Annotated in this window: 49 protein-coding genes and 2 pseudogenes (1 of these 51 only partly in view); 14 read left to right on the top strand and 37 right to left on the bottom strand. The window is 38.4% G+C overall.

From position 1 onward, the window contains the following. Positions 1–540: 540 nt before the first annotated feature. The 7 genes from ACFIJ0_RS05045 to rimM form a co-directional block, all read right to left on the bottom strand. Positions 541–1320, bottom strand: a complete 780-nt coding sequence (locus ACFIJ0_RS05045; protein ID WP_375624901.1) for a succinate dehydrogenase iron-sulfur subunit — start codon at positions 1318–1320, stop codon at positions 541–543. Positions 1321–1335: 15 nt separating this feature from the next. Continuing rightward, a complete protein-coding gene (gene sdhA / locus ACFIJ0_RS05040) occupies positions 1336–3180 on the bottom strand; it encodes a succinate dehydrogenase flavoprotein subunit (RefSeq protein WP_375624900.1) in 1845 nt (614 codons plus the stop codon). A 6-nt stretch (positions 3181–3186) separates the two neighbouring features. Then, on the bottom strand, positions 3187–3573 hold the full coding sequence (gene sdhD / locus ACFIJ0_RS05035; RefSeq protein ID WP_375624899.1) for a succinate dehydrogenase, hydrophobic membrane anchor protein: 387 nt from the start codon (positions 3571–3573) through the stop codon (positions 3187–3189). A gap of 17 nt (positions 3574–3590) precedes the next feature. Next, positions 3591–3992, bottom strand: a complete 402-nt coding sequence (gene sdhC / locus ACFIJ0_RS05030; protein ID WP_375624898.1) for a succinate dehydrogenase, cytochrome b556 subunit — start codon at positions 3990–3992, stop codon at positions 3591–3593. Positions 3993–4464: 472 nt separating this feature from the next. Next, a complete protein-coding gene (rplS, locus tag ACFIJ0_RS05025; protein ID WP_375624897.1) occupies positions 4465–4905 on the bottom strand; it encodes a 50S ribosomal protein L19 in 441 nt (146 codons plus the stop codon). Positions 4906–5114: 209 nt separating this feature from the next. Then, complete coding sequence (gene trmD, locus ACFIJ0_RS05020) at positions 5115–5813, bottom strand: tRNA (guanosine(37)-N1)-methyltransferase TrmD (RefSeq protein WP_375624896.1); 699 nt, start codon at positions 5811–5813, stop codon at positions 5115–5117. Positions 5814–6102: 289 nt separating this feature from the next. Next, on the bottom strand, positions 6103–6660 hold the full coding sequence (rimM, locus tag ACFIJ0_RS05015; RefSeq protein ID WP_375624895.1) for a ribosome maturation factor RimM: 558 nt from the start codon (positions 6658–6660) through the stop codon (positions 6103–6105). A gap of 128 nt (positions 6661–6788) precedes the next feature. On the opposite strand from rimM, the gene ACFIJ0_RS05010 reads away from it, so the two are divergent. After that, the gene (locus tag ACFIJ0_RS05010) at positions 6789–7610 is read left to right on the top strand and encodes a SapC family protein (RefSeq protein WP_015857041.1); all 822 of its coding nucleotides are present in this window, start codon (positions 6789–6791) and stop codon (positions 7608–7610) included. Between the two features lie 3 nt (positions 7611–7613). Beyond that, positions 7614–8582, top strand: coding sequence for a tyrosine recombinase XerC (locus ACFIJ0_RS05005; RefSeq protein ID WP_375644271.1), 969 nt, complete (start codon positions 7614–7616; stop codon positions 8580–8582). A gap of 19 nt (positions 8583–8601) precedes the next feature. Here the strand turns inward: ACFIJ0_RS05005 and ACFIJ0_RS05000 are convergent, their stop codons facing one another. Continuing rightward, positions 8602–8874 (bottom strand): BolA family protein, encoded by a 273-nt coding sequence (locus ACFIJ0_RS05000; RefSeq protein WP_375624892.1) that lies wholly within the window; start codon positions 8872–8874, stop codon positions 8602–8604. A gap of 124 nt (positions 8875–8998) precedes the next feature. On the opposite strand from ACFIJ0_RS05000, the gene ACFIJ0_RS04995 reads away from it, so the two are divergent. The 3 genes from ACFIJ0_RS04995 (at position 8999) to cobT (ending at position 12711) form a co-directional block, all read left to right on the top strand. Then, on the top strand, positions 8999–9619 hold the full coding sequence (locus tag ACFIJ0_RS04995; protein WP_375624891.1) for a DnaJ domain-containing protein: 621 nt from the start codon (positions 8999–9001) through the stop codon (positions 9617–9619). Between the two features lie 201 nt (positions 9620–9820). Further along, positions 9821–10801 (top strand): cobaltochelatase subunit CobS, encoded by a 981-nt coding sequence (gene cobS / locus ACFIJ0_RS04990; RefSeq protein ID WP_375624890.1) that lies wholly within the window; start codon positions 9821–9823, stop codon positions 10799–10801. 14 nt (positions 10802–10815) lie between these two features. Further along, entirely contained in the window at positions 10816–12711 is a 1896-nt protein-coding gene (cobT, locus tag ACFIJ0_RS04985; protein WP_375624889.1) for a cobaltochelatase subunit CobT, read from the top strand. Between the two features lie 49 nt (positions 12712–12760). Here the strand turns inward: cobT and ACFIJ0_RS04980 are convergent, their stop codons facing one another. The 5 genes from ACFIJ0_RS04980 to rpmB all read right to left on the bottom strand — a co-directional run bounded on the left by ACFIJ0_RS04980 (position 12761) and on the right by rpmB (position 16195). Continuing rightward, positions 12761–13657, bottom strand: coding sequence for a HaeIII family restriction endonuclease (locus tag ACFIJ0_RS04980; RefSeq protein WP_375644270.1), 897 nt, complete (start codon positions 13655–13657; stop codon positions 12761–12763). A gap of 8 nt (positions 13658–13665) precedes the next feature. Continuing rightward, complete coding sequence (locus tag ACFIJ0_RS04975) at positions 13666–14517, bottom strand: DNA adenine methylase (protein WP_375624887.1); 852 nt, start codon at positions 14515–14517, stop codon at positions 13666–13668. A 41-nt stretch (positions 14518–14558) separates the two neighbouring features. Continuing rightward, positions 14559–14726: a transposase gene (locus ACFIJ0_RS04970; RefSeq protein ID WP_375624924.1), complete on the bottom strand. Its 168-nt coding sequence runs from the start codon at positions 14724–14726 to the stop codon at positions 14559–14561. A 348-nt stretch (positions 14727–15074) separates the two neighbouring features. Next, a complete protein-coding gene (locus ACFIJ0_RS04965; protein WP_375624886.1) occupies positions 15075–15758 on the bottom strand; it encodes a VUT family protein in 684 nt (227 codons plus the stop codon). Between the two features lie 119 nt (positions 15759–15877). Further along, positions 15878–16195 (bottom strand): 50S ribosomal protein L28, encoded by a 318-nt coding sequence (gene rpmB / locus ACFIJ0_RS04960; protein ID WP_273787609.1) that lies wholly within the window; start codon positions 16193–16195, stop codon positions 15878–15880. A 297-nt stretch (positions 16196–16492) separates the two neighbouring features. Between rpmB and ACFIJ0_RS04955 the strand changes: the two genes are divergently transcribed. The 3 genes from ACFIJ0_RS04955 (at position 16493) to ACFIJ0_RS04945 (ending at position 19767) form a co-directional block, all read left to right on the top strand. Further along, positions 16493–17314: an SURF1 family protein gene (locus ACFIJ0_RS04955; protein WP_375644269.1), complete on the top strand. Its 822-nt coding sequence runs from the start codon at positions 16493–16495 to the stop codon at positions 17312–17314. 334 nt (positions 17315–17648) lie between these two features. Then, entirely contained in the window at positions 17649–19268 is a 1620-nt protein-coding gene (gene purH, locus ACFIJ0_RS04950; protein WP_375644267.1) for a bifunctional phosphoribosylaminoimidazolecarboxamide formyltransferase/IMP cyclohydrolase, read from the top strand. A 346-nt stretch (positions 19269–19614) separates the two neighbouring features. Further along, a complete protein-coding gene (locus tag ACFIJ0_RS04945; protein WP_375624884.1) occupies positions 19615–19767 on the top strand; it encodes a DUF1127 domain-containing protein in 153 nt (50 codons plus the stop codon). Positions 19768–20112: 345 nt separating this feature from the next. Here ACFIJ0_RS04945 and ACFIJ0_RS04940 read toward each other — a convergent pair whose 3' ends face one another. The 4 genes from ACFIJ0_RS04940 to htpX form a co-directional block, all read right to left on the bottom strand. Then, positions 20113–20253, bottom strand: coding sequence for a hypothetical protein (locus ACFIJ0_RS04940; RefSeq protein ID WP_375644265.1), 141 nt, complete (start codon positions 20251–20253; stop codon positions 20113–20115). A gap of 436 nt (positions 20254–20689) precedes the next feature. After that, positions 20690–22435 (bottom strand): heparinase II/III family protein, encoded by a 1746-nt coding sequence (locus ACFIJ0_RS04935; protein ID WP_375624882.1) that lies wholly within the window; start codon positions 22433–22435, stop codon positions 20690–20692. A gap of 64 nt (positions 22436–22499) precedes the next feature. After that, entirely contained in the window at positions 22500–23864 is a 1365-nt protein-coding gene (locus ACFIJ0_RS04930) for an RsmB/NOP family class I SAM-dependent RNA methyltransferase (RefSeq protein ID WP_375624881.1), read from the bottom strand. Positions 23865–23911: 47 nt separating this feature from the next. Next, on the bottom strand, positions 23912–24958 hold the full coding sequence (gene htpX / locus ACFIJ0_RS04925) for a zinc metalloprotease HtpX (protein ID WP_375644263.1): 1047 nt from the start codon (positions 24956–24958) through the stop codon (positions 23912–23914). Positions 24959–25041: 83 nt separating this feature from the next. Here htpX and ACFIJ0_RS04920 point away from each other — a divergent pair, with 83 nt between their 5' ends. Continuing rightward, positions 25042–25257, top strand: a complete 216-nt coding sequence (locus ACFIJ0_RS04920; protein WP_375624879.1) for a DUF1674 domain-containing protein — start codon at positions 25042–25044, stop codon at positions 25255–25257. A 120-nt stretch (positions 25258–25377) separates the two neighbouring features. Here ACFIJ0_RS04920 and rpsP read toward each other — a convergent pair whose 3' ends face one another. The 4 genes and pseudogenes from rpsP to ACFIJ0_RS04900 all read right to left on the bottom strand — a co-directional run bounded on the left by rpsP (position 25378) and on the right by ACFIJ0_RS04900 (position 28577). Beyond that, positions 25378–25752 (bottom strand): 30S ribosomal protein S16, encoded by a 375-nt coding sequence (rpsP, locus tag ACFIJ0_RS04915; RefSeq protein WP_375624878.1) that lies wholly within the window; start codon positions 25750–25752, stop codon positions 25378–25380. A 16-nt stretch (positions 25753–25768) separates the two neighbouring features. Then, positions 25769–26097 (bottom strand): annotated as a pseudogene (locus ACFIJ0_RS04910) (chorismate mutase). Positions 26098–26121: 24 nt separating this feature from the next. Beyond that, on the bottom strand, positions 26122–27690 hold the full coding sequence (gene ffh, locus ACFIJ0_RS04905) for a signal recognition particle protein (RefSeq protein ID WP_375624923.1): 1569 nt from the start codon (positions 27688–27690) through the stop codon (positions 26122–26124). Positions 27691–27920: 230 nt separating this feature from the next. Then, positions 27921–28577, bottom strand: coding sequence for a carbonic anhydrase (locus tag ACFIJ0_RS04900; protein WP_375624877.1), 657 nt, complete (start codon positions 28575–28577; stop codon positions 27921–27923). 319 nt (positions 28578–28896) lie between these two features. Here ACFIJ0_RS04900 and ACFIJ0_RS04895 point away from each other — a divergent pair, with 319 nt between their 5' ends. Further along, on the top strand, positions 28897–33561 hold the full coding sequence (locus ACFIJ0_RS04895; protein ID WP_375661408.1) for an NAD-glutamate dehydrogenase: 4665 nt from the start codon (positions 28897–28899) through the stop codon (positions 33559–33561). Here the strand turns inward: ACFIJ0_RS04895 and ACFIJ0_RS04890 are convergent. From ACFIJ0_RS04890 to ACFIJ0_RS04870, 5 genes are all read right to left on the bottom strand, one after another. Continuing rightward, the gene (locus ACFIJ0_RS04890; RefSeq protein ID WP_375624875.1) at positions 33558–33845 is read right to left on the bottom strand and encodes a hypothetical protein; all 288 of its coding nucleotides are present in this window, start codon (positions 33843–33845) and stop codon (positions 33558–33560) included. The genes ACFIJ0_RS04895 and ACFIJ0_RS04890 overlap by 4 nt on opposite strands. 886 nt (positions 33846–34731) lie before the next feature. Next, positions 34732–35787, bottom strand: coding sequence for a DUF2125 domain-containing protein (locus ACFIJ0_RS04885; RefSeq protein ID WP_375644280.1), 1056 nt, complete (start codon positions 35785–35787; stop codon positions 34732–34734). Between the two features lie 415 nt (positions 35788–36202). Then, the gene (locus ACFIJ0_RS04880; RefSeq protein ID WP_375624874.1) at positions 36203–36955 is read right to left on the bottom strand and encodes a glutamine amidotransferase; all 753 of its coding nucleotides are present in this window, start codon (positions 36953–36955) and stop codon (positions 36203–36205) included. A 145-nt stretch (positions 36956–37100) separates the two neighbouring features. Next, positions 37101–38660 (bottom strand): heme biosynthesis protein HemY, encoded by a 1560-nt coding sequence (locus ACFIJ0_RS04875; protein WP_375644260.1) that lies wholly within the window; start codon positions 38658–38660, stop codon positions 37101–37103. An 11-nt stretch (positions 38661–38671) separates the two neighbouring features. Continuing rightward, entirely contained in the window at positions 38672–39856 is a 1185-nt protein-coding gene (locus ACFIJ0_RS04870; RefSeq protein ID WP_375624872.1) for a COG4223 family protein, read from the bottom strand. Positions 39857–40242: 386 nt separating this feature from the next. On the opposite strand from ACFIJ0_RS04870, the gene tsaD reads away from it, so the two are divergent. Both tsaD and ACFIJ0_RS04860 read left to right on the top strand, forming a co-directional pair. Continuing rightward, positions 40243–41337: a tRNA (adenosine(37)-N6)-threonylcarbamoyltransferase complex transferase subunit TsaD gene (gene tsaD / locus ACFIJ0_RS04865; protein ID WP_375644259.1), complete on the top strand. Its 1095-nt coding sequence runs from the start codon at positions 40243–40245 to the stop codon at positions 41335–41337. A 535-nt stretch (positions 41338–41872) separates the two neighbouring features. After that, on the top strand, positions 41873–42307 hold the full coding sequence (locus ACFIJ0_RS04860; protein WP_375624870.1) for an EVE domain-containing protein: 435 nt from the start codon (positions 41873–41875) through the stop codon (positions 42305–42307). Between the two features lie 227 nt (positions 42308–42534). Here ACFIJ0_RS04860 and ACFIJ0_RS04855 read toward each other — a convergent pair whose 3' ends face one another. After that, on the bottom strand, positions 42535–42684 hold the full coding sequence (locus tag ACFIJ0_RS04855) for a hypothetical protein (RefSeq protein ID WP_375644258.1): 150 nt from the start codon (positions 42682–42684) through the stop codon (positions 42535–42537). A gap of 534 nt (positions 42685–43218) precedes the next feature. Here ACFIJ0_RS04855 and ACFIJ0_RS04850 point away from each other — a divergent pair. Further along, positions 43219–43899 carry a response regulator transcription factor gene (locus tag ACFIJ0_RS04850; RefSeq protein ID WP_375624868.1) on the top strand — a complete coding sequence of 227 codons (681 nt, stop codon included), beginning with the start codon at positions 43219–43221 and terminating at the stop codon, positions 43897–43899. An 878-nt stretch (positions 43900–44777) separates the two neighbouring features. Here the strand turns inward: ACFIJ0_RS04850 and ACFIJ0_RS04845 are convergent. From ACFIJ0_RS04845 to argH, 5 genes and pseudogenes are all read right to left on the bottom strand, one after another. After that, positions 44778–45548, bottom strand: coding sequence for a class I SAM-dependent methyltransferase (locus tag ACFIJ0_RS04845; RefSeq protein WP_375624867.1), 771 nt, complete (start codon positions 45546–45548; stop codon positions 44778–44780). 223 nt (positions 45549–45771) lie between these two features. Beyond that, complete coding sequence (locus ACFIJ0_RS04840; protein ID WP_375624866.1) at positions 45772–48201, bottom strand: TIGR02302 family protein; 2430 nt, start codon at positions 48199–48201, stop codon at positions 45772–45774. Between the two features lie 116 nt (positions 48202–48317). Then, positions 48318–49592 carry a diaminopimelate decarboxylase gene (lysA, locus tag ACFIJ0_RS04835; protein ID WP_375624865.1) on the bottom strand — a complete coding sequence of 425 codons (1275 nt, stop codon included), beginning with the start codon at positions 49590–49592 and terminating at the stop codon, positions 48318–48320. Positions 49593–49601: 9 nt separating this feature from the next. Then, positions 49602–49781, bottom strand: coding sequence for a lipoprotein (locus ACFIJ0_RS04830; RefSeq protein ID WP_375624864.1), 180 nt, complete (start codon positions 49779–49781; stop codon positions 49602–49604). 51 nt (positions 49782–49832) lie between these two features. Further along, positions 49833–51234, bottom strand: a pseudogene (argH, locus tag ACFIJ0_RS04825) (argininosuccinate lyase). A 32-nt stretch (positions 51235–51266) separates the two neighbouring features. On the opposite strand from argH, the gene ACFIJ0_RS04820 reads away from it, so the two are divergent. Further along, positions 51267–51962, top strand: a complete 696-nt coding sequence (locus ACFIJ0_RS04820) for a TlpA disulfide reductase family protein (RefSeq protein WP_375624863.1) — start codon at positions 51267–51269, stop codon at positions 51960–51962. A gap of 1 nt (position 51963) precedes the next feature. On the opposite strand, the gene ACFIJ0_RS04815 is transcribed toward ACFIJ0_RS04820, so the two are convergent. The 5 genes from ACFIJ0_RS04815 to ACFIJ0_RS04795 form a co-directional block, all read right to left on the bottom strand. Next, positions 51964–52440: a YaiI/YqxD family protein gene (locus ACFIJ0_RS04815; RefSeq protein ID WP_375624921.1), complete on the bottom strand. Its 477-nt coding sequence runs from the start codon at positions 52438–52440 to the stop codon at positions 51964–51966. 30 nt (positions 52441–52470) lie between these two features. Further along, positions 52471–53325 (bottom strand): YihY/virulence factor BrkB family protein, encoded by an 855-nt coding sequence (locus tag ACFIJ0_RS04810; protein ID WP_375624862.1) that lies wholly within the window; start codon positions 53323–53325, stop codon positions 52471–52473. Between the two features lie 405 nt (positions 53326–53730). After that, a complete protein-coding gene (locus ACFIJ0_RS04805; protein WP_375624861.1) occupies positions 53731–54663 on the bottom strand; it encodes a prephenate/arogenate dehydrogenase family protein in 933 nt (310 codons plus the stop codon). Between the two features lie 1902 nt (positions 54664–56565). Continuing rightward, positions 56566–57606 carry a DNA polymerase III subunit delta gene (holA, locus tag ACFIJ0_RS04800; protein WP_375624860.1) on the bottom strand — a complete coding sequence of 347 codons (1041 nt, stop codon included), beginning with the start codon at positions 57604–57606 and terminating at the stop codon, positions 56566–56568. 4 nt (positions 57607–57610) lie between these two features. Beyond that, positions 57611–57671 carry the end of an ABC transporter ATP-binding protein gene (locus ACFIJ0_RS04795; protein ID WP_375624859.1) on the bottom strand. It continues 734 nt past the right edge of the window, so only the last 61 of its 795 coding nucleotides appear in the window; its start codon lies off the right edge, out of view; the stop codon is at positions 57611–57613.

The raw sequence follows: 57671 nt of genomic DNA, 5'->3' as shown, positions 1-57671 counted from the left end.
ATAATATTTGTATCAGCATTTATTTTTTGTGCTATATTTATACAGAGTTATATTTTTTATAAAAAATGATTAATTTAATATGCATTAAATTTCAAATTCTGATACGAATTTAATAAAAATAAAACATATGGCATATTGATTTTATTATTTTTATATAGAACGCTATTTAAAGTATAGTTTACCCGAAAGACTAATGCCTTTTTAAAGACCATAATAACTATGGTAACCGCCTCATAGAAAACAATAAATTTTAGAGATTAAACCTCAAGAGGTAAAAAAACGCGTACAATTTTCTGTTTTTCTTTTTACTGTTCGTTAATCGGTCAATTTTCAAAGATAATATTTAACTATGAGTTTTCTGCTCAGCCATTGCAAAGATTTCTTCTACAAGGATTGCTTAATTTTTAGGAATTACTTCGCTTTTAGAATGATTATAGCTACTGCACCCTCATAAGCAGCCGATCTTCTTTTAGAGATTTAATTGCTAAAAGGAGATACAATTTTCTACCTTGCGCTTTATTTTCATCAATCAGTAAATTTTCAAAGGCGGCGTTCAACCATGAGTTTTTTAATTTCAGCAATCGCTTTCGCTGGATTTAATCCCTTTGGACAAGTTTGCGCACAATTCATAATCGTATGGCAACGATAAAGGCGGAAAGGATCTTCTAAATTATCAAGACGTTCACCACACATCTCATCACGTGAATCCGCAATCCAGCGATAAGCTTGAAGCAAAACAGCGGGGCCCAAATAACGATCACCATTCCACCAATAGCTTGGACATGAAGTCTGACAACACGCACACAAAATACACTCATAAAGGCCATTGATTTTTTGGCGATCGGAGTGACTTTGTAACCATTCTTTTGCAGGTTCAGGAGAAACTGTTTGCAACCAAGGCTCAATGACTCGGTGTTGCGCATAAAAGCGCTTCAAGTCAGGAACCAAATCTTTAACAACAGGCATAGAAGGCAAAGGATAGACTTTAATGGGGTGTTTTACATCATCCATCCCTTTGGTACAAGCCAATGTATTGGTTCCATCAATATTCATCGCACATGAACCACAGATGCCTTCACGGCAAGATCGACGAAGTGTCAAAGTTGGATCAATATGGTTTTTAATAAACAAAAGCCCATCAAGAATCATTGGACCACAAGCAGAACGATCTACGTAATAAGTATCCAGACGAGGATTATTCTCATCGTCAGGCGACCAACGGTAAACATGAAATTCTGTCAGTTGCGTAGCACCTTCAGGTTTAGGCCAAACCTTCCCCGGTTTTACTTGAGAGTTTTTGGGAAGCTTAATTTGTACCATAATTCGTGTCTCCCCTTAATAAATCCGTTTTTTAGGTGCAATGCGCTTTAAATCGATCCCACCATCAGCTTCAGATGTTAACGGATCCACATGGACAGGTCGATATGATAATGTCACCTTACCCTCTTTTGACAAATGTGAAAGCGTATGTTTACGCCAGTTTTTATCATCACGCTCTGGATAATCTTCACGAGCATGAGCGCCACGGCTTTCTAAACGGGCTTCCGCAGAATGAACAGTCATGATTGCATTCGCCATGAGATTTTCAAGCTCTAATGTTTCAACCAAATCAGAATTCCATATCAGAGAACGATCTGTGACTTTGAGGTCAGACAATTCCCCCCAGATTTTATTCATCCGTTGACATCCTTGTTTCAAAGAATCTTCTGTACGAAATACTGCCGCATCTTCTTGCATCGTGCGTTGCATTTTTTCACGCAATAGAGCTGCCGGTATCGCCCCTTGTGCAAAACGTATACGATCAAAACGCGCTATAATTTCGTCAACAGCTTCTTCATTGAGGGGTGGAATTTCTGCATTCCGATCAATAACTTCACCCGCGCGAATGGCAGCAGCACGACCAAACACCACAAGATCAATTAATGAATTGGACCCCAAGCGATTAGCCCCATGAACAGAAGCACATCCTGCTTCTCCTACCGCCATCAGCCCTGGTTGAATACGATCAGGCGAATCAGCCGTTGGATTGAGAACTTCCCCGTAGTAATTGGTAGGAATCCCACCCATATTATAATGAACCGTTGGCAAGATGGGGATAGGCTCTTTTGTTACATCCACACCTGCAAAAATCCGTGCTGATTCTGAAATTCCCGGTAAACGCTCGTGCAAGATTGCAGGATCAATATGGTTGAGAACCAAATAAACATGGTCCTTCTTAGGTCCAACGCCACGTCCTTCACGAATTTCAAGTGTGATACAACGCGAAACCAAGTCACGTGAAGCCAAATCCTTAAAGGAAGGTGCATAGCGCTCCATAAAGCGCTCACCTTCAGAATTGATTAAATAGCCTCCTTCACCACGAGCTCCTTCTGTAATTAAGCAGCCAGAACCGTAAATCCCTGTAGGATGGAATTGCACAAACTCCATATCCTGAAGTGGCAATCCAGCACGTGCGATCATTCCACCACCATCACCCGTACAGGTATGCGCCGATGTCGCGGAAAAATAAGCTCGTCCATAACCACCGGTTGCAAGAACAACCATTTTGGCCGAAAAACGATGTATTGTACCATCATCAAGATTCCATGCCACAACCCCCGTACAAACCCCATCTGTCATGATGAGATCGAGTGCAAAATATTCAATAAAAAATTGCGCATTATGCCTTAAGCTTTGTCCATAAAGCGTATGCAAAATGGCATGACCTGTACGATCAGCTGCTGCGCAAGTACGTTGAACAGGGGGACCTTCACCAAATTGTGTCGTATGCCCACCAAAAGGACGTTGATAAATTTTGCCTTCTTGCGTCCGCGAAAAAGGAACGCCATAATGTTCTAATTCGTAAACAGCAGCAGGTGCATTACGCACCAAATACTCCATTGCATCGGTATCACCCAACCAATCAGAACCTTTCACGGTATCATATAAATGCCACTGCCAATTGTCAGGTCCCATATTTGAAAGCGATGCAGCAATCCCCCCTTGTGCTGCAACCGTGTGTGAACGAGTTGGAAAAACCTTCGTGATACAAGCTGTCTTTAATCCTTGTTCCGCCATACCAAGTGTTGCACGTAATCCTGCACCACCTGCCCCAACAACAACAACATCAAATTTATGATCTACAGTGCGATAAGGGGCGTTACCTGCTTTAGCGCCCAGAGATGATCCTCTATCCGCCATACTCGTTTAACCCCCTAATGCAATTTTCAAAAGAGAAAAAATAATGACACCACCTATGAGAAAACAAAATGAAATATTTAACGTCAAAAAGAATATCCGGAAACCTTCACGTGGAATATAATCTTCAATCACCACTTGCATACCAAGTTTCATATGATAAAGGACTGAAAAAGTCATCAATCCCATCAAAATAGCCACAACAGGATGTGCAAGCCGTGCACGCACAATACTATAATCTTTGCCCACAAGCGAAAGAATAAGAACAATAAAAAATATCAAAAGCGGCAGATTGACAAGTCCAGTCAAACGCTGTAGCCAAAAATGCTCTGTTCCTTCATGAGCACTGCCATGCCCCCGTACTTTTCCAAGTTCCGTTCGAAAGTCTTTTTTCATATCTCTTTTCACCCCAGCTAAACAACGCTATATCCAATAATCCAAATTACAAAAGTAACAATAAGGGAAATAAACACTGTCGCCCAAGCAGTGACTGTTGCCTTTTCTTTTGCCAAAAGGCAAGGCATCATATCCCAAACAATGTGGCGAATACCACCAACCATGTGGTGAACCCCTACCAAAGTATAAAGAAACAAGATACACAATCCAAACCAAGAACTATAAATCTCGTGAACCGTTCTGAATGCCTCCTCCCCACACGCAATGGCAATTAACCAAACAGCAAGAAGGACCATTCCAACATAAAGTGCCATACCCGTAACGCGATGCGCAATGGACATAGCCATAGTAATTGTCCAACGATAAATACTTATATGAGGGGAACGAGGGCGCTCTTTTATCCTAGTTGTCTCTGTCATAAAATATCCTGACTTGGTTTTTACTACAACCGCAATGAACGAGAAAGTCCGCATAAAACGACTAAATATATTATCTCGTTTTTACTTGTTTGGCATCTTAAGATACCAATACTACAGGTCGGTTGTCTCAAATAACGGATTAAAGGTCACGCACAAAAAAACCGATTGCTCCACGGATATAATCCGCAATACTCGCTTTAATCTAATACAATTTTATCTTCACGTCAAAGGCCTAACATCTTTTCTCAAATATAAATAGGCATTTTTCAGATTAAACTTACCTTTTTGAGTATCCACAATATATGCAATGATATCTAAATTCACCCATTATTAAAAATAAAAAGAGTCAAAAATTGATAGATTAAACATTTTTATGTCCCCTTCAAGCCTTTTAAAAGAGAAAACGAATCATGAAAGACACAAATAAGCGGCATAAAAGCCGCTTTTGAATAAAGTTTAGCCGATATAATCTTTACTCAGCAACTTGCTTTTCAACATCTGTGCTTACAGCTGCTGCTTCTACTTTCTCAACAACCTTTTCAGCTTTTTTCCGATAATCTCTCTTTTCAGCGATACGCGCAGCTTTACCTCTCAAACCACGAAGATAATAGAGTTTTGCACGGCGCACTTTACCACGGCGCACCAGCTCAACACCTTCAATTAACGGGGAGTAAACAGGAAACACCCGTTCCACCCCTTCACCATAAGAAATCTTGCGTACTGTAAAAGTCTCATTCAACCCACCTCCTGAACGCGCAATACAAACACCTTCATAAGCCTGAACACGCGTCCGCGTACCTTCCGTCACACGCACCATGACACGGACTGTATCTCCTGGCTGAAAGGCTGGAAATTGGCGTTTTTCTTCAATTTTTGCACATTGTTCAGCTTCAAGTTGTGCGATAATATCCATTTCTTTTATCCTTCATGTTCTTTATCGAACAGTCAGAGCGCTCAACTCTTACCAAAAAAGCCTTTATTAAGAATAAAAAGCTCTTTAGGCTATGCCTTACACAGGAGCGAATACACCATTCCTTCATTTTAATTTTGGAACTACAGAAAACCTTTTATAAAAAACTCTCTAAAAAGAGAGCCATGCAATACACCACCTTATAATATGAATCAAGTTTTCTGATGATTTTTATCATAACGCGCATAAAGATCAGGGCGACGTTGACGTGTTAACAATTCGGCTTGCCTTTGACGCCAATCTGCTATCGCTTTGTGATGACCTGAGAGCAATACAGGTGGGATACCCCGCCCTTCGAAAAGAGAAGGGCGTGTATATTGCGGATGTTCTAGCAAGCCATTTTCAAAACTTTCACACTTTGCAGAAGCTGCATTCCCCATCACTCCAGGCAGAAGACGTATAATAGCATCTAAGATAACCAATGCGGCTGTTTCACCCCCTGAAAGAATATAATCACCAATAGAGACTTCTTCTAATTTTCGTGCTTCTATGACTCGCTCATCAACCCCTTCAAAACGTCCACAAACTAACGTTACACCCGTATCACGAGCCAAGCTATGCGCGTAAGCTTGGTCAAAAGGGCGTCCACGTGGACTCATCAACAATCTTGGCGAATCGTGTGGACAGTAATCAAGAGCAGCCGCCAATACATCCGCCCGCATTACCATACCAGCCCCTCCACCAGCAGGTGTATCATCAACGCTATGGTGTTTATCCAAAGCAAAATCCCTAATCTGTACCGTCTCCAGTGACCAAATTCCGCGCTCTAAAGCTTGCCCTGCTAAAGAATACCCTAAAAAACCAGGAAACATTTCAGGATAAAGGGTTAAAACGCGCGCCTGAAACTTCATTTTATTTCTCATCCTTATTTTCTTAAACAGACTCTAAATAATAGCCAAAATATCACAAACAAGATCTTTTAACGCTATAGCGTTAATCTAAATCTCCTTGATCTGCGCCATATTCAATACGATCCTTCTAAATACTTGTGCTAAAAAAAGACTCTAAAAATTCAGGACTATTCCGAAATAAAGTGCTTACAATATCTGCTCAAAAGTGCATTTTTAATATTTCCACACTTCCCACTTTTTATTGACGAAATTCATCGGTTATTTTTTACCCTCATCTTTATTTTTAGATTCAAGCTATTTCCTTTTTATCATTGTCTCCCCCATCACTTAAACCTGCTGCCATGGGATCAACAACAAGAAAACAAGAATCCATACAAATTTCTGGTACCGCCGCCTTACTAAAGGGAATAAGAACTCTTTTACCCGTATTCAAACGCATTTCAAGCAAATCACCAGCTCCGAAATTAAAGAAACCACACACTTCACCCAAGACTTTTCCCCCACGATCTTGAACACGCAAGCCTATTAAATCAACTTGATAAAATTCATCCTCCCTCAAATCATTAATTAATTGATCACGCATCACATAAAGGCGAATACCTTTTAAAGACTCAGCAACATTACGATTTTCTACCCCTTTAAAACGTACAATCGCTTTATTTTTTTGTATGCGAAGAGTTACAATTTCATAAGAACGCCCCACATCATCATAAAGAGTGCTATAAGACTTGAAACGCTGCGGCTCAGCACTTAAAATTTTAACAAAAACATCTCCTTTTATACCATGAGGCATACCAATAATGGCAAGATAGACTTTATTTTTAAGCTTTTCTTTATTATACTTCATGAAATATTATCTCTAAAAAATGAACCCTTCAATCTTATAGTTTTCTATTCAATCTTGTTGCCATATGAGACAATCTTCTAAAAGACCTTTCTTGGTAACAAAAACAAATTAATAAAGGAGAAAGTCTTATGGCAAATATTATGCTATTTTACAAAGATATCACGCCAATCAACAAAGTTTCCCATAAAAATCTAAAATTTGCTCCTCCAAGTGATATGTCTTTTGCCAAGGATACTCACTGGGTTCCTTTAGCAAGTACTGAGTATTTTCAAGCAGCACTAGACTATCCTATTTTATTTATGTGCGCCGAAGATGAACAAAAAAAACGGCACTACACATCCGCGGCTCTTGTCGGTCTTTCTAATGACGAAAATGACTATATCGCTTCTGATAAAAGTTGGAAAACCAATACTTATGTCCCTGCTTTTGTCCGTCGCTATCCTTTTGTTCTGGCACAAATTAGCAATGAAAAAGAACTTTCTGTTTGCTTTGATCAACAGTCAGGTATGTTTAATGAAGTTGCAGGAACAGAACTTTTTAATTCCGACGGCTCTATTTCTCCTTTTATGGAAGAACGTATTCGTTTTCTTGAAAGTTTTAAAATCGCTATGGAGAAAACCTCTGAGTTTATTGATGCTCTTGTAGAAATGGATCTTCTAAGCCAAAAATCCATCAATGTGAAAAACGATAAAGGTCTCTCAGCGCAGTTGGAACATTTTTGGGTTGTTGATGAAGAAAAATTGAATAAATTATCAGCAAGCCAACTTGCCAAACTTCATAAAAATGGCTTTTTAGGATTAATTTTTGCGCATTTGATGTCAACACACAATCTCTTAAAAATACTCTCTCTCAAAGGTGAAAAGCAACTTATCAACCGTGAAGAGCAACCCCAAAACAAGAATGGTCATTCTAACGATGAAAAGTCTAAAAAGAAAGAAACCCTCAACTAGATAATGCCTATTAAAAACGACAAGAGAAAAGATAAAAATATTCCTCTCATTCCAGCAGACCATGCAATTTTAAACGCAAGGAAAAATTGGTTAGAGTGTCTCATCCAAACACGTCGTATGTCGGCACAAACAATGCAAGCCTATGAACGTGATACGCGACAATTTTTGTCTTTTCTCTGTCAACACTTAAGCCATACACCAACCCTTACAGATCTTGCTCATTTACGCATCAGTGACTTGCGAGCTTATCTTGCTTATCGGCGTACAAACAATGTAAGTGCTCGCTCTTTAAGCCGCGGAGTGGCAGGCATACGTTCTTTTTTCAAGTACCTATCACGCGAAGGAATCGTCAATGTTCCCGCGGCTCAACTTATCCGAAGCCCCAAACACCCAAAATCGCTCCCAAAACCTTTAGCGATCAAATCAGCTCTTCACATAGTCAAACAAGAAAACCAGCTAGAAAATGAACCTTGGATTAACGCTCGTAATGCGGCTGTCCTTATGCTTCTCTATGGGTGTGGAATGCGAATATCAGAAGCCTTAAGCCTCACACCAGAACAATTTTCGGATTCTGAAAAAACAAGTTTATTTATAACAGGGAAAGGCGGCAAAACACGCCTTGTTCCTATCATCAAAATTGTTTACGAAGCTGTACAAAATTATCTCAAATGTTGCCCATATCCTTTAGTGGATAACCAACCCATATTTCGCGGAGCACGAGGCGGTCCCCTGCAGCCCGCCATTATTCAGAAAACTGTACGCAACTTACGAGCAAGCCTTGGTTTACCAGAAACTGCAACGCCTCACACACTGCGCCATTCTTTTGCCACCCATCTTTTATCACGGGGAGGAGATTTGCGCACGATTCAAGAACTTCTTGGGCACGCTAGCCTTTCGACCACACAAATCTATACCCATGTCGATACAGACCATTTGTTAAAAATTTATCAAAAGGCCCATCCCCGTTCCTAAAAACGTCTCATCAAAAAAATTAGAGTGTTTCAACCTCAAGTGCCAAAGCATGGACACAAGTAGCTAACTCTTCTTGTAAAACTTTATAAATCGCTCGATGTATTTCTAGGCGTGTCATATTGGAAAAAGAAGAAGATAAAATTTTCACTCGAAAATGTGTTTCTCCTTTACCATCAAAAGCATGTTCATTATGAGGATGCCCCTCATGAAGATGACTTTCGTTAATCACTTCAAGCTGTTGCGGATGAAAAGCATCCTGAAGCTTTCTCTTGATTATTGTTTCTAGAAACATTTTTTATTCCTCAAACAAAATGAACGTGCAAAAATACACCTTTTTCATAATAAAATAAGTGTGAAAACAAATTTTTCAAAAGTCAATTCTTGTAAAATTAATCAATTTTGCATAAACCAAGAGCATGACAATAACATCTAAATTATTCGATTCAATTCGCATAAGCTCAAATAAAAAACAAAAAGCTGAGCCAGAAGCGCAACAGTGTCAGTGGGAAGGTTGTGAAAAAACAGGGGCCCATAAAGCACCAGCAGGTCGAAATCACGAAGGACAATATTTATATTTTTGTATTGAACACGTACGCGCCTATAATAAAAATTTTAACTACTTCTCTGGTCTTAGCAATAAAGATATCGCAAAATTTCAAAAGGATGCTCTCACAGGACATCGTCCGACATGGCCTACAGATCTAAGCAATGGTACATCGAAAAAAACAGCTGCTAATTATGCAAAGATTCGCTCTGGAACAGCTGCCTATCAAAATCGCATGCGCGATCCCTTCACACTTTTTACTGAGCGGCATTCAAGCAATAATTTCTCACGAAAATTAAAGCCCTTAGAAGCAAAAGCTTTTGATACATTAGGACTACATGCAAACGCTTCAGCAGAAGACATCAAAATGAAATATAAAGTGTTGGTAAAAAAACACCATCCTGATTCCAATGGTGGTAATCGTGCTTCAGAAGAGCGCTTTCGTGATGTTTTAAATGCTTATAATTTGCTAAAAAAGTCTGGTTTGTGCTAAAAGCACGCGCTTATATGAGTCTATTTTCATTTAGACCATCATTATTTGCGTAAGATATTATTTTTTTTGAAAAACATTATAGAATACGTAAAAAATCTTCCTTCGTATCTAAGGCTCTCGTTATAGAGCATTGCATAAATGCTCTAACTCTTGTATCGTTTTCTAATGAATAAATAGTGTCCTCTCCCTTCCAAAAACACAATGACAAATCTTACCGTTGAAAATTTGCCCGATATTACACTTTGTGCTCGCGATCTATTTCATATTGAAACAGATATGGAAATCCCTGCTTTTAGCACAAAAAGTTCCCATGTTCCTGATATCGATCCTGATTACCTTTTTGATCAACAAACAACTTTAGCGATTCTCGCAGGTTTTACCTTTAACCGTCGTGTAATGGTTTCTGGCTATCACGGTACAGGGAAATCAACGCATATTGAACAAGTTGCTGCACGTCTCAACTGGCCTTGTCTTCGCATTAATCTTGATAGTCATGTAAGTCGTATCGATCTTATAGGAAAAGACGCTATCGTTTTAAAAGATGGCTTACAAATCACTGAATTTAAAGAAGGCATTTTGCCATGGGCTTATCAAAATAATATTGCTCTTGTTTTTGACGAATATGACGCGGGACGTCCCGATGTTATGTTTGTCATCCAACGCGTTCTTGAAACCTCTGGAAAACTAAGCTTACTTGATCAAAGCCGTGTCGTCTCTCCACATCCAGCCTTTCGTCTTTTTGCAACAGCAAACACCATTGGTCTTGGTGATACAACCGGTCTCTATCATGGTACCCAACAGATCAATCAAGCTCAAATGGACCGCTGGTCTATTGTTACGATACTCAATTATTTACCCCATGATAAAGAGGTTAATATTATTTGTTCGAAGGTCAAATCTTTTCAAACGGCTGAAGGAAAAAAGACAATTTCACAAATGGTTCATGTTGCTGATATGGTACGCCAATCTTTTATCAATGGAGATCTTTCAACTGTAATGAGTCCACGTACCGTCATTACTTGGGCAGAAAATACAACAATTTTTCAAGATGTCGGCTTTGCCTTCCGATTAACCTTTCTCAATAAATGTGATGAACTCGAACGAGCCACTGTTGCAGAATTTTATCAACGCGCCTTTGGACAAGAGCTTCCCGAATCACTCATTCATGGTGTTTCGCCTTAAGGAATCTGTCACTCATGGCTACCTATATTGACGACAACAACAATCCGGCAAAGGACTCTTCTAATAACACTCTTAATGCTGAAGCTTTTAAAAAAGCAATTTCCACCTGTATGCGTGCAATTGCAGGCGCAAACAACCTTGAAGTTTCCTTTAGTCATAACCGACCATCTTTAAGCGAAAGTTGTGCGCGTTTACCAGAATTACCTCAATACGCAACGAATAGAGACATCACCATTACCCGCGGATTAGGTGATTCCATGGCTCTGCGCAAAGCATGGCATGATAACCGCATTCACATGCAATTTTCTCCACTAGAATCAGAAGCACGTGCTGTCTTTGACGCCCTCGAACAAACACGTGTTGAAGCAATTGGCACTTTAGCCATGGAGGGGCTTGCAAAAAATCTTGATATCATGCTCGCCGATAAATACAAAAGAGCCCATTATCATAAAATTAGCAACCAAAGTGAAGCCCCCCTCCAAGAAGCGATTGCACTTTTATTGCGTGAAAAAATAACCAAGCGCACAGCTCCAAGAGAAGCAGGTCCTGTCTTAGAATTGTGGCGTCAAGAACTCGAACAAAAAGCAGCAGCAGAACTCAATGAACTCACACATCATATTTACAACCAACAAGCTTTTGCACAGATTGTTCGTCAAATGCTTGCTACACTCAAAATGACAGTGCAACAAGCTAAAGCTTCTAACAGTGAAAACAATAAAAAATTAAAAAACGAATGTGAACCTCAAGACCAAGCAGAAGAAGAGAGTAAAAACAAAAAATACACTCAAAGTGAAGAACAAACCAACACTGAACAAGAAAGTAATGTGCAAGACGACGGAAAAACACAAGCGTCACAATCAAACAACAATGATCAAGCTGACGGCGAACAAAAAAATGGACCTTGGCAAGAAAAGCCGACCAGACCTAAACGCCTTTTTTCCGATTCGGAACAAATGGAAAGACTTGGCAATTATAAAATCTTCACCCGTCAATTTGATGAAATTTTGGAAGCAACAGATTTTTGTTCTGAAAACGAGTTAGATCACCTACGCCGTTATCTTGATAAGCAAATCAATCATCTTCAAAACATCGTTGGACGTTTAGCAAACCGTCTCCAGCGCCGCTTGATGGCGCAACAAAATCGCAACTGGAACTTTGACCTTGAAGAAGGATATCTTGATACAGCACGGCTTCCACGTCTAATTATTGACCCCATGCAACCCCTTTCTTTTAAAATGGAAAGCAACACCCAATTTCGGGACACGGTTGTTTCACTTCTCATTGATAATTCTGGCTCAATGCGCGGACGCCCCATTAGCGTTGCCGCAAGCTGTGCTGATATTTTGGCACAAACTCTTGAACGTTGTGGTGTCAAAGTTGAAATTTTAGGTTTTACCACTAAAACTTGGAAAGGAGGAAAATCGCGCGAACAATGGCTTACCCAAAACAAATCCCATAATCCTGGACGCCTCAATGATTTATGCCATATCATCTATAAAAGTGCTGATACCCCATGGCGTCGCGCACGACGCAATTTAGGCTTGATGATGCAAGAAGGATTATTAAAAGAAAATATTGACGGAGAAGCTTTAATTTGGGCTCATCAACGTCTTTTATCGCGGCGTGAACAACGTCGCATCCTCATGGTCATTTCTGATGGTGCTCCTGTTGATGATTCGACACTATCGGTCAACTCCAGCAATTATCTAGAAAAACATTTACGCGCAGTGATTCAAGAAATCCAAACACATTCCCCCATCGAACTCATTGCCATTGGAATTGGTCATGACGTCACACGTTATTATCAGCGTGCTGTAACAATTATGAATGCTGAAGAACTCGCCGACGCCATAACAAAACAATTAGAAATACTTTTTAGTGATAAAACGCCTCATATTCATAAGAAATAAACCTGCCTTGAATCAGCAACAGCTACATTTTAAAAAATTATCTCTATCATTAAACCATCGGAATTTGATGACTAACAACCTGAGAAGATAATCCCACAAATTGAATATCGAACTTTAAAGAAGCTTCTACTTTACTGGATGCATTATGAATCCTAAAAGAAACGCTCCAACCATCTTCAAAAATTATAATGAGTTTATTTTTACTTTCTGGTTTTATTGCAACTGATAAAATTTTGCTTGGAATTTTCCATTTACGACCATATCCTAGAGTGCCATTCAAGTTAAAAGACTGAATAATAACCCGTTTTTGTTTAGATCTTGTATCTATCATAATCTTATAAAAATCATAAGAACCTATAACATACTGAAACAATAGCTTCACAAATTTATCTTGATAATCTAAACAAAGCCTTTGAAGTTCTTTAGAAAAAGCTTCTAAGATTGGAAGATAAATTCTACTTTCTTTATCCTCTATATCTCTAAAGAATATTTTCTTGTCTCTGAGCTCTGCTAAATAATCAAAAATAGGTCTAATTTCATTAAAATAAACGTTACTACAAGAATAACCTGTCCATTCTTTACCAAAATCTATTTTACTAGAAAGGCGAGGATGTTTGATAGCGCTATGATTATGTTTTGCAGAAATACCAATAGGATTTTCAGGAACTTTTAAAATAATATCACGGACATCTCCTTTGATCCCAACAAAATCTTCCTGAAGAACAATAGTTTTCGTGTTTCTAATATTTTTATCATTTAACTGTAAGAAAACAGCTGCTTCAATAGAAGCAAGATTTAAAAGCCTTTTTTCAGTATCATTAAATAAATTATAAAAAGACTCGGCTATTTGAAAGGACGAGTTAAATTCTATAGAAGCCTTTGTTGCTTTTTTAAAACCCATGGACAAAGCATATTCAAAGGCTTTTCCATTTTCTACCTGATTCATGCAATTTCCTAAAGATCCTTACTCAAAATTACGAGTTCATTTGATTTTTTATTGTTTCCCATACCGTAAGTCCATTCAGGATTAAGTATTGTATGTCCTTTATAAAGTTCCCTAACTTCCACACAATCATTATAAGATAAAACCCATCCTTGACGCTTTCTTAAAAGTTCAGCAAGAGCTTGATGATCAAAAGAATTATGTTTATCGCCTTTGTGACCGTAAAGTTTTTGATTAATAAGGTACGGAGGATCACAATAAAGAAAATCGTTAAAGTGTTTAGGAATACTTTCTGTAAAATCTCTGTGTTCCACTGTGAAATTTTCAATCTTAAAATCTTTAAGCCGTTCAATAGAACGATAATTGAATCGAGGATGTCCTGGAGACATACCGCCAGAAAGTGTTGTTCCGGAAAAAGAAGAGCGATTAAGAACAAAAAAAACGGCAGCAATCTCTAATTGATTTTTAATATTCCAAAAAGTTTTTTGGAGATTATAAAACATTACGGAAGTCATATCTTCGTATTCTCTTACTTTTTCTGCAAGAGCTGAAGCATCTTTCAAAAGCATCTGCCAAAAAATAACAAGCGGCTTAAAAGCATCATAAGCATAAACCCTTGTACCTCTTTTTGCTAAGGTTAATTCAATTGAACCACCTCCTACAAAAGGAGAACATACAGTTTTCCGTTTCCTTATATAGTTATTAATAATCATAGGAACAGCACGACTTTTCCCTCCCGGATAACGAAGAGGTGATTTTACAATAGGTAACTCCCTAGTCTCTCTTTGTTTTTTCAAAGAAGTTAATACCAAATTATCCAATAAAGCCTCTGTATGATCTCTTTGATTTATCATTTTGTTCATACTATCAGCTCCAAGTATCGCATTTTCTAACCTACAATTATCTAAAATAAACACTCGAAGCGTTTGCCAAATTCTACAGAGATCGCATTATAACGAATTGTGAATTCATTAACATATCTGCACAAACATTTGTTACTAAAATAATGATAAATACCAGTATAGCCAAATTTTAAAACTGTCAAAAAGGACTTGATACCATTGGTATTTATTCTTCTATTTATATACTACCCAAATGTATATCGAAATGTTTTTTCCTTTATAAGAACCAAGCTTCTTAAGATCAAATAATCATAAGTAAGAAATCACAATTCTTAACAAGACATTTTTTAGCCCTTATAAGAGCTTTATGACCTGCTTTTAATACTGATAAGATGCTCTTATCTCATACTGAATCAGTTAAAACCATTTCCTTACACATCATAAGCATAGATGATGTATGAATAAATACAACTTGAGAAAAGAATCAAAATACCCCTTATGAATCCGCTCAAATTCTGCCCTTAGAAGACATAACGCACAACCTTCTCTTCTTTAGCAAAACAAAAAGACAAAGATCATTATTTGTGACAAATAAAAGAAGAAGCATCCTTTGCATGACTTTGATAAAGAGGAAGCTTCACAATATTAAGAATTGTTCCATAAGGAATCAACATAAACAGGCTCATAACAATTTTTACCGAAAAATCACCAAAAGCAAGTGAAAGCCAAACTGGCATGCCCACCCCTCCCAAAACAGTACTCTCCACCAGTGAACTATCAGCATAGCCTGTTATCTTATCAAAAACAGCAAAAGAGCTAGAAAAAGCAAGAGCAAAAAACAGCACTGTATCCAAAGCAGAACCAACCAACGCTGCTGCTAAAGGTGCTTTCCACCATGTTTTACGTCGCAAGGGAGTAAAAACAACAATATCAAGGAGTTGCCCAAATAAAAATGCAAAACTAGAAGCAAGTGCAAGCCGTGGTGTCGCCAATATCCAAGAAACAAAGACTCCTGCAAAAAAACCAGCATAAACCACACGCCGCGCAGCAGATGGACCATAAAAACGATTGGTCAAATCATTGATCAGAAAAGCAAATGGATAGGTAAAAGCCCCATAAGTCAACAGCTCATTCAAATCAAACCAGTAGACAGGATATTGAACAAAAATATTAGAAGCAGTGACAGCAAGGCACATTGCTAAAATAGAAAAAACAATATACCTTTTCTTTTGCTGTTCTCGTAAAGGACTGCTTGAGGGCATTTTTTTAACCTAGGATACGGAACCAATAAAATAAAACGATCAACCTGAAAAAAACTTAACTTCTAGAACAGAAAACCGGAATAAAAGCGTCAATAAACCAAAAAGAATGGCGCTAACAATTACGCAGCTTGTTCAGCCTTTTGCTCACCTTCTTGCTCAGCTTTTTTCTTAATGATTTGGCGTTTTAGCAAACGCGCACGTTGCGACAACTCTTTATCGTCTGCTTTGACCAAAAAACCATCAAGTCCACCACGATGCTCAACAGAACGCAACGCGCTTGCTGAAATGCGCAAGCGGTAACTTTGCTGTAACACTTCTGAAATCAATGTCACATTGCAAAGATTTGGTAAAAAACGACGTCGAGTCTTATTATTTGCATGGCTAACATTATTACCATACAGAACCGTCTTCCCTGTCAATTCACATGCACGAGACATAAACTTCACCCTTAAACTCTAAGAAACTTTCAAATCCCCATACCCAAAAGACACAATGAACGCAAAACACGCACAATGCAACCTTGAACGGGCATCATTGGGAAGTTTCTTTCTAATAGGGGGTCGACAACAAAAGGTCAAGTCTTTTATAAAACCTTTTTCATCTCTTGCTGGCTCATTCTTCATCTTTTTCCTCAATAAGGCGTGCAAATTCTGCCAAAAAGCGTACAAAATGTTTTTTTTAAATATATATCATGTTAGAATAAAAGCTTATTGTCCCGAAAGGAAGCATAAATCATGAGCAAAAAAGAGCCCCCCATGACAAAGCTTCAGGGAAATTCTTGCTGTTTTTCTTCTTTTTTATTTGGAACTTTATGTATTTGTTTCTTTCTTCTCTTCAGCGCATTAGGTATATGGCAAGTACAACGGTTAAACTGGAAAACAAATCTTATCACCAGTGCCAATCAACGCATTCATTTGCCCCCCATAAAAGCTCCCTCAAAAAATCAATGGTCAGATGTTACTTTTGAAAAATATGAATATCAACCTGTTGTTATCACAGGAAAATTTTTAACAGATAAAAATATTTTAGTCACTGCTGCCGCTCAAAATACTACAGGCTATTGGGTTTTGACTCCTTTACAGACTGCTGATAATACACTGATCTTTATCAACCGTGGCTTTATCCCCATGGATGAACGTAACAATTTTCAAAATTCAGAGCAATCGCATACAAATGCCTCATCTCAGCGAAATTCTACCACGGACACAGAACAAACAACGATTATAGGTTTATTACGCATGAGTGAAAAAAATGGATTTTTCCCGCGTAAAAATAATCCTGACAAAAATTTATGGTATACGCGCGATCTCCCCGCTATGGCACAAAAAGTTGGTTTGTCCACTGTTGCCCCTTATTTCATTGATGCCAGAAAAATATCTCCACAAGCAAACCTTCCCGTCGTTGGTCTTACGATTGTACATTTTCGAAATAATCATCTCATTTATGCAATAACGTGGTTTATTTTAGCTGCTGGTGTGTTAGGAGCTTTTTTCTTTTTCTGCTACGGGAAAAAACTAAAAAATACCTTTTCGATCTCAAGTAACAAAAATTTTTAGAATCTTGAAAACTGATAAAGAGAATAAAAGCTACCAACTTGCGCTTTTGTTAAATAAAGATCATAGGCATACAATGGACTTTATGCCATCCTGCTATAAAAATGTGATGTTGAGTTATAAGCAACAAAAAACATTTAATGTCTCAATGAGACTTTTATACCTATCTCCACACCTCAAATGAGAGTGTTTTTACAGAATAATAGAAAAAGGTGAGTCATCCTATATTCTAAAAAGACAGTTTATCCTTTCAGTGTATTTTGCTAAAGGCTTATGCTATAAATGTATAAGCTTGTTTTAATATAATTTTAACTCTTTCATTTTTAAGGCTTCTGTTATGGGTGTTGTAGCCAAAAAATTTCCCATACCTGATCTTCATCAGGTTCGTCGTGTTCTCTTTTCTGTGTCTGATAAAACAGGTGTGGTTGCTTTTGCACAAACCCTTCACGCTACTTACAATGTTGAATTAATTTCAACAGGAGGAACAGCCAAAACCCTCATAGCGGCTGGTTTACCGGTAAAAGATGTTGCTGAAGTTACCGGATTTCCTGAGATAATGGATGGACGTGTAAAAACACTCCATCCTTTGATTCATGGTGCTTTGTTAGGGGTAAGAGAAGATCCTAGCCATAGGGAATCTATGGAAAAGAACAGCATTCATGGAATTGATCTTTTGGTGGTGAATCTTTATCCTTTTGAAGAGACGATCCTATCGGGAGCCGATGGGCAAACGATTCTTGAAAATATTGATATCGGTGGACCGGCGATGATTCGCGCCGCGGCAAAAAATTATGCTTATACTGGCGTTGTAACAGCGATAAAAGATTATGATTCGATTCTAACTGAATTAAAGCAGCATAATGGATGTTTAAGCTTATCTATGCGTCATCAGCTAGCAATGCACGCTTACGCACACACCGCTGCTTATGATACGGCAATAGCATCGTGGTTTGCACGGGATTTAAAAATTGAAATTCCATCATGGCAGAGTTTTTCTGGTCATCTTGAGAATGTTATGCGCTATGGGGAAAATCCACATCAACAGGCAGCATTTTATCGCAATAATGAAAAACGTTTTGGTATTGCAACAGCAAAACTTTTACAAGGTAAAGCGCTTTCTTATAACAATCTGAATGATACAGATGCAGCCTTTGAGCTTGTGGCAGAATTTGATCCGCAAAAAACCGCTGCTGTCGCTCTTATTAAACATGCCAATCCTTGTGGTGTTGCGGAAGGAAAAAATTTGAAAGAAGCTTATTTGAAAGCTCTTATGTGTGATAATGTATCGGCATTTGGTGGAATTGTTGCTTTAAATCAAACCCTTGATGAGGAATGTGCTGAAGAGATTGTTAAAATTTTCACAGAAGTGATTATTGCTCCTGATGCCACAATGGCGGCACGTGAAATTATTGCCAAGAAAAAAAATCTTCGTTTGCTCATTACAGGTGGAGTTCCTGATCCACGCTGTGGAGGGCTTCTTGCGAAAACACTTGCAGGAGGCATTTTAGTGCAATCACGTGATAACATGGTGGTTGATGATCTTAAATTGCAAGTAGTGACAAAGCGGGCACCAACTCAAGATGAAATGCGTGATCTTCAATTTGCTTTTCGTGTAGCAAAACACGTTAAATCAAATGCTATTGTGTACGCAAAAAATAGCGCAACAGTTGGAATTGGAGCCGGACAAATGAGCCGCATCGATTCAGCAAAAATTGCTGCAAGTAAAGCAGCAGAAAGTGCGCAAAGAGCAGGCTTAACAGAAACTCTCACAAAAGGATCGGTTGTTGCATCAGATGCATTTTTTCCTTTTGCAGATGGTTTATTAGCAGCAGCTGAAGCAGGGGCAACAGCAGTTATTCAACCAGGAGGCTCCATGCGTGATGAAGAAGTTATCACTGCTGCTGATGCGCAGGGTTTAGCGATGATTTTTACAGGAACACGACACTTCCGCCATTAATAATTTTGCTGATTCCCTCTATTATATGGGACAAATGTTTCAAGAAATTTTTTATAATCATCGTATGACTATTGATAACTGTTGAAATGGAAGAAGTTATTCAATCCAGAGAATCTACACGTGAAAAAGTTTATCACCGCAGAAAATACCCATAATTTAGCCATTGTTTATGGATAAAATACTTTTTTATTGAAATTAATGTTTCCCCTTTCACATAAGAAAAATGTTAAAGAGATATTGTATTGTATGTAGATGCATACCTGTTATGATATTATAGCACAACTCTTTTTAGTAATATGCTCTATTCTTAAACCAAAGAGTGTAATAAAAAGTTTGAGTAGAGGATATGAATATTCTACGTTTTTATAGTAATTGGCGCCGTTATCGTCGAACCGTTAATGCGTTAAATCGTCTTTCGATATATGAACTCAGCGATCTTGGAATTTGTAGAGGTGATATTGATTCAATTGCACGGCGTTATTCGCGTAAATCTTTATAAAAGTTGTTTGAGATATTTGAGAGAATGCTTTGCTATGAAAAAACGCGCATTTTGTGGTTTGTTATTATAACTTCATTTTTAGTATAATAACAAAGAGCGTAAGAGTTGTTTTTCTGGGCCATTGCTATGTATTGTTTTTCAAATTTTCAGTGCTTCTATGATATACATCATTTGATTTATAATGATAATTTAGCATTATTCATATTGAATTAGAACCCCGAATACCGTAAGATTATCCTATTCAAATCTATGTGTATTGAATCAACCAAAAACATTCGCTTACACGTCATAAGCAGAGAGAACCGTGTGGATAAAAAACTATTAAGAAAAGGCTAAAAATGCCTCTTATGAACCATCTCTAGTGCCAAGAGCTGTTACAAACATTGGGCACTGATAAATAGTGTGATGGTGCCGAATTGCTTCTTCATAAGCATAAAGATTGGGGGTGCTTAATGGATTTTCCGTTATACCCATCACGGGCATCATCGCTAAATAGGCTTGGAAGTGTTAAGGGATTTTTGTTTAAAATAAGTCCGTGAATATGCAATATAATAGCGCTCTGTTTTTCATAAAGAGCGTAACCCTATTAATGCAACTCTCTCAGAGAGAAATATTGATCCCAACAGAACTCTTAAGAACTTTCGAAGATAAACAATAGCTTAATTTCTTTCCACATCTTTAAAAGATGAAGATCCTTAACCAGTACTCATCTGTCAACAATGGTCTGTCAAAAAACCTTTTTTCTAGAGCCAATCCCTCTCAGCATCACCTTATGAAATTCTATGAGCAAACCTTACCTAAAAACATCCAACCTATACTCTAACAAAATGCTTCATGGATAAAATTTATATGTTCTTCAAATTTTGAGAATATTACACAATAAACGATGATGTTTTGCGACACGAAGATAAAACGCAATATACTATGGGTTGGAACAATGTTCTAATTTTTTATCAAACGCTTTACGGATAAAACGCCAACGAACTTTTTCCTGAAATGCAGGGCGAAAATATAAAACAATCTGTTGTGTCCGTTGTGGACCTGTTAATTCTGCAAAATCAATTGAATCTTCAAGACAAATATCTGCGTCAGGCGATATAAAATACCATACTTGTTGGCTCTTCACGTTCTCGTTCTTTACAGCTAAACACACACGTTTGCCATCATAGTTAACTTCAACTTGTGGATGAAGATGAAACCGAACGGCAACATGATCTTGTTCATTTTGCACACTCTTGTGTCTCTTTCCTCTTTTATTTGGCATAAAAAAGCGATCAAAACCTTCGATCATATCTCCATTTGTCGCCAAAATAAGACCACGCTCATGAATAAGATTAAAGGGTCGCACATAACCATTATGACTCGCAATAAAACCCATCTTCTCTGAATCCTCTATACGGCGCACTTGAACATCCGTTGGTCCATCAAACAAGAATGGCGCGCCATTTTTCTTTTTCTGATAAAAAGCACCCACTGAACAATCATTAAGCGTAGCTGTTGAATGTGCTGCAGTAACACGCCCTAAATGTCGATAATCTTCCCGCCCATCAGGATTAACACCGGTATTGATAATAAAACGGTGCCCTTGTGAAGACATTTCAAAAGACAAACACCCTGAACAAGCCTGCTGTGCTACAGAGCGGGGTGGAAACTTTCCTGTATCTGCAAGCACTGTTGTTTGATTGGCTTTTAAGCGCTGAAATCCTGAATAACGGGCACAACTAAAAGGCTGCCCTCCTGTCTCATCAAACTCTAAAAGTGTTGATAACCGTTCCGACACAAGGGGACCAACCCCATTAAAATGCGCCAATGTTTGATCCTCATGGATAAAGAATCGTAAAGCTGGCAACATACGCTCAACAGAATCAATCAAAATACGTGGTGCTGTTTCATTGCTACGCATAAAAAGATGCCGTAACGACAATAAATCCGATAACAAATTCAGCAAAATAATAGGACTACGGGAAATATGCCCACCATCAACTAGGATTTGACGGGAAAGCTCTTTTATAAGTGTGGTTTGTACCTTTTTTTTCACTGCCGAAGAAACAGGCAAAGCAAGAGATGCGAACGTCAAAGCCACTGCTGCTTGTAAACGTTGATCATCATGCTCCATACTGCAAATTGTTACGCGCAAATAACGAAATTGCAAGCCAAGCGCACGTAAAAAGCGTTTTTCAAACCGCTCACTTGCCCCTTCTAACAACATTTTCGAATGACAAATCCATGAAATCAAACGCCGCGCCACAACAGGACCACTCCAAGCAAGCCCTTTTACCTTCTTGCCAGCATGGTCAAACCAATCTTCTAAAAGAGAGCGTGCGTGTGCAGAAGCTAAATCACTTCCTGCTGCCTCCATATGGCGCAACCAATGAAAATCATGTAGAGCCGCTTCCCATTCTAGCGTTGGTGGAATCAATGAAAACGGCGAAACAGCACCAGAATGAACAATGTGACCAGCAAAAGCAAAACGACCATGATAAAATTCATGCGCCATCATAGGATCAGCTACATGAAAATCCATGGGATGCGCTAAAATTTTATGAGGACGAAACCCTGAAAACCGCCAACGAAACAATGGTCCAACCCATAAACGCCGCATAACATTCTGTATCGTATCGATACAGGCTGCCACTTTTACCTGAGGAGCTTTTACCGCAACCGCCAAAATTTCATCTCCATTTATGCTGAATCAAATACAATTTCGACCATTTTTGTAAATGAAGCGTTAATTAAGCAATTTTTCGTAAACGCACAGCGAAAAAACCATCCATTCCTAAAAATGCGGTTTTTTCAGCATCAAAATTTTTATGACAAAAATCCGCAGGCGTTGTCCGTAACATCCCCCCACAAAGCAAATGTGCCAGTGCTCCCATTTCCTCTGGATAAATAGGTTCTAAAACAATGTCATTGCGTGTCGATAAAATTTTCTCAATAAGATCTTCACCTTCTTCTCTTGCCAATGAACAATTGGAAAAAACAATCCGTCCCCCCACCTTTACCAAAGAAATTGCTGCAACAAGCAAATCATGTTGCAACGCCGCTAACTTGACGATATCATCCCTCGATTTCGTCCATAAAATATCTGGATGACGACGGATCGTTCCAGTAGAAGAACAAGGAGCATCAAGAAGAACCGCATCAAAAAGCTGTGTAGGATGGAAATTTCTCACATCGCCCTGCCAAATGTGAACTGAAAAATGAAGCCGTTCCATATTTTCTTTTAAACGCTTTACGCGGTTAGCAGAAAGCTCAATTGCTGTCACCTGTGCCCCTTGCAAAGCCAATTGTGCTGTTTTCCCCCCAGGGCTCGCACAAAGGTCAGCAACTCGTTTACCCCGAAGTTTTCCTAATAAACAAGCAGGCAACGCTGCAGCGAAATCTTGAACCCACCAAGTTCCTTCACTATAGCCTAGTAAATCAGAAACAGAACACTCCAGACGATTCAATCGAACAGAACCATTGGGCAACACCACACCACCAAGCCTTTTAGCCCATCCAACACTGTCAGATTTCACTGTTAAATCGAAAGGGGGTTCCACGCTTTGAATTGCTATAATCTGATGCGCCTTTTCTGTTCCATAAGCTGACATTAAAAGCTGTCCAAACCACGCTGGCACATCTTCAATGGTAGGAACTTGTTGGCGTAAAGGCATAGCCTCACGTGCAATATTGCGCAAAAGAGCATTCACTACCCCTGAAAAACGGCGCATTCGAGGATCAAGTTTCCCCACACGCACAGCTAAATCAATCGCCGCATGATCGGGAATATCAAGATAAAGAATTTGTGCAACACTGATATGCAAAAGATGCTGGAGTGAAAGTGCTTGTGGAGGCAAAGGACGCGCCAAAAAGCGTGAAAGAGCTGCCGTAATCTGCCCTCGATGACGCAATGAAGCTGTTAAAATAGCCCGACATAATAAACGATCGCGTGGTGAAAGCTTTAAATATTGTGGATGTCCGTGTTCATTATCCGTCAAACCAGACAGAGGCGTGCGCTTACCAATTACCGCCCCCAAAAGACGCACACACACCTGTCGAACAGCTAATCCTGGAACATTTTTTTCAGATACATACCCCGCTTTTTTGTGTTTCAAAACACCACCTTTATATCACTGTTTCCTTTAAAACCCCATCAATAACTCTATGAACGAGATCTTTTTGAATTTTCATAACGAAGCCAAGAAGGACGTTTTGTAACACGCTGAAAAGGACTGTTTTCTTGCTCACCTAATGCATGAGCCTGACCACTATAAAAATCTCCATAGTTCATCCCACTGCTTTTTTCATGTACACTCTCTCCTTTATTCCATCCCATACTTTTGGCAAGAGCCCCTTTCATCTCTTCTGCTTGTTGATAAAGAGCAGCAATACGATTTGCAGTTGCTGGATGTGTAGAAAAAAGACTATCCGCTCCCTCACCGCTCAAAGGATTAATAATAAACAGATGCGCGGTTGCTGGATTATGCTCTGCTTCTTCATTATATACCCCACGTCCCCCATCAGCAATCTTACGCAATGCCGAAGCCAACCATAAAGGATTACCACATATTTCAGCCCCTCTGCGATCCGCAGCATATTCCCGCGTACGACTAATCGCCATTTGCACCAACATCGCCGCAAAAGGTGCCACGAGCAATGCAATAAATCCCCCAATTGCCCCAGCGCCATGAGAATCTTCTGAAGAGTTGCGCTGTCCTCCCATAAAGAAGGCAAAATTACCAAGCATTGAAATTGCCCCTGCAATCGTTGCGGTTAGAGTCATTGTTAACGTATCACGATGCTCGATATGTGCGAGCTCATGCGCCATAACGCCGGCAATTTCCTCAACGCTTAACCGCTCTAACAACCCAGTACTTGCAGCAACAGCTGCATTTTGCGGATTACGTCCCGTCGCAAAAGCATTTGGCTGTGCATTCTCAATAACATAAACCTTTGGTTGAGGAAGAGAAGCCCTTTGTGCTAAATCGCTTACAATCTTATAATAAACTGGTGCTGAATGCTGGTCAACTTCACGCGCCCCGTACATGCGTAAAACGATCTTATCTGAATTCCAATAAGAAAAAAAGTTTAAACCACTTGCCATCAAAAGAGCAATGACCATGCCACCGCCCCCTCCAACAAGATAACCAACCCCCATAAAGAGTGTAGTTAAAAAAGCCAAAAGCATGGCTGTACGCATTATATTCATTACTCAAAAAACTCCATGATAAAAGTCAATCAATACTATATGATGGTGTTTTCTTTCTGCTTCTTCAATGGAATAGGTGTAAAATGAATAAAAAAGATGAGAAAACAAGCAAAAAAAATGCAACTGTCGTTAAACAGCAATCTCTTTCTCCCGCAGCACAACGCGCCCTTAAAGAAGCTAAAGAACGGCGAAAAAGTGCAGCAGAAAAAGAACAACCTTTAGAAAATGGCGGACGCGGCGGCAAAGACCCTTCCCGCTATGGAGACTGGGAAATTAAAGGCCGCGCTATTGATTTTTAAAAAACCAACGCTGTTTAAATAAGCAGCTTTTTAAAGAAAATCCGTTTTTGATAGACAAAAACGGATGATATTTATTTTTCTAAAGCTTTAAAAAACACATTGATTAAACAATCATGCTTCTTATGCTGAAGCAGAATCTGCTTCAGCCGCTGCTGCGGCTTCTTCTGCCGCTTGCTTTGCTGCTGCTATACGTTCTTGTGCTTTTTTACCCGGTTCACCTTTATGTGGATTATTACGGGTTGGACGCTTTTTCAAGCCAGCTGCATCTAAAAACCGTAAAACGCGATCTGTTGGTTGAGCTCCTTGCCCAAGCCAATATTGGATACGTTCTTCATTAAGTTTTACCCTCGTTCCATCTTTAGGCAACATTGGATCCCATGCACCAACACGTTCAAGAAACCGCCCATCGCGCGGACTACGAACATCTGCAACGACGATATGATAGTAAGGACGTTTTTTTGAACCTCCACGGGACAAACGAATTTTCAATGCCATATTTTATCTCCTATTGTCAGCTCTGGCTTTCGTTTAAATTGACTTTTTTGTCTTTTGCTCTTCAGCAATAATTTCATGATGACGCACAACTTCTTTAATAATAAATTTTAAAAATCTTTCAGCAAAATCAGGATCAAGATGACTATCCATAGCCAATTGCCGCAAACGCGCTACCTGATATTGCTCACGCAGAGGATCTACTTTAGGCAAATCATAACGCGCTTTTAAGCGCCCAACAGCTTTCGTACAACGAAACCGCTCTGCTAAGATATGAATCAAGGTTGCATCAAAATTATCAATAGATGCTCGTAAATGTGCCAATTCGTTTAATACTGTTTCCTGCATCATATTCCTTTCCCTCTTTACATCTTATTTTTTCTTAGGATGCTGAGGAAATTTTCCCCTATCGGCAATGCGATTGGAAAGACCAGGAAATGTAGGCCCACGTCCCGGTAGTCCGGGCAAGAGTTTCCCTCCATTACCATTTTCAATTTGCTTTTGAAGCGTTGAGAATTGCTTTGGATCCAATCCCGACAAATCAGGCATAACTGGAGAATCCCCCCCTAAATTTTCCATACCACCAAAACCCATTTTGGAACCAAGTCCTCCCAACATTTTTCCCATCAAACCACTTTTTCCTTTACCACCCATGGCTTTCATCATATCAGCCATTTGGCGATACATCTTTAAAAGTTTATTAATATCAGCTGCCGTTGTACCAGATCCCTTAGCAATTCGTTGTTTGCGGCTATGTTTTAAAATCTCTGGATTCGCCCGCTCTTGCGGTGTCATAGATGAAATAATGGCCAATTGACGATCAAACAAACGATCATCAAGCCCCGCAACCGCAATCTGCTCTTTTAGCTTCCCCATTCCTGGCAACATGCCCATAATACCGCCCATTCCACCCAGTTTTTTCATTTTCTGCAACTGTTCTGCAAGATCATTCAGATCAAATTTTCCAGCTTGCATTTTTTTTGCAAAAGCAGCAGCTTTCTCATGATCCATTGTTTCAGCAGCTTTTTCAACCAAAGAAACAATATCCCCCATTCCGAGAATACGATCAGCGATACGACTGGGATGAAACTCTTCTAAAGCATCTATTTTTTCACCAGTTCCAATTGCTTTAATTGGTTTACCTGTAACAGCACGCATAGAAAGAGCAGCGCCACCACGCCCATCACTATCCATCCGTGTTAAAATAATCCCTGTAATCCCTACACGCTCATCAAAAGAACGAGCAAGATGAACAGCATCTTGCCCCGTCAAACTATCAGCCACCAACATAATCTCATGAGGAAGAGAACATGCTTTAATTTCAGCCAATTCGAGCATCAAAGCTTCATCAATATGATTACGTCCTGCTGTATCAAGAAGAAGCACGTCATAACCACCCAATTTAGCAGCCTGTACAGCACGTGATGCAATATCAACAGGCAACTGTCCTGCAATAATAGGCAAACTTGCAAGTTTCGCCTGTTCTCCTAATTGGCGCAATTGCTCCTGTGCAGCGGGACGACGTGTATCTAATGACGCCATGAGAACTTTTTTATTGTGCTTATCAGTGAAACGTTTCGCAAGCTTTGCTGTTGTGGTTGTTTTTCCGGAACCTTGCAAACCAATCATCATGAGAACAACTGGAGCTGGTGCATTTAAATCACTCAAAACGCTTTCATTTCCAAGAATATGAACCAATTCATCATGAACAATTTTAACCACCATCTGGCCTGGTTTAATTGATTTAACGATTTCGGCCCCAACAGCTTTTTCCCGAACCCTATCGGTAAAAGAGCGTACAACATCAAGAGCAACATCAGCTTCCAATAAAGCGCGACGAATTTCACGCAGCGCCTCTGCAACATCCTGATCCGATAAAGCGCCACGTCCCGTCAAATGAGACAGAATAGAACCAAGTCGCTCTTGCAAGGATTCAAACATCATTTACCTCATTGTTGCATAACAAACAAACCAAAATAGCATCCGAGAACGCATCGCGCCGTCGGATGTTGACCTCTGAGATCTCTTTATACCCTTAAACTGGGGTCTCAGTCGGTGGCTCCAAGTTAATTTTGTCACTGAAAGCTTGCTCCTTCAAACAATAAAACCCCAGCTTTGTCAAGTTTTATCATAAAATGTCTTTTTATACGAAGAAATAAAAACAGCAAATACTATGCTTCAAAACTTTCAACTTCAACACGCATAAAACAACCTGTTTCCTGTTCCATACTCCATAATTTTCCGCTAGAGATATCAAACCAAACCCCATGCAATGTCAAAAAACCTTGATCTTTGCGAAGCTTTATCCACGGAAATGTCTCTAAATTTCTCAACGAATGGCGAATAGAAAGCTGCTCTAGTGCCATCTGTTTTTCTGGCCAAGACAGCGACTTATTATTCAAAACGATTTCTGCTGCTGGTGCTAAGAGACTTATCCATTGACCAATAAAATCATTTGATGATAAAGATTTACATGTCTCCTTAAGAGCAGTACGAATGCCTCCACAATGAGCATGACCAAAAACGACAATATGTTTTACCTCAAGCAATTGCACAGCATATTCAAGAGCTGCTGATGTTGCATGGTATTGGTCATCAGGAGAAAAAGGAGGTACCACATTTGCCACGTTACGCAAGGTGAAAATTTCTCCTGGCTTAGCATCAAAAATCATTTCTGGCACTGCACGCGAATCACAACAAGCAATGACCAAAACTTCAGGTTTCTGCCCTTCAATCGCTAATTGCTTATAATGTGCTATTTTATATGAAAAATGATTATTTATAAAGTTTTGGTAACCACTTAAAAGTCTTTCTGGTAAACGCGCCATTCTCTCTTTACTTCTGCTTCTTTTTTTTACTTTCATTTTGTATATTTAAAAAAACAAACTATTAACATACAAAAATACTAAAAATACCCTTTCCTTGACGCAAAATATTTCTTTAAAGTACAAACTATTACTAAAAAATAGAAAAAACAAACTCATTCTTTACAAATAAAGAGCTATTTTCTTCAGGAGGAAGGTGTTACACTATAAAAAAATATAATGGTCTGCTTTTAAAAAGAGAAAATAAAGACCCCTAAGAGCAAAAAGGGAGAGTGAATGTGTTGCAACAAAAAAAACAGAAACAAAAAATACCCAAGATAAAATAGAACAAATCCTTTTTGCTCAAACCGATGAAGAAGATATTGCCTATTACGAAAATAAAGAACTTCAAAAAGCCGCAGCCATCGCAGTAAAAGCTTTTAATCTCCATCAAACGGGAAAAAATACTATCTACTTTGAACAAAATTTGACCCGTAATAACAAGCCTATAACCGCTATCACGCTTGTTAATGATAACAAACCCTTCCTTCTCGATTCTATTTTAAATGTTTTCAATCAACACAAAAACCATATCTATTTGATTGCACACCCTATTCTTGATTGTGCTTCTGGAAAACGCATCAGTCTGATGCAAATTCACATCGAGTCATTAAACCAACAGAAAATACAAAAACTTAAAAATGAACTCACCTTAGTTCTTGAACAGGTTAATGCTGCTGTACAAGACTGGAAACCTATGCTTGAAGAAGTTGAAAAGCATATTCATGCCTACCAAATAAGTCTTCCCCCGCACTACAAACAAGAAGGCGAAAAAGCTATTGAATTTCTTCACTGGCTAATGGACGATAATTTCATTTTCCTTGGTATGCGCACTTACAACTTCATCAAAGACCAACCCCCCCTAAAATCCTTTACAACGAGTAATATTGAACTTGGGATACTCACGGATGCTTCTATTCATATTGTTGACGATGAAAGTATGAAAGAACCTCCTCAAGAAGTTTTATCCTTCATGGAAAGCGATAATCTGTTTATCGTGACAAAAGCTAACAGCCGCTCCAAAATTCACCGTTCTGTTTGGCTCGATTATATTGGTCTTAAAATCTTTGATAAAGAAAACCAACTCTGTGGAGAATTACGCATTGTAGGGCTTTTTACCTCTTCAGCTTATACACGTTCTATTTTGCAAATTCCTTTCTTAAAAGAAAAAGCCCAAACTATTATTCAACGTCTTGGACATAATCACGCCGATTATTCAGGAAAAGCACTCATCAGTGCTTTAGAAACCTATCCAAGAGATGAAATGTTTCGCTCTGATGTTGATACATTGACAGAAAACACTAAACTTATTCTACAATTAGATGAGCGCCCACGTTTACGGGTTCTTGCCCACACTGATTCTTTTGGGCGCTTTGTTTCTATCCTTGTCTACGTACCGCGTGACCAATATAGTAGCAGCCTACGTGAAAAAGTTGGCGAACATTTTGTTGAGCTCTATAAAGGCGACTTTTTTGAATCTTATCCGCTATTTTTGGAAAGCACCCTTATACGTGTCTATTATATCATCCATCGCAAAGGGAACGAAACTGTTCCCCTTCACGAGCGCTCCACACTTGAACAACATGTACGTTCGATTGCACGAAGTTGGGAAGACAGCGTTCAAGCCATCGCTCTTACCCAGAAAACAACAGAGCAACAAACACGTCTAGCCAGCGAATTCCCCAACAGCTATCGTGATTTATTTTCAACTGAAGACGCTATTAACGATGCCGGACATATTTTAAATCTTCATGATGAGAAGCCCCTTTTCGTGAACTTTTACCACGCACAAAACAAAGAAAAAGGTACCATTTCTCTTCGACTTTTTCACCGCCATGAGGCTCTTGCCCTTTCCAAACGTGTACCACTCCTTGAAAATATGGGGTTTCGCGTTATTACTGAACAAACCCTTGAACTACCAGATGGCTATGGACACTCTGTGTATCTTCATGATATGCAGCTGGAAAGCACTTTTCAGCTCTGTATCGATTTTGAAAAAAACGGTCAAAAACACGCCGAAACCTTTGAGGCCATTTGGGCACAAAATGCTGATAATGACGCCTTTAATGCTCTCACCCAAACAGCTGAACTTGATTGGTACGAAATTGTTATTTTGCGCCATTATGGGCGCTATCTCCAGCAAGCTGGTATTCCTTATTCGCAAGATCGCGTTGCCCAAACTTTAAATGCTTATCCTGACATTACCCAAGATCTTTATGCTTTATTTCATTTAAAATTTCACCAAAGCCATAAAGAAAAAGAGCGGGAAAAAAGCCAACAGGTTATTCAAAAGCGTCTTGGAGAAAAATTACAGAAAGTATCTGGTTTAGATGATGATCTCATCTTACGCCGTTATTGTAACCTTATCGATGCGAGTTTACGAACGAATGCCTTTACGCCTCTTGACAATGGAAGTTCACGGCGTATTTTAGCCACCAAATTAAATCCGCGCCAAATTGAGGGGTTGCCTGAACCACGCCCTTACCGAGAAATTTTTGTTTATGGACCGGAAGTTGAAGGGGTGCATTTGCGTTTTGGACCTATCGCTCGTGGCGGAATTCGTTGGTCTGACCGTGCATTAGATTATCGCACCGAAGTCCTCAGCTTAGTCAAAGCCCAACAAGTTAAAAATGCGGTTATCGTTCCTGCAGGTGCAAAAGGTGGCTTCTATCCCCATCGGCTTCCCCAAACAAATGACCGTGCTCTCATCATAGAAGCAGCACGACAAGCTTATACAGACTTTATCACAGCTTTGCTCTCCATCACAGACAATCTGATTAACGGCAAAATAAGCTCTCCCCACAATGTCATCTGTCATGATGACCCTGACCCCTATTTTGTTGTCGCAGCAGACAAAGGAACAGCAACTTTTTCTGATACAGCAAACGCTATCAGCCAAGCAAATCACTTTTGGCTCGATGATGCTTTTGCCTCTGGAGGCTCAGCAGGTTACGACCACAAAGCCATTGGTATTACAGCTAAAGGTGCATGGGAAGCCGTCAAAAGACATTTTAGAGAAACATTTAATCACGATATTCAAACAACGCCTTTCACCTGTGTCGGTGTTGGAGACATGTCTGGCGATGTCTTTGGCAACGGGATGCTGCTTTCCAAACAAACAAAATTGATTGCCGCTTTTGATCACCGCGATATCTTTATTGATCCAGATCCAAACATAGACGAAAGTTATACAGAGCGTATGCGCCTTTTTAAACTTCCTCGCTCCAGCTGGCAAAATTACGATCAAAGCAAATTATCAAAGGGCGGTGGTATCTTCTCACGAAAAGAAAAAACCATTACTCTCTCGCCTGAAGCAGCACAAGCCATTGGTTTCGAAAAACAAACAGGAACACCATTTGAAATTATCTCTGCTCTTCTCAAAGCCCCTGTTGATCTTTTATGGTTCGGCGGCATTGGTACTTATATCCGTGCTGCAACAGAAAATGATGCCCAAGTAGGTGATCGTGCAAATGATGCAATACGCATTACCGGAGAGCAAGTGCGTGCAAAAATTATTGGCGAAGGGGCTAATCTTGGTGTTACACAACGTGGACGGATTGAATATGTCTTAAATGGTGGTCGATGCAATACGGATGCCATTGACAATTCTGCTGGTGTGAATTGTTCTGATATTGAGGTCAATCTCAAAATTGTTCTTGCATCAGCACTACGTGACAAAACGTTAACCCGCGAAGAACGCAATAACCTCTTGAAAAAAATGACACCTCAAGTCGAGCAACTCGTCTTGCGCAACAATTATCTACAACCCCTTGCTCTTTCTTTGGCGGAAAACCAAAGCACTACTGATTTGCCCTATCAAATACGCTTTATGCACGATTTGGAACAAAAAAAGCTTCTAGATCGTAGAGTTGAAATACTCCCTGATGAGCAAATTTTACGACAAAGAGCAACCCAAGGCAAAGGTCTTCTCCGTCCAGAACTCGCCGTTATTTTTGCATATGCTAAATTAACCTTAAAAGAAGAAATTGCTAATAACCCCATTGTTGATGATCACTATTTCAATACAACCTTGCTGAAATATTTTCCAACCCAAATTCAAGAAAATTTTAAGAAGGAAGTCATTAATCATCAATTGCGTCGTAATATTATAGCAACGCTGATTGCCAACGATATTGTAAATCGTGGAGGCCCCACTTTTGTTAATAGACTACACGATGCAACAGAACAAAAGACTGAAAATATTATTCGCGTTTTCATTGCCATTCGCGATAGTTTTGAAATTCCTCAATTGTCTGAACAAATTGATAAGCTTGATAATAAAATACCCGGTCTTGTCCAAAACAAATTCTACGCAGCAATGACCCCAATGCTCTTTGAAACAACCAATTGGGGTTTACACAACATAGATCTCTCACGTTCATTAGAAGAAATTGTAACAACAATAAAGCAAGCCCGTAGCGTTATTGAAAAAGAGCTTATGCATTCTCACGACAACGATATTAAGCAAAAGATTGAAGAAAAAGCATTACACTACAGCGAAGAGGGAGCACCAAAAGCATTAGCGAAACAATTAGCTCTCTTGGAAGCTGCTTCAACAATCTGTGATATTTCTTTAATTGCAAAAAAAAGCAACAGTGATCTTATTAAAACCGCAGAGATCTATTTTTCACTTGCGCAAATCATTCGTATAAACCGCATTAACGAAGCAAGTCGTATAATTCCTGTAGTAGATTATTATGATAGTATGGCTTTAAGCCAAGCCAAAGAAAATGTTTCTGAAAGCTTACGGCAAATTGTTATGAAAATCCTCAAAAATTATGGAAAGAAAAAAGATCCTTTTGACACTTGGAAAAAAACAGAAGAAGATCATATTCACAACATTACAAACCACATTAGTGCCCTTATTGAAAATGACCTCAATATTTCTCGTTTTACTTTTGCAGCAGGATTGATTTCTCAACTTCAAAATACTGGCTTTCAAACCTAAAGCAAATACAAAACGACCCACTCAATCTCCTGTTCTATCCAACCACAGTAAACCAACCGAGATGCGGAAGTTTGCATTTTAGACATAGCACCCAAAATGAGAATCTTGCTATTTATCATAATAGAATTGTTTGCAATAATTTCAAAACGACAACAGGATTGATTTTTCAACGTAAAAACATCAACTTTCAGACTTAAAAGCAGTACAAAACAGCTAAGCTTTTGCCCCCGTTCTATCCATCCATGACTAATCAGTAAGGGAAGAACGGAAGCGCTATCCCGCATTTTTAGACAAAGCACTTAAAATAAAAAATAAATTCAAATTTTACTGTCAAATATCCTTCAACAAAAAAATATAATATATTGATTTAAAAGCATAATTTTATCACTTTTATGTTGAAGGAGAAACCGATATTCCTAGTTTGCCTCATTTCAAATCTATTTATATTCAATCAATTAAATGCATTTCTCCTTGCATGTTGCAAATAGGAAAGCCGTATAGATAAAAAGCATTAAAGAAAGAACTAAAAAATACCTCTCATAAACCGCATCAAGTGCCAAGAACTGTAGAAACATTGGGTGTGAGTAAATATAAATATGATAGTGCCCTGGCTTCTTACTCCATAAGCGAAAAGATGATGGTGCTTAATGGCTTTATCATTATATCATTCAAGGCGACATCGTGAAATAGGAAGCACTGAGAAATATTTTTTTAACAAATGCGTAAAATTGAATAAAAAATGACAGTAAAGCTGAACGTTTATTTTCCCCTTTACAACTTCATATTCTCATCCAACTAGGCTGTTTACCTATTTTAAAGATTACCCTAAACAGATATAGGCAACATGCTCATTCCATACATAAAGAAAAAAGATTCCTAACACGGCACCACACCATCTCTATAAAAAGCCAATTCAGCATACTTTAAAATACCACTTTTCCATACAAACACTGTTTATATGTAGTTTGACATAAGATTTTGTACTAAGTGAAAAGAGGTGGGATTAGTTAGACGTAAGTGATAATTTTTTATTTTTATAGCTATTTTTTTTACCATTAAATACGTGTTTTGTTAAAATAGATTTTAACACTCTAAAACTGCAAAAAAGTGTGAAAATCAGAAAAAATCGAAATTTGGTGGTGAAAATGAAAAAAGGCTTTGGTACAAAACCTAAAGCGGCGCAAGACGACCAAGTTTTAAAAAACCTAATTTTACCCACCCATTGTTAATGAGCAAGGAGAGAACGGGAGCGCCATCGGCATTTTTAGGCAGTGCACCCAAAATAAAAAATAACGCTTGAAGATTATTGGCCTGCGCGGGAAATAAGCGCTGCAAAGTGTTAAGAAGCTTCATGGGCTGAATATGGACAAGTTCAAATTTTGCTGTCAAATATCCTTCATAATCAAAAGAAAAAGGCCCACTAATACGTAACCCACCACCTGTATGAAAAGTCAATTCACCTTGCTTTAAAAGTCCACTTTTCCCATATAGCCTCTGTTGCCAATTTTTTCCTTCATCTTCAGACAGAAGAGAGATGTTATTTAAAATAACTTTCAAGTTGCCATCAATTTTTGGGACATCAACAAAAGAAGATGTAAAAATTAGAGAAACATCAAAACCATCAAAAGCTATATTTCCCGATATATCATTTTTTTCACGTTTCAGATCAAAGCGCAAAAATTCTGCCGTTATTTTTTGAGGCGTATCTTTTGGCTCTAACGGCTGAATAATCACGTCATGCGTATTTTGCAAAGATGCCTGATCTTCTACATTTTCTCGTGTCGTTTTTTTATCTGTTGTTTGTGCTCCTAATGCTTCTTGAGACTTTTGATCTTCAAGGGAAGAGGAAAGAGATGAAATTTCAAGCCCTTCAGCTATAAACTTCAATGTCTTACCCGTTTTCCAATAAGGTTCTGTTTCAATCACCAAATTACGCCAATGCGATACTATGGGAGTTTGTCCGGAAAAAACAACTGATGCAGGAGAATGAACATTAAACTCGATCAAATGAGGTGCATAAATTGGTGCACCAGCTATCAAACGCCCCGTCGATAAGGAAACCCCATGTAAAGGCCAAGAAAATTGAAAATTGTCGCAAACAACACCGATACGCAAAGGATAACCATCCTTGTGCACATTCTCACATACCGCCGCCATATTATAGGAAGACGCTTTTGCGAATATATCAGAAACCTGGTCTTCTATTTTACGTGAAAAAAAAACCAGAGTGCGCTATAAATAAATATCAAAGCAAGACAAAAGAGCCCGCAAATTAAATAGCTCAAAGAAAAACTTTTTTGTGATGACGGTTTTTGAGAGGATTTAGACAACATTAAAACTTTCTTTATCTCTTCACTTCCTCCCCACCCTAAAAAGGATAAAGATTCTTAACAACGGTCAGTTTATAAACAACCCAACTTTTTAATCAACCGAATTTTATCGACTGATCACTTCAAGGAGTCCCTATACATCGATCTAAAGTACAGTATCTCATAAGCCTACAAAGCGAGATTTTTTCAAGAAAACCTATTACACTCTCTAACAAAAAATGCCTCATGTGTAAAGTTTTACATGAGTTTTCTACCTCCACCTTAAACGATGCTGTTTTACCGCACAACAAGAATGATAATGAATAGCGTTTCTAACACTCACACAAGGCGGCCGGTATACAAAAAATTTGTCGTAATGCACCTTCAAACCATTGTCCTAAAGCTTGATCATAAATTAAACGACCTTTCAAATGTGCACAAGCAGGTTGAGCACCTTTTTCAGCCAATTTATGTGCCGAACGCACGACCAACCGCCGCATCATAGCACGTGTAAACTCAGCATGAAATTGCAAACCCCATGCATTATTTCCATAACGAAAAGCTTGTGTAGGATATGTATGTCCTGTTGCCAAAAGCATTGCCTCTTTCGGTAAATCATAAATACCTTCATCATGGAAATGATAGACCATTTCTGGCCAATTCATCAATTCCTTCCCTTGAGGGGTTGCTTCTAGTGGATACCAGCCGGCTTCAACAGTCCCATCACTTCTTTTACCAACGCGCCCCCCTAGATTTCGCGCTAACATTTGTGCTCCAAGACAAATACCCAAAAAAGGCTTATTTTCCTTTAGTGATAACGAAATCCAATCAATTTCCTCACCAATATAGGCTTCGCTGTCATTCACACTCATCGGTCCCCCTAAAATAACAACACCGGCATAATACTCTAATGTATCAGGAAGTTTTTGTCCAAAAATAGGACGATAAATATCAAGAACAAAACCATTTTGTTGTAAAAATTTTCCCAAACGACCAGTATAGGTAGACCGCCGATGAATAACAACAGCAATCCTTGGTTTGTTATTTTTTTGTTTTTTATCAAGACATCTCTGATTTAAAAACATTTTTTAACCAATCACCTCTGCAACCAAGCAAAACTTCATTTTTAAAGCATAAGAGAATAATTTTATTGACAAAACTAACGATGTTTTTTCTTCTAGGTTAATTGTTTCTTCTGAGAAAACACCCATATTATCACACTGATGCAATTTAAAATAAACGAAATTTTTTCCTCGATAAAGATGTTTCTTCTTCTGTTTTGACCCCTGGATCATCAACATTTAAGTGAGTTTGACTGAACATTTTTACATCTTGTTCTTTTATATCTTGTTTCCCCACCTGCACATTATGCAAAAGAGAATCGTCTAGAGGTGTTAATTTTTCGAGCTTCTTATCTTCAACACCATCACTTTTTCCCATAACATACTCTTTGTCTTGCTTTTTCGGCACGATATTGTCCGCCTCTAATGTGAGAGAAGGCATACAGGGAGGCGCCTTCCATTCAAAACAGCCCAAACGTCCACTGATTGGAGAAACCGCTGACCAAGAAGAAAAAACGGACCCATCACACATCCATACTGGATCACGTTCAGCACGAAGTGCTAAAGAAAGCCATTGACGCACAGCACCTTGATTGTTTCCCTGTGCCTCTTCAATATCTGCCAACAATAAATAAACACTTTCACGTGGATGATACTGTAATGCTTTTTGTGCCTGCTCTCTTGCTAATGCTGTTTCACCAGCATCCAAAGCTGCTTTAGCAATAAGGAAAGCCGATTCAAATGCATCTTTATTATAAGAAGCAAGTGTCTTAGCCCTTTTTAATCGCCCAATGGCTCCTTCTTCTCTTTCAAGATAAAGCGTCCCCAAATCAGGATGAGGATTCTTTTGCCAAGCCGCTATAATCATTTTATCCGCTTTACGGATTTCATTTAACTTATAAAGAATATCAGCAGCAATAACTATTATTGGAACAAAATCAGGCGCCAATTTATGGGCTTTCAAAATGGCTTCACGTGCTTGTACAGGATGTGTATCAAACAAAGAAAGTGCCTGCCCACTTAATAGCAAAACCTGTATACGCTGCCGCTCTGGAGTAGTGCGAACAGAACGCGGGAGAGCTTTTTGCGCTCTTTCAAAAATAGTAAGTGCCTTCTCCCATTTACCCTCAGTACTTAACCGATCAAGCACCGCCTGATGCGCCCATAAAAGTGCTGGCGATAAAGTCAGCGCCTCTTCGGCATATTGTTGCGCTGCCTCATAAGCTTTACTCTTCATCGCTTCACGAAACAAACCATAAAGTCCAACCAGTTTTGTCGGATCTTCCTTTCTCATCTCCTCATAAAGACTGATGGCGCGAACAGAGTTATTTTGTAAAGACAAGGTTTGCGCTTGTAAGAATTTTACCAATGGCTCTTGTGTTCCTGCAAGATATTTAGCAACCTGTGCTTCCATTTTTTGCGCTACCATACCATCACCAGCAAAAGTTGCAAGAATCCCCTTTGAAAGAGCTTCATAACCGCGCTTTTGATGACGTTTATAAAAATAATTGGAAAGAGCACTTGGTATAGAAAAAAAGAAAGACAATAACCACCATAAAAACACCAGCATTACAAAAAGCAAAATAAGCAAACTTAACACTGTAAGCAATGAAGCAGAAAGTCTGAAATGCAAAAATGTGAGAACAAAAATACCATTGTGATTAGCAACCCACGCGAAAGCTAAACCGAGGATACAAACAACAAAAATATAAATAAAAACACGTATCATCTTGGTCCTATTTACATCTTTGTTGACTTAAAAGATCCTTGTTGCACAGACAATAACAATTGCTGCAACAACTGTTGAATAGCAATATGTCTTTCAAGCTGCTTAACAAAATCCATTGAAATATCTTTTGCACTTTGGGGCAATGATTGCCATTCGCTCAAAGCCTTTTCGTAATCACCAGATTGAATGGCAACTTCCATGCGTGCCGCAATAGCCCCCAGCGTTGTCCCTTTAACATTTCCAATCGGTCGTGAAACAATGAGCCCTTTTATCCATGCTAAAATTCGCTCAAAAAAACCAGCATCTGACGCAACAGTATTTTGCGTACCAACAATTGCATCGGCAACATGAGCAAAATCAACTGAAAGTTGTGCTGGACTTGGAAGACCCACAGTAGCTGTTTTTTGCAACACATCAAGTCCATCAATCGAAGGCAATAATTGCTGTAACAGCTTTAATTCATTATTATAAGACCCACCACGCTCTACAGCATTTTTTAATGAACTAATCGCAGTAAAGAGCGCGGTATCTATTTCTCTTTTCTTACTATTTTTAACAGCAGTTTCTTCCTGTATAGCTTCTAACTGTTGTTTTAACGCAGCAAGATCATTTGCATTGCTCTGCCCGACAGACAAAGCCGTCTCTATCTCTTTCGACTCTCTAAAAAAAGTTTGTACAGTTTCTCCAAGGGCTTTTATTTTTTCCTCTAAAATCGCAAAATCTTTTTTGCTTTCTTCTTTTGATAGTTGATCGTTTTTCGTTGCTTTAAACTGCTGTGATGAAAAAGAAGAAAACTCTGTTTTTAACGCATCGATTTCTTGAAGGACCCGCCTCAATTGTTCCTTTGTGTCTTCACCTTGACTTTTTGCGGCTTCAGCAATCTGCAAAGCTCTTTCCCCTCCAGCAGAATTTTCTACAAAAGGAGAAGGAAAAAAACCAGCCCATTGAAGCCCCATAAAAATTCCCAAAGCAATGAATCCCCCCAAAATCCCAGAAAGGGACAAAAAAAGCCAAGTTGTATTAGAGGTACTTTTATCCTGACCTTGCATATTCTGTTTTTCTCGCGCATGAGATTCTACAGAATTGTGGATTTTTTCCTCTGAATCATGAGGAACAGCTTCATGTTCAATAACTGGTTTCTTACGGCGCGTACCAGCATAATGTGGTTTAACTTTTGGTTTTGAAGAATCGACCATCTCTGTCACTTTTTGTGCACACTTTTTTTAATGATAAAATAATAAAATGAAAAAAGTTTTAAAAAATGAAGCTTTTCTCAAATATCTTCGTTTGCTTTACATCCTTTTTATAAAGAGTATAACTTTATAAAAATTTTCCAAATCTCATTTTTCCCAATAATATTTACAACTATAGAATTTAATAGACAAGTTTTTAAAAACACATTTGCATTTTATACTCAAAAATACAGCTTTATTTTTTAATCAACAATATCATGAAATTCAAAGAAAATGCCAAAACACATATTTTTTCATAGAAAAATCAATTCTAAGAGAAATACTTTGCATCTTTTTCTGTTCATGATACGCACGCAGGAAAGAAGCTTCAATATAAGGTTTTGTTTAAAATGCATCTACTGGGAATAGAAACAAGTTGTGATGAAACGGCAGCGGCTGTCATTGAATATAACAATGAATCAAACAGCCGAATTCTTTCCAATGTTGTTTGGAGCCAAATTGATCACCATGCACCTTACGGCGGTGTTGTTCCTGAAATTGCTGCTCGTGCCCATGTTGAAGTTCTTGATCATTTAATTCTACAAGCACTAACAGAAGCAAACATAAAATTAAAAGATATTGATGGCATTGCAGCCACCAGTGGACCTGGTTTGATAGGAGGATTGTTGGTAGGCGTTATGAGCGCAAAAGCACTTTCTCTTGCCACTGGTAAACCATTTATTGCAGTAAATCACTTAGAGGGACATGCTTTAACAGCTGTGTTAACGCACAACGTCAGCTTTCCTTATTTATTACTTTTAGTTTCAGGAGGGCATACACAAACAATCATTGTTCATGGAGTAGGCAACTACCAACGTTTAGGAACCACCATTGATGATGCATTAGGAGAAGCCTTTGATAAAACTGCAAAACTTTTAGGTCTTCCTTATCCTGGTGGACCAGCACTTGAAAAAGCAGCTTTATTTGGTGATAAAAATCGCATTCCCCTTCCACGACCTTTAAAAGGTGAAAAACGGTTAGATTTTTCTTTTTCAGGACTCAAAACTGCTGTTCGACAAGCCGCAACAGCCATAGCTCCTCTTACAGAAAATGATATTGCTGACATTGCCGCAAGTTTTCAAGCCGCCGTGACTGATACAGTATATGATCGTATTCACCTAGCCCTACAACACTTTACCCACCAATATCCTCTCTCTCATGATCAGGAAAAACGTTCTCCTGCTTTGGTTGTCGCAGGCGGTGTTGCCGCAAACCAAGCCATTCGCTCTACGTTGCAAGAACTTGCCCATCAACATGGTTTTGAATTTATAGCCCCTCCTCTTTCCTTGTGTACCGATAATGCTGCAATGATTGCTTTTGCCGGTGCACAAAAACTCGCACGAGGAGAAACAAGCTCTTTTGACATTGCACCCCGCTCACGCTGGCCATTAGATGAAAAAGCCGCGCCCTTGATCGGGATGGGACGCCGTGGAACAAAAGCATAATAAAATTGACGTCCCCCACACACATCTCAAAGAACGAATATTTCTACTCAATCCGGTCTGTAGATAGTCCGAATTTTCTATCGAGCGGATTCCACCTGCTTCCCACTCACACAATTCACTTAACCCAAAGCTCGACACGCAAACCTAAATATTCACCACACATTTTAAAAAAACTTCATGTTTCAAAAAACTACTTTATATCACTACACTTCAAATGATGGTATTTTACGGCATAGTAAGATCTACTCTCTCCCACGAAGCATAGATATAAATGCCATTTTTTGACCTCATCATCTTTGATTATCTATTCGTTTCATTGCCATTGTAATCTTAAAGCTTTTTAGAATCAATTTTCTTAATTTTCTCCAACAAACTCTTATAGTGAACGCATTTCAAACCATAGCTGAAAAAACAAGAAAAAACAGATAATGCCCGTTCTTTACTCCATTTTAAAAATCATCATTGATGGTGTTACAAAGATGCTTATAAAAATGCACATGATGAATACATAGCAGTCTATGAAAAAGGAGAACTCATGGCTTATTGGCTTTTTAAATCTGAACCCTATAAATGGTCATGGGAAATGCAAAAGAAAAAAGGAGCTGATGGCGAACAATGGGATGGTGTACGCAATTATCAAGCCCGTAATAATATGCGCGCCATGAAATATGGCGATAAAGGTTTTTTTTATCACTCAAATAAAGGTTTAGAAATTGTAGGCATTATAGAAATATGTGCTGAAGCACACCCTGATTCTACAAGCTCTGATCCTCGCTGGGAATGTGTGGATATCCGTGCACTTTGTGACATGCCAACACCTGTTTCATTAAAACAAATTAAAGCCAATCCCAAACTAGCAAATATGGTGCTGGTCAATGCCAGCCGCTTATCAGTGCAACCCGTGACAGAAGATGAATGGAAAGAAATTTGTTTGATGGGCAACCTTAAAAGGGAAATGCTTTTATCTTAAAACAATAATTTTTATACATTAACTCATTATAAAAATATGCTTCACAGCGCAGAAAAACAAGCACAATACATCCTTCTGTTAAGGTATTCTCATGCTAAATGCATAAATATGATGTTTTTCTTTGTCATTTTTTATTCTGCACTCTTTCACAATACAGTTTCCTCCAAAATTGCACAAAAAACCTCTTTATGATGCATCTTTTCGGCATTGCTAAAGGCAAGGCTTACTCAACGATTGTAATAAGCAACACCACGAATATCACACACAGCCCCCTTCGCACACAAATGCAACGAAAAAACAAAACTGAGCGTGGATAAAAAACAAGAAAAATGACCGTGAAATTCTCCTAAACAGTGCATATGTGTTAGGTTTTTCATGGATCTCTTCACGCTTAAAAAGCACATCATATTGGGTGTTCATTGTTTTGCATGTTGGATGAGAGCCTCTCATAGCGGAGGATTCTCTCATTCCCAACCTATTTATATTGAATCAATCAAAGCTATTTGCTTGGACATTACAAGCAGGAAAAGTCCCGTATGAATAAAAACGTGAAAGAAAGGACTTAAAATTCCTCTTATGAATCGTCTCAAGTGCCAAGGACTGTCCGCAACACCCACGAGCTGGCAAAGTGTATGATAGTGCGGGCTTGTTTCTCCATAAGCGTAAAGATGATGACACTCAATGGCTAAAACACGTTCTAGAGCATAAAAAACGCTTTCAACCAATACGTAAAATACTCTGCAAACGAAAATACCTTACTTTTCGGCAAGCAACCATAGAAATTATAAAAGTTTATTTTTTAAAAACGCTCTTTCTTAATTTTCCTCTCTTAATTTTTCTTGCATGAAAGCTCATTTTTCATGAAACTACTCTTTACCAATCAGTGCATCAACATGCCTATAAGGAAAAACATGAATCACTATACTCTTTTAATTGTTGAAGACGATGACCTACGCCCCATTTTAGTAGAACAATTGCAAATGCATCAAGAGTTTGAAATTTTCCAAGCAAAAACAGCAGACGCGGGAATGAAAATAATCCAAGAAGAAAATATTGATCTCGCTATTTTGGGATTCAAACTTCCTGATCTTGATGGTTGCAAAGCCGTAAAACAATTACGCACCCAAAGATTTCGTGCCCCCATTATCATGATAACGAATTATGATACAGACTGCGACAATATTTTAGATCTTGAAACAGGCGCCAATGATTATGTGACAAAACCCTTTCGCTTTGCGGTGTTATTAGCAAGAATTCGAGCACAGTTGCGCCAATATGAACAAAATGAAGACGCAACCTTTCATTTTGGCCCCTATACTTTTAAACTAAGACAAAAACTTCTTCTTGATCAACGCAACAATAAAATCTGTCTCACAGAAAAAGAAGCAGCGATTCTTAAATGTCTCTATTATGCCAATGATAAAATTGTCAGCCGTGAAACATTGTTAGAACAAGTTTGGGGGTATAATGAAAATATTGTTACCCATACTTTAGAAACCCATATCTATCGTTTGCGACAAAAAATCGAAAAAGATCCCTCCAATGCACAAATTCTCATAACAGATCAAAATGGTTATCGTTTAAATCTTTAATTCCAGATTTACTGTTTCAAAAATAATTTTAATATCCTAAATGAAAACAAAAACAAGATGAAAAAACCTTCACATATAGTTCGAATGCTATTACATAGAACTTACCCTTATCTGTACTCTTATGACAAAAGATATAACATTATGAATAAAAAAAGAAATATTCCAACATGAGAACCAGAAACAAAAGTGCTTTCAAACCTCACAATATGCTTGGTAACTTCTGCTTCACATGCTTTTGTTCTCTCTAAAGTTTTTAATATGTTCCTCATATAAATAATCGTGATATCTTTTAGCAATATTCTTGATCATAACTATCATCTTTAGATAAGTGATATTTATGATTATTTTTTTCAAAAATACCGCTCCACGCACTGCTTTATCTCACATTCACTAGCCTAAATTGAGAGATGTTTTTTATCTTTATAGTTTTCCTTCATCCTTTATGATTTTATCTCCTCTTAAGAGGTTGTATAATTAATGATATAATGCTAAATGTTTATCCTAACGATAAAGCCACTGAGCACCACCATCTTTACGCTTATAAAACAACAAGCCAGACACTTTGTTAGATCCCGATGCTTCAGACAAATCCTTGACACTTGAGATGGTTCATAAGAAGCATTTTAATCCTTCCTTTTACAGTTTCTAACCACCATGAACCATATTATACAAGGTCCCTTGGACTCCGCTATTTTTACATTTACGAAAATACCAGCATTTTTTCTCTCTTAACATATTTCTACTATTCATGGAATATGGTTCGGTATATAGATACTTGAGATTTTTTATTCACAAGCCAATTCCACATATAATGTGCAAAAAAATTGAAATAAGAGAATCTTTCTATATTTGCGGTTCTTATGCCAATGGCAAAATAATTAATTATTTTTATAAATTAAAATATTTCGCATTTGTGGTGATAAAGCAGGAATAAAAACACGTCGCGATTGACGACGCTGTACCAGCAAACCTTGATAAACACGTTTTTGTGCCTGACACATTAAGAGTCCACCAAAATAAGGCAAAAGATAGCGTGCAAATGGCTCATAAAAAAATGAAAACAACCGCGAAACGTAACTCGTAGAGGGCATATAATGCACAATTTCTTGTATTGGCCCAGAAACAAAATTTGTTTTTTCAAACAAACGAGTAATTTGTTGCCGACTATAGGGTTCGCCATAACCAAAGGGCGTAGTAATATTGCGCGCCCAAAAGCCAGAGCGATTAGGTACAATAACGATCAAGTGGCCATTGGGTGCTAAAACACGCCATATTTCATTCAACGTTTCAAATGAATTTTCTGTATATTCTAATGCATGTACCAATAAAATACAATCAACTGACGCATCAGGAAGCGGCAAATCTTCTTCAAAAACAAGTGCTGTAGCAACTTGCTCAGCACAGGGCCAAGGCGAAGCACCCTGAGCAGCTGGCATAAAAGCAAAACATTGTTGGGCACGTTCACGCAATATAGAAAGATAAGGAAGTGCATAACCCAACCCCATAATCCGTTTATCTGTAAGATCAGGCCACCATAAATTCAATTGGTCACACAGGGTCTTTTGCACACGCAGCCCAAGTGCAGAAGCATAAAAATCTTTCAGCGTAACGATATCCAACTCAACATACCATGTAGAAACAAATTTCAAACATTACAGATTTTCATATACCCAGATTATATGGATTTCTGCTCTTTTTCCGCAATAGCGAACATTTCAATATTTCATATTTTAAACTTAAATGATCAAAAAAATCAGTACAGAAAGATGATTATTGCATTACAAGCGCTTTAAGCATTTTCTTGGAGATGAACCCCATAGAGGTTCTTCATACACTGTTTCTGACATCAATTAAGAAAAAAGCCAACATTGGTTAATTAAAATGAAGCAATCTTTCAAGATAGTTTTTTTCTTCTTCTGGAATATGCTCCTTACCAAGACGTTTGCGAATTTCATCCAAAATCTGCCGCATACGCATTTGATCACTTTCTTGTGGTAGTGCCTCACCTTCTTGTTCTTCATCTGTTTTTGAAGAAAGTGGACGTCCTAACGGATCTTTAGGAACAGAATCAGCATTCTGATCATTTCCCGTTTCTTTGAGTCTTTCGCGCATTTTTTTTAAAACATTTTGTGCACCTAGCCTCAAAGATTCCAAAGCGTCAGACTGATTTTGTATAGATACCTGATGATTTCCATTATCAAGAGCATTTTCCGCAGAATTCATTTTTTCTTCTGCCCTTTTTAATGCGCCACCTGTTTCAAATCCTTGTTCTGATAATTCTTTTTCTAATGTTGATAATTCAGACTGCAATTCAGCTTGTCGTTTTTTTAAAGACTTTTTTTGTGTTTCCGGCACATTTTCTCCGCGTTTTTGTTCCATCTCTAACTGATGTGTTTCATTGAGAATTTCTTGCTGACGACGCATTAAATCTCCAAGCTTGTCCATCTTTTCTTTCATTTGTGCAGATTGGCTTTTTTCTCCCTCATTTTGATTGCCTTTTTGCACATGCAAATGATCAAGCGTCTGTTCAACTTCCGCCAAGAGTTGTTCAGCTGCTAAAGAAGAGCCCGTTTTAGCCATTTCCTCAATTAAATTTAGCTTTTCTTGTAATGTCGCTTCAGAAAGATTAGGACTTTTTGAGCTTTTAGAATTTTTAGAAACTTGACTATCTGGTGCTTTTTCAGCCAAAGCACGAATATATTCATCCATAGCTTGACGTAAATCTACCATAAGCCGTTCAATTTCTTCCGCTGAAGCACCGTAACGCAGTGCATCACGTAAAGCAGCTTGTGCTTGTTTTAAATTTTTTTGCACGGATTCAAGCTGATTATCTTCAATACCCAAAGCAATTTGCCATAAATAATCCACCACACCACGCAAATCCTCTTCTGTTTGCGCTAAAGAAAGTCTTGTCCAAGCACTTTGTAGAACAAGAAAATGCATTGCATTTTGCAAACCCTTTTCTGGACGCACAAGCAAAGAAGAAAGCATATCCAATACACGCTCTCTCGCAGAAGCATCAAGCGCTAATAAACGACGCAATTCACTCACCGCACGCGCAACAGGATTTGAAAAAACGTGTTGCGGTAATGTCATAACAAAAGTTTTGCTACGCCCTTTCTGCCCCGCACCATCTTCTGCCACCAAAGTAATTTTGACTTGCGAACCCGCCCATGGATGCGCTGATATATCTTGCACCATCCGCATTTTCCCCTTTCCACCACGTGGAAGAAGAAGCTCTATTTCCGGAGCATTATAAAGAGAAGAAGCACTTTTATTCTGAGGAAGAAAAGGCTCTATTTCAACAAAAGCCTTTGTCACACCATAATCATCATCCACCACATATCGTAACTCTAACGATCCCGTTAAAATCCGCCCTGGTTTTTCCAGCCAATGAATTGTCGGAAACGTGTCCTTAATCATCTGCAAATGCCACTGCTGTTTTTTACGACGTGATGATACAAATAAATTCATTGAATGCTTCAAATGTGTTTCAAAATGAGCGATTGGATCATTCAAAGCTGTTTGTTCCGTTTTCTCTGAAAACAAAATTTCCCTCCCATCTTCTACAGACTTTGCTTTTACTGTAACGCCAGCCCCATTGACAACACGCACAACAACATTACTCCCTTCAGGGATTTCTAGTTGTGTTTTCTCATCTTTTGTCAAATAAATCGGTGCCATACCGGTATAAGCAGGGGGTGTTACCCAAGCATCAATCCGCATAAATTTTTCATCAACAATAGGACGAAAATCAAAGGCATCAGCCAAACGTCCCCCTTGTGAACCAAAAGAAAAACTAAAAGCGCACACAAAAAGAAGAACACACAAAGACCTCAAAGCCAAAGGATCATAATCCGCACTATTAAGAGAGATAAATCCTGTTTTTAAATGGTATAATTGTTTTGCCATTCGGCGTTGATGTTCACGCCAAATAACAGAACTAAAATCTTCATCATTTTCAGAACACAAACGATCTGTCTGAATATTCAAAGGCTGGTGTCTAAGATCATTGACGCGTTCAAGACGGCAATTCACTTCCCGTATTGTGGGAAACCGAAAACGAATAAGAAAAAATAAACTCGCCCCAGCACAAACAAGTATAACCCCAAGTAAGAGCAAATGTGACCAATAGCCCAAAATACTAAAAAGTCCCAACCAGCTAAACGAACACAAGAAACTAAGAACGAGAAAAAATGGCAACAACCGTACCCACATCCGTTCAAATGAAAGGATTCCCCACATCAAAATGCGCACACACAAAAGCTTTATTGCAAAGCCTTTGATGTTTTTATTTTTCATAAACAAGCATTTATCCCCTTTTATCGTGGTGCATTAAGATCATAAACCCCATACAAGACAATTTCTAGAAAATAAATTGTTTCATCAAAGTTTAGTAAAAATAAGACCAAAAACACTTAAGAATGCTCAACCCAATCAGGAATATGATCACATCCCATCAATTGAGCATAATCAAGACGTGGACGAATAACCGCATAACACGTATCTTGAACGAGAACTTCTGGGACCAAAAGTCGGCTATTATAAGTACTCGCCATCACAGCACCATAAGCTCCAGCTTGCGTAATTGCTAAAAGATCACCGGGTGCCAAAATCGGCAAGTAACGATCTAAAGCTAAATAATCGCCAGTCTCACAAACAGAACCAACAATATCTGCACAAATAAGGGGAGCGTCTTTTGCTGCTTGTTTCACAAGAACGACATTCTGCCAAGCATCATAAAGCGTTGGACGCATCAGATCATTCATCGCCGCATCTACAATAACAAAATTCCGCCCTTGTCCCTTTTTTAAATAGAGAACAGATGTCATCAGTACACCAGCTTGACCCACAATACTCCGCCCCGGCTCCACAACAATATTAATCCCTAAAGGAGCAATATATTTCTTTACCAGCGCAGCATAATCAAAAGGAGAAGGTACAGTATGTTGTTCACAACCATAGGCAATACCAAGCCCGCCACCAATATCTATATGCGTTATTGCATAGCCATCGCTCCACAATTGACGCACACAATCTGCAATAAGAAGGAATGCCTCTTCAAATGGCTTTAAATCACAAATCTGACTGCCAATATGCATATCGATACCGCAAACCTGCAATCCAGGTAAAGAGTCCGCTTTTTTATAAGCCTCTCTTGCCAACAACAATGGAATACCAAATTTATTTTCAGATTTTCCTGTTGTAATTTTCTTATGGGTTTTTGCATCAACATCTGGATTAATGCGCAATGAAACACGTGCTATCTTTGAAAGCGCAACAGCCCGTGCCGATAACTGTTCAAGTTCTGGCTCTGATTCAACGTTAAAACAATAAATATCCTGTGCAAGAGCAAAATCTATCTCTCTCATGGTTTTACCAACACCAGAATAAACAATACGATGCGCCGGAATACCAACAGCAAGGGCGCGCCGTAATTCACCTTCTGAAACCACATCAGCTCCCGCCCCATTTGTCGATAAAAGCCGTAAAACTGCTTGATTAGAATTGGCTTTAACCGCATAAGCAAACAGACTAGGCATCCCTTGAAATGCCTTTTTATAGTCTTTAAAACGTGTAACCAATGCATTGGCAGAATAACAATAAAAAGGAGTCCCCACCTCCTGCGCAAGAGCAGCAAGTGAACAACCCTCAGCATGAAGCATACCTTGTTGGTAGAGGAAAAAATCCACACTTTGCTCCTACTTTATCAAACGATCAAGAATAAAAGGTTTATCATCTTCACTTTGAGCAACAGATGCTCCTTGCACAGACTTTTCCACACTTGTAAGAGGCATTTCCAATGACCCTTTACGCCCACACCCAACAACACAAACGCCTCCTAAAAGGACAATCATCAACCCCTTTAATATAATTTTCATCTGTCCTCTTTCTTCATCTCGATCTCTTTTTTACCTTTAAAATACAATCACTCAAGCGCTCACGAGACGCTTTTTCCAATACGCAATTTGCCGAAAAATCTCTGCAGGTGCTGTTCCCCCAAAGCTTTTGCGACTTTCAGCAGATTTTTCAACAGACAAAACATCAAAAAGTGTCGCATTGATATCAGAACAAATTGCTTGAAGTTCATCTAATGATAAATCCTGAAGGCGACACTATTTTTTTCTGCCAATACCACAGCACACCCTGTAATGTGATGTGCTTCGCGAAAAGGAATCCCTGATTCTCGTACCAGCCAATTAGCAAAATCTGTAGCTGTTGCATACCCTAAATCCGCTGCTTGTTTCATAACTTCTTTATTAACTTTCAAATCAGCAATCATCTCTGTCATTTCTGCTAGTGATAATTCCAAACTCAAAGCCCCATCAAACACATATTCTTTATCTTCTTGCATATCCTTCGAATAAGCAAGGGTAACCCCCTTTCATCACCGTTAACAGCCCTATTAATGCGCCATTCAGCCCGTCCCACTTTAGCCCGCACAAGTTCGGCAGCGTCAGGATTTCTCTTTTGTGTAATAATAGAGAAACCTGTTGAAAAGGCATCAGATAAACGAATAAAATAAAATTGCGCACTTGACCAAAGGACGATTTCTTCTGCTAAACGTGAAAGATGCGTTGCACAAAGAGCGCCAGCGCTTAAAAATTCTAAGGCAAAATCACGATCCGAAACACTACCAATTGAATTGCGTATTGGTTCTCGAAGGCCTAACGCTTTTGCTGTCATAAAGCGATCAATTGGAAAGCCTGTCCCTGCCAAAGCAGCCGCCCCTAAAGGTGATTCATTCATGCGCTCAAGGGCATCACGCATCCGCGATAAATCTCGACCAAACATTTCAACATAAGCCATCATATAATGACCCAATGTTACGGGTTGAGCCAATTGTAAATGCGTAAAGCCTGGCATAAAGGTATCAACATGTTGTGTTGCTCGAATAAGCAATTGCTCTATCAATCCTTTTAAATCTTGTGCTATCTTTTGCGTTGCTTCACGTATCCACAAGCGAAAATCAACAGCAACTTGATCATTGCGTGCACGCACCGTATGCAAACACCCTGCTACAGAACCAATCAATTCGCTCAGCCGCGCTTCAATATTCATATGAATATCTTTAAACTTTCGTGAAAAAACAAATTTACCGTCTTCAATTTCTTGGCGAATAAGTTTCAAACCATAAACAATTTTTTCATAATCTGATTGTGAAATGATTTTTGTTTGCGCTAACATAGCTGCATGAGAAAGGGAATCTTCAATATCTTGTCGATAAAGTTTTTGATCAAAATCAATTGAGGCATTAATTTCTTCTATAATTGCAGAAGGACCTGCCGCAAACCGACCATCCCACATTTGGTTCTTTAACTTCTCATCTGTCATATTCTGAAAACACCCATACAAAGGACAAAATTATGATTTCTCAAATTTTCATCAGCGAAAAAAACAATAAAAAAAGGCAATTCTCCGTTGCATTCTTTATCATTGCATTGAGTTTATACGCAACCATAAACTACGATAACAAAAGAGAGTCTTTCCTTTTCAATTTCATTTCAGCAGCAAAAGCACAAAAAATAAACACTGATAAAACACGAGCAGAAAAAATGATGGCGATCCGAAAAGCAGCAAAAGGCTTTTTTAGTCACATACGATTTGCTGATACGCCCTCAGATATGAATAAACTCTCTTTCAAGAATATTCAAGGAAAAGAGCACACACTCCGCGAATTTATTGGAAAACCGATGCTGGTCAATCTATGGGCTATTTGGTGTGCACCTTGCCGCACAGAAATGCCAGAACTTGCGCAATTAAAACGTGAATTAGGTGGAGAAAACTTTGATGTCATAGCTATTAATATCGATAAAACTGCTTCTCCTGAAAAAATTCAGCAATTTTTACAGAATATTCATGCGGATAATTTGCTTTACTATCGCGATGAAACAATGGATATTTTCAACAATGTTAGAAAACAGGGGCTCGCTTTAGGACTCCCCATTACATTGCTTATCGATAAAGAGGGCTATCTCATTGCTTCCTTCAATGGTGCAGCTCCATGGGCCAATGACGACGCCAAAGCACTTATAAAAGCAGTCATTAAAGAAGCGCTATAACTTAATAACCGCGTCTTTTTAAACGTTGTATAACGAGATCTAGTGCTGACAAAAAAGCAGAACGGTCTTTACGACAAAAAGGACGGGGACCACCTGTTATACTGCCCTGTCCACGCAAATCTTCCATCAAATTGCGTATCGCCAAAGCCTGACCAATTGAATTTACATCAAAAATACGCCCCGTTGGCGAAAGACAAAAACCCCCCGCTTGCACAACTCGTGCTGCTAAAGGAATATCACTGGTAATAACGATACTTGCCTCATGCACATGTTCTACAATCCAATCATCAGCACAATTGAATTCACCAGCAACGACCACTCTTTCAATGAGTGCTTCACCTGGAAGGGACAAAAAACGATTTGCCACAACAAATGTCTTAAGCTGATAACGATTCATCACACGATAAACTTCATCTTTTACAGGACAAGCATCCGCATCAATCAACAAAGTGATAGCAGGCTTTATTGGGATATTCATACCTTGGCTTTCACGCAATAATAAGTTCTTTCATTCATCTGAATGTTGCAAATGCTTGCGATAAAACATTATCGCCGCGTTTATTTCTCCTCCCAAAATAAAAATTGCACTCAATATGTAAAGAAAAATAATAGCAACCATAATAGATGCTAACCCTGCATAGGTAGAAATATAATCAAACATTGTTAAATATTGAGCAAAAGCAATTGAAGCCATAAACCATACAAACATTGTCAGTACAATTCCTGGTAAAATATCTATAAACTTCCGACGCTCTGCTGGTAGCCATTTATGAACAATCAAAAGGCTTACAAAAAGAACAACCGCTGCGATTATGTAACGCCATAGACGAATGATACCGATATATTCTGTAATGAAAAAAGAATGATTTTGCATAATTTTGATCAGCAGAGGTGTTAAAATCAACAAAACGCTGATTACAACAAGACCAACAGCTCCAAGAATCACAAAAAACAAACTTTGAAAACGACAAAACAACAAGCTACGCCGATCAACAACACGATAAGCTCTATTTAAAGCTGTACGTAACGCCTCTATCCCATTAGAGGCAAAATAAGCCGCTCCGATGACAGAAACTGTTAACACTCCTCCCCGCTGTATGGTTAAAACATTGATAATTTCCTGAGATAAAGGCTCTGCAATAACATCTGGTAATAACTGCACAAGTGCTTTGATTTTTTGCGGTGTATATGTAAAAGCACCAAGAAAACTGGCAAGAGAAGTTCCAAAAATAAAAAAAGGGAAAAATGCTAAAAGCCCAGAGAGCGCGACATGGCTTGCAAAAGCACTCCCGTTATCACGCCAATAATGGCTTACTGCATCAACAAGAATACGATAGCTATACCAAAAGATATTTCTTAACAAATTTCAATACTTTCTGGTAAAACTCTTCCTCAGTCTATTTCAAGCTTTATAAAAATCATCAAAACTCTACAAACAAACATTTTCTAATGTTGCAATATAAAGGACAATAATCAATACGGTCAAGCCTGACTTTATACTAAACCAAAAACAACAACCCACTATATGAAGTTCTACAACGACTTCATTTTTTGTCTCTTCTACAGATCAGTAACCTCTTCTGTACATCATATGCCCTATAGAGAGCTAAGCACGATAATCTTGCACACATAAAACCTTTTGAAGTCATTGTTATCTGTATCGAAGCAATCGCCACTCTTTTTTATTGCAATCTATGACTGAATAGAGAAAAAACTTCTTATCGATTTCTAGAAAGAATCAACGAAATTCAGCAAAACTCTTCAGTTTTTACGTGAGTTCTTTAGAAACACTCTGACGTCCAAAATCAGGAGCATCAATTTCCTGTCCAGCATCAATAATATTGCGACGTACAGCACGCGTACGTGTAAAAAAGTTAAATAATGTCTCACCATCTCCTAAACGAATTGCCTGCTCTAAAAAAGCAAGCCCCTCACTAAAACGGCTCAACATTTCTAAAATAGCATCCTTATTATGCAAACAAATATCGCGCCACATAACGGGATCAGAAGATGCCAAGCGAGTAAAATCACGAAAACCTGAAGCAGAATAAGCAATGACTTCCGAATTTGTTACTTTTTCTAAATCACTAGCCGTCCCAACAGTATTATACGCAATCAAATGCGGCAAATGCGAAACAATAGCCAAAACAAGATCATGATGTTTAGGATCCATCTTTTCGACACGCGCACCACAAGCTTCCCAAAACGCTGTTAATTGTGCGACAGCAGCAGCATCACTCTCAGCAAAAGGCGTTAAAATACACCAACGATTCATAAATAAATCAGCAAAACCAGCATCCGGTCCTGAATATTCCGTTCCAGCAATTGGATGCCCTGGAATAAAATGAACCGTTTTTGGCAATAAAGGTGCCATTTCCGCAACAACCAACGCTTTCGTAGAACCAACATCACTCACAATCGCTCCAGGTTTTAAATGATCACGAATGGTTTTTGCTACTTCTGCACTAGCCCCAACAGGAACAGAAAGAATAACCAAATCTGCTCCTTCAACAGCTTTTGCATTATCTGTCGTATAAAAGTCCCCAAGCTCCAATTCACGCGCTCTTTTCAGGGTTTCTAAACGACGTGTTGCAATAGAAATCTGAGCCGCAAGATTTTTCTTTTTAATCACTCTTGATAAAGAAGACCCAATCAAACCGATTCCAATGAGTGCTATTTTTTCAAATTGAATATGGGACATCTTTCACCTTCAAAGATTTTTTGCAAATGGTAATAAAGACAATTGTAAAATCATAATTTTCCTGTCTGTTTGTTCAAGAGTTATGCATAAAACATTAAAAAACGACAACTAGGGAATAAAGTAATAACGCAGTTTATCAATCATCACCTGCGCAAGCTGAAAACAGATCATTTTACCTAGAAAACACATAAAAAATAAATGACGAGAAATCTAACATCATGCTCTAAAACTCCTACTTAATTACTGATCAAAGCGCATCACTAAAACAAAATAATAAATGCACTTTCAATTAAGATAATAACGACTCTACATAAAATCTCATCAGTTTACTTTATCTCTCTAATTTACTCACAAAAAACACCTCAAAAGCGTAAGCAGACACCAACTCTTCCCGAATTATCCCGATATGTTTATTAATTTGTACATTAGACCTATATAAAAACGTATTACGCCTCCACCTACAACATCAACACAAGTTTTGCGAATATTGAAAACAGCGCATACAAAAAGATACTATTAAAAATATTTTCCTCTCCCGATTCCTGATACTATAAATCAAACAAATATGAGAAAAACACGCCCTCTCAATAAAGAAAAAGTTTGATAACAAAACACCGAACATCCCTTTAATGGAGTCACAACCCTCACGGTAAAATAGAACGCCCTAAACAGAATAGATTTGGATTACAATTCATGCGTTTGTTTTTAAAAGACATCTCGCTCCCCAGCCTATCTCACAATAGTGTTCATAAATGTTATAACTATAAATCTATTAAGCACGACCCTCTTTACACTTAATAAAACACTATCATTATATTTGCCTACCGCCACAATGTTGCGAAAACCCTTGGAATTTGAGAGCATTTATAAGAGGCATTTTTAGTGCTTTCCTGTACAGTTTTTATCCACATACCCCCTTATGACGTGCCATAGACATCGTTTTGATTGATTTAATATGAAAAATAATGAATTATTAATAATAAACAATGGCTTGCTCTGTTTATGAGATACATTCATTGCTAAGATAATCATCTCTGTATCAAACATAAAAGTCTCCTCATAGGTGCTGTCGTTTTCATCATAATCTATTTTGACTTTCTCCTCATCCCACGAAGATTTTTAATTCATACAGATCTGCAAACAATTCATTTTCTTATCTAAAAGATTCCATTGGCTCACTATTTTAGGTGATTCAATTAATATATAATAATTGTGTTTCAATTTGAATCATAACTTCGAATACTGTAAAATTCTTCTATCGCAAACCCTCTTATCAATTGAAATCTCTTGTCTGCACGTCACAAAAAGACATGTGAGAAAAAAATAATGAAAACTGTAGCAAATTAGAGACTAAACAAATATATTATGGTGCTTTGGCTTGCACTTTTGTTAAGCATAAAGATAGAGATGCTCTATGGATTTTATATTCTTCACAAAGAACTTTACCGTTATACCATTCACAAACACCGTCGCGAAATAGATATGACGTGCATTGAAAAATCTTTCTAAGAAAGCGTATGAATTTACCATACAAGTGTCTTCTGTTGTTTGAAATGCTCTGTTTAGCATAAGGGATGTTAATGTTACCCCATTAAGACTCTATGAGTCAGCCCAATATTCACCACATACTCACACAAAAAACACAGAATGCGTAGAATTTTACCTGAGCCCTAGATCACAAACCAACAGTGTTTTACGACACAGCAAGATAATAAAACCCTGTAAAAACTGCTTTTCGAAGATAAATAATTTTTCTGAAGAAAAGTTTCTATAACACTTTCAAGCTCTTCAAACGCATCCTCAAAACTATAACTAACCTCTACTTGATAACACAGCAGTTTTAAGTTCTGAAAATTCCTCTTTGCCGTAGTAAAAATAAAAAATCATCATATTTCTAAACTGTTAAGCTACTATCTGGCGTCGTGCAATAATTGTAAGCCCTAACAAAACTTGACGAATGATAGCTTCACCCAAAAGTGGATTTTTACGACTGTCTAGAACAGCACTCTGAATTCTTTCCATTGCGTAGGAAATCTGTCCTAACTTCCAATATTTTAAAGCTTGTTCAACTGTTTTTTTCCGTTGAAAAAAAATGGGAGGCCGTGCTTGAGAAACTACCGTAAAAGGCGATTTTCCTTCAACCTCTACCTGATAACGCAATAACTGTAATTGCTGAAAATGCCTTTGTGCTGTACTCAAAATAAAAAAAAGTGCTCCATGCAATGCTGCATGTCGGTTAAAATGTACTTCAAACCCTGATATATCGCCCAATAAAAGAGCATCAATGACTTCATCATGAGAAAGAGCACTGACATCGCTTACAACAGCTTTCACATCTTCAAGAGTAATATGAACATTTGCAGCGTAAAGACAAAGCTTTTCTAATTCACCTCGTGATACAAGGCGATCCGCCCCTAAACTTTCATGCAACCATCTACGTGCATCCAAAGAAAGATTCTTCTTAAACTGCCCTAAAACCTCATCAATCAAACCATCAAGAGAACGCATATCATCCGCAAAACAGGGCAAAGCCATTGCTTTTGATGCCGTTTCAACAGCATTGCGCAACCCTGTTCCTTTTTTCAAATCCCCTGATTCAATGAGAATAAAACAGGCTTCTGGTGGCTTCTCAATTAAAAGTTTCAAGGCAGCCAGAAAACCTTTTTGGTTAGCAGCATTAGAGATCCATATCAAACGATCTCCCCCAAAAAGGGATAACGTACGCGCTTCATTTTCCAAACGTGCAGGATCTTTATCAATTTCAGCAGCATCCAAACGAATTGTCGAAAATGGATCTTCTATTGCTACCTGTGTAAGTTTTGCAAAACATTGTGCACGCTCACAAATAAGACCACGATCTGTCCCATAAATAAGAACAATAGGAAAAGCACGTGAAAAACGCGTTAAAAACTGATCAACTTCATGTGCTTTTTTCTGAGCCACATTATTAATCCATTAACAATTCATCATCATCAAGAACTTCCCCGCGAACTTTCTGAAACATGCCA

Source organism: Bartonella sp. OC68QHHN (genome assembly GCF_042193875.1).
GTDB lineage: Bacteria > Pseudomonadota > Alphaproteobacteria > Rhizobiales > Rhizobiaceae > Bartonella > Bartonella grahamii_A.
This window is presented reverse-complemented; position numbering and strand designations above follow the sequence as displayed.

Bases quoted from the DNA above. Each gene is read 5' to 3' on its own strand.
- ACFIJ0_RS05045 (WP_375624901.1), bottom strand. From the start codon at position 1,320: ATGGTACAAATTAAGCTTCCCAAAAACTCTCAAGTAAAACCGGGGAAG.
- sdhA (WP_375624900.1), bottom strand. From the start codon at position 3,180: ATGGCGGATAGAGGATCATCTCTGGGCGCTAAAGCAGGTAACGCCCCT.
- sdhD (WP_375624899.1), bottom strand. From the start codon at position 3,573: ATGAAAAAAGACTTTCGAACGGAACTTGGAAAAGTACGGGGGCATGGC.
- sdhC (WP_375624898.1), bottom strand. From the start codon at position 3,992: ATGACAGAGACAACTAGGATAAAAGAGCGCCCTCGTTCCCCTCATATA.
- rplS (WP_375624897.1), bottom strand. From the start codon at position 4,905: ATGGATATTATCGCACAACTTGAAGCTGAACAATGTGCAAAAATTGAA.
- trmD (WP_375624896.1), bottom strand. From the start codon at position 5,813: ATGAAGTTTCAGGCGCGCGTTTTAACCCTTTATCCTGAAATGTTTCCT.
- rimM (WP_375624895.1), bottom strand. From the start codon at position 6,660: ATGAAGTATAATAAAGAAAAGCTTAAAAATAAAGTCTATCTTGCCATT.
- ACFIJ0_RS05010 (WP_015857041.1), top strand. From the start codon at position 6,789: ATGGCAAATATTATGCTATTTTACAAAGATATCACGCCAATCAACAAA.
- ACFIJ0_RS05005 (WP_375644271.1), top strand. From the start codon at position 7,614: ATGCCTATTAAAAACGACAAGAGAAAAGATAAAAATATTCCTCTCATT.
- ACFIJ0_RS05000 (WP_375624892.1), bottom strand. From the start codon at position 8,874: ATGTTTCTAGAAACAATAATCAAGAGAAAGCTTCAGGATGCTTTTCAT.
- ACFIJ0_RS04995 (WP_375624891.1), top strand. From the start codon at position 8,999: ATGACAATAACATCTAAATTATTCGATTCAATTCGCATAAGCTCAAAT.
- cobS (WP_375624890.1), top strand. From the start codon at position 9,821: ATGACAAATCTTACCGTTGAAAATTTGCCCGATATTACACTTTGTGCT.
- cobT (WP_375624889.1), top strand. From the start codon at position 10,816: ATGGCTACCTATATTGACGACAACAACAATCCGGCAAAGGACTCTTCT.
- ACFIJ0_RS04980 (WP_375644270.1), bottom strand. From the start codon at position 13,657: ATGAATCAGGTAGAAAATGGAAAAGCCTTTGAATATGCTTTGTCCATG.
- ACFIJ0_RS04975 (WP_375624887.1), bottom strand. From the start codon at position 14,517: ATGAACAAAATGATAAATCAAAGAGATCATACAGAGGCTTTATTGGAT.
- ACFIJ0_RS04965 (WP_375624886.1), bottom strand. From the start codon at position 15,758: ATGCCCTCAAGCAGTCCTTTACGAGAACAGCAAAAGAAAAGGTATATT.
- rpmB (WP_273787609.1), bottom strand. From the start codon at position 16,195: ATGTCTCGTGCATGTGAATTGACAGGGAAGACGGTTCTGTATGGTAAT.
- ACFIJ0_RS04955 (WP_375644269.1), top strand. From the start codon at position 16,493: ATGAGCAAAAAAGAGCCCCCCATGACAAAGCTTCAGGGAAATTCTTGC.
- purH (WP_375644267.1), top strand. From the start codon at position 17,649: ATGGGTGTTGTAGCCAAAAAATTTCCCATACCTGATCTTCATCAGGTT.
- ACFIJ0_RS04945 (WP_375624884.1), top strand. From the start codon at position 19,615: ATGAATATTCTACGTTTTTATAGTAATTGGCGCCGTTATCGTCGAACC.
- ACFIJ0_RS04940 (WP_375644265.1), bottom strand. From the start codon at position 20,253: ATGATGCCCGTGATGGGTATAACGGAAAATCCATTAAGCACCCCCAAT.
- htpX (WP_375644263.1), bottom strand. From the start codon at position 24,958: ATGAATATAATGCGTACAGCCATGCTTTTGGCTTTTTTAACTACACTC.
- ACFIJ0_RS04920 (WP_375624879.1), top strand. From the start codon at position 25,042: ATGAATAAAAAAGATGAGAAAACAAGCAAAAAAAATGCAACTGTCGTT.
- rpsP (WP_375624878.1), bottom strand. From the start codon at position 25,752: ATGGCATTGAAAATTCGTTTGTCCCGTGGAGGTTCAAAAAAACGTCCT.
- ffh (WP_375624923.1), bottom strand. From the start codon at position 27,690: ATGTTTGAATCCTTGCAAGAGCGACTTGGTTCTATTCTGTCTCATTTG.
- ACFIJ0_RS04900 (WP_375624877.1), bottom strand. From the start codon at position 28,577: ATGGCGCGTTTACCAGAAAGACTTTTAAGTGGTTACCAAAACTTTATA.
- ACFIJ0_RS04890 (WP_375624875.1), bottom strand. From the start codon at position 33,845: ATGCGGGATAGCGCTTCCGTTCTTCCCTTACTGATTAGTCATGGATGG.
- ACFIJ0_RS04880 (WP_375624874.1), bottom strand. From the start codon at position 36,955: ATGTTTTTAAATCAGAGATGTCTTGATAAAAAACAAAAAAATAACAAA.
- ACFIJ0_RS04875 (WP_375644260.1), bottom strand. From the start codon at position 38,660: ATGATACGTGTTTTTATTTATATTTTTGTTGTTTGTATCCTCGGTTTA.
- ACFIJ0_RS04870 (WP_375624872.1), bottom strand. From the start codon at position 39,856: ATGGTCGATTCTTCAAAACCAAAAGTTAAACCACATTATGCTGGTACG.
- tsaD (WP_375644259.1), top strand. From the start codon at position 40,243: ATGCATCTACTGGGAATAGAAACAAGTTGTGATGAAACGGCAGCGGCT.
- ACFIJ0_RS04860 (WP_375624870.1), top strand. From the start codon at position 41,873: ATGGCTTATTGGCTTTTTAAATCTGAACCCTATAAATGGTCATGGGAA.
- ACFIJ0_RS04855 (WP_375644258.1), bottom strand. From the start codon at position 42,684: ATGAAAAACCTAACACATATGCACTGTTTAGGAGAATTTCACGGTCAT.
- ACFIJ0_RS04850 (WP_375624868.1), top strand. From the start codon at position 43,219: ATGAATCACTATACTCTTTTAATTGTTGAAGACGATGACCTACGCCCC.
- ACFIJ0_RS04840 (WP_375624866.1), bottom strand. From the start codon at position 48,201: ATGAAAAATAAAAACATCAAAGGCTTTGCAATAAAGCTTTTGTGTGTG.
- ACFIJ0_RS04830 (WP_375624864.1), bottom strand. From the start codon at position 49,781: ATGAAAATTATATTAAAGGGGTTGATGATTGTCCTTTTAGGAGGCGTT.
- ACFIJ0_RS04820 (WP_375624863.1), top strand. From the start codon at position 51,267: ATGATTTCTCAAATTTTCATCAGCGAAAAAAACAATAAAAAAAGGCAA.
- ACFIJ0_RS04815 (WP_375624921.1), bottom strand. From the start codon at position 52,440: ATGAATATCCCAATAAAGCCTGCTATCACTTTGTTGATTGATGCGGAT.
- ACFIJ0_RS04805 (WP_375624861.1), bottom strand. From the start codon at position 54,663: ATGTCCCATATTCAATTTGAAAAAATAGCACTCATTGGAATCGGTTTG.